This window comes from Desertihabitans brevis (assembly GCF_003327535.1).
GTDB lineage: Bacteria > Actinomycetota > Actinomycetes > Propionibacteriales > Propionibacteriaceae > Desertihabitans > Desertihabitans brevis.
This window is the reverse complement of sequence record NZ_QOUI01000004.1, coordinates 113,771-171,441: the sequence shown is the minus strand read 5'-3', so window position 1 is coordinate 171,441 and position 57,671 is coordinate 113,771. Positions and strand designations below refer to the sequence as shown.

Genomic DNA, 57,671 nt, shown 5'->3' with positions numbered 1-57,671 from the left:
GGCGCGCGAGCAGGCTGAAGGTGTTGGGCACCCGGCCGTCCCAGGCGGCGGCGGTGGCACCGTCGGGGCGCCAGAAGGGCTCGGGGTGCTCGGCGAGGTGCTCGAGGGTGAAGCCCGCCCCGGTGCACGCCATCACCACCTCGGCCAGCGGGTGCTGCTGCTCGACCGCACCGTGGGCGGGGAAGGTGTCGTTCACGTGCTGGCGCTCGAAGTAGCCGCGGTCGGGGCGGACGCGGATCTCCTCGGGCTCCCACGTCCACAGCGGCACCAGCGGGTGCGCCTCGTGCACGAAGACGTGGCCGTGAGGGCGCAGCAGCCGGTGCACCTCGGCGAAGAAGGCGTCCAGGTCGGCCAGCCAGATCAACGCCCCCTTGCCGGTGTAGACGAGGTCGGCGCAGGCGTCGGGCAGACCGCTGCCGGGCAGGGTGGCCCGGGTGTAGCGGCACGGCGCTCCGAGGGCGTCCGCCCGCCGCTGCGCGCTGCCCAGGGCGGCGGGGCTGTAGTCGAGCCCGTGCACCGAGCGTGCGCCCAGCCGGACCATCGCGAGGTCGTCCAACCCGTGGCCGCTGAGCGGGTGCACCACGTCGGCCCCCGGCAGCAGCGCCCCGATGGTCGCCACCTCCGAGGGCAGCAGCTCGGCGGTGCGGCCGGCCGCGAGGTGCTCCTCGTGCTCGCGCTCGTACTTCTGCGAGGCGACGGCCCACGCGGCGCGGGTGGTCTCGGCGGTCTCGTCCACGGGCCCCAGCCTGGCACCTCCTCCGGGTCAGCCGGTGGTCAGTCGGTCAGCACCAGCCACTGGCCGCCGTCGATCAGCTCGCGGGCGGCGTCCAGGTGGCCGGCGTGGCAGGCCACCTCGACGACCAGGTGCAGCATCACCTCGCGCAGGCTGTGCAGCCGCCAGCTGCCGAACAGCTCGCCGGGCCACCAGGCCGGCGGGGCGTCCAGGTCGGTGGCGGCGATGATCGCATCGGCGCGGGCGATCTCGTCGCGGTAGGCCTGCACGACCGAGGCCGCCGGCACGTCGGCCGGCACCGTCCAGGTGGTGCCGGCCACCCGCCCCAGCTCCTCGATCGCCTCGCGCTCACCGGCGACGACGGCACGGAACCAGAACCGCTCCTCGTCCATCACCAGGTGCTTGACCAGCCCGACCGGCGTCCACCCCGAGGGCAGCGTCGCCCGGCGCAGCTGCTCCTCGTCCAGCGCGTCGACCACCTGGAGCACGTGCTCGCGTTGCATGGTCAGGTAGGACCGCAGCAGCTCCTTCTCGTCCATGCTCGGCGAGTCTGGCACCCGGGGCTGACAGGACGCCGCGCGCCCGGGTACAGAAGGACCATGAGCAGTCCCCTGGTGACCTACCTGCGCAACCACGAGGCGGCCGCCGGCGCCGGCCGCGACCTCTTCCACCGTGCCGCCGCGAGCCACCGCGAACGACCGTGGGGGGCCGACGTCGAACGTCTCGCCGGCGACGTCGACTCCGACATCGAGGCGTTGCGCCAGATCCTGCGCGAGGTCGGCGCCAGCCCCGACCACCTCAGCCGGACGGCGCTGCAGCTGGGTGAGCGGGTCGGCCGGCTGAAACCGAACGGCCGGGTGCTGCGCCGCTCCGCGCTCAGCGACCTGGTCGAGGTGGAGGGCATGCTGGACGCGGTGCAGGCCAAGGCCGAGGGGTGGCGCGCGCTGGTCGCTGCCGGGCTGTCCCGGGTCGGGGACGTCGACGTGGAGGCGCTGCTGCAGCGGGCCGAGGACCAGCGGGAGCGGCTGCGCGGGATCCACGCCCGGGTGGCCGCCGAGGTGCTCACCCGTTCCGAGCCCTGACGGCCCGCAGCCGGCTCAGCCGGCCAGGTGCTCGTGCAGCAGCCGGGTGAACTCGTCGGGGGAGGTGCTCGGCAGGTGGGCGCCGCCGTCGAGCAGCTCGAGCCGGGCCCCGGGGACGCGGGCCGCCGTCGCCCGGGCCCCCACGAGACCCGCGCGGTCCTCGCGTCCGCACACGACCAGGGTGGGTGCGCGCACCTTCGGCAGGTCGGCTGCCGGGTCCGCCCGTGCCAGGTCGGACAGCACCGCCCGCACCCGGTCCCGGTCCAGCCCAGCGCCGGGACGCGGCCGCGGAGCCAGTCCCACCAGGGCCCGCTGCAGCCGCAGCACCCACCGCGGCGGTGTCGGGGAGGGGGCGGAGAGCACCAGCCGGTCGACCAGGTCGGGATGGCGGCCAGCCACCCGCAGCGCCACCGTCGCCCCCAGTCCGTGCCCGACCAGTCGCAGCCGTGCGGCGCGGTGCTCCTCGGCCAGCGCGACCACCTGCCCGACCGCCTCGTCCAGGTCGAAGGGGCGGCGGTCAGTGGGTTTCAGCCCCGCCAGCCAGGGGACGGCCATCCGCTGCCCGGCGGGGAACGAGCCCACCTGCGGCTGCCATCCGGCCGGTGTGTCGCCGAGCCCGTGCAGGAGGACCAGCAGCGTCCTGGGCCCGGTGACCCCCGCGTCGCTCATCGCGCCATCCTCCCACCCCGCCACCGCCGGTCCCCGCCGCATGCCCCGACTGCCCCGACGCCCCGCGGTTCGAGGTGATCTCGGACGCCCGTGCACCCGGGATCACCTCGAACCGCGGGAGGAGGGGTGGGCGCGTCCGCGGGTCGAGGTGATGGCGCGCGCCAGAGCGTCCCTTATCACCTCGAACCAGCGGGGGATGGGGAGGAGGCGCGGGCAGCGGGTCAGGGGGTGAGGGGGGCGACGCTGATGCCGTCGGCGTCGACGTGCCAGTCGACGTCGGCCAGCGACTCCACGACGAGGTCGGCGCGCAGCTCGTGCCGCGGGGTGGTGGTGCAGACGGCCAGGGTCGCGCACCCGGCGGCCCGGGCGGCGGTCAGCCCGGCGGGGGCGTCCTCCACCACCAGGCACCGGGTGGGGTCGGCGCCGAGCCGACGGGCCGCGGTGAGGAAGGGGTCGGGGTGCGGTTTGCCGCGCTCGACGTCGTCCACCGTCACCACCACGTCGGGCCGCGGGATCGCACTCGCCTCGATCCGGACGTCGGCCAGCGGGCGGGTGCAGGAGGTCGCGATCGCCACCCGGGAGGCGGGCAGCGCGGCCAGCGTGTGCAGCGTGCCGGGCAGCGGGACCACGTCGTCGACGTCGGTCAGCTCCAGGGTGTTGATCCGCTCCAGGGCGCGGGCGTGGGCGTCCTCGGGCAGCAGCCGGGCCACGATGCTGGCGGCCGGCATCCCGTGGTTGCCGGCCAGCTGCTCGGCGGTGATGTCGTGCTCGGTCGCCCACGCCGTCCAGGCCCGGACCACCGCCGGGGTGGAGTCGATCAGGGTCCCGTCCATGTCGAAGATGACCGCCTCGAACCGCCGGCCGCGCAGACCGTCCGTCTGGTCACTCACCCTCGATCCTCCTGTCCCCGCCGTGCTCGCGCCGAGCCTAGTGGGCGCCGCCGCACGGGCACGACGTGTGCACGCACACCTCCCCCGCTCCCGCCGCTGCGCGGGATCCGGCCCCCGGAGGTGGCAGGCTCGGCTGCTAGCGTTCGCCTGAGTCGACTCCCGGAGGTGCCCCTGTGAGCGAGCAGCCCCCCAACGACCGCGGCGCGCAGCGTCCCCCCGTGGGTCCTGGCGCGCCGTGGAGCTCGGACGTCCCACCGTCCGAGCGGGCGGTCTCGCCGCACCCGCAGGGCAGCCCCGTCCCCAGCTCGGCCGCCACCCCGGTGAGCTCGCGCTGGGACGACGACGCCACCCGCAGCGCCGCCCCGCCGCCCGGACGTCCGGGCACCCCGTCCGGCCCGCCGCCCTCGGGCCCGCTCCCACCCGGTCCGGTCGGCACCCCCTCCCCGGGCGTCAACCCGTCCGCCCCGCCGCCCCGGCCCGACGTCCCCCCGGCCCCGGGACGCGGCCCGGTGCAGCCTCCCGCGGCCCGCGGCTACGAGCGCCCGGTCTCGCCGGCGGGCCCGGAGGAGGGCCTGCCGCCGGCGCAGGCGCCGCAGCCGCCGCTCCAGCGCGGGCCGGTCGGCGAGCCGTCCCCGGCCGGTCAGCCGGCGCCCGGCGATGCCTCGATCGACGGCGTGCGGGTGCCTCAACCCTCGCGCGGCGACGAGCGCGGGCAGAACCCGTCGCGCTACGGGGTCAACGACCTCATCCAGCAGCTCAACCCCGAGACCTCCCAGAAGTCGCGCAAGGGCTGGCGGGCCCGTCTCGGGCTCAAGCCCTCCCAGCGCGAGCTGGCCGAGATGCGCGACGACGAGTCGGTGCGGATGCCGTTCTCGCGACCGGTGACGATCATGGTCGCCAACCCGAAGGGCGGCGTCGGCAAGACCCCGACCACCCTCATGCTGGCCGCGGCGATGGGCGTCACCCGCGGTGGCGGCGTGATCGCCTGGGACAACAACGAGCTGCGCGGCACCATGCCGGACCGCTCGCTCTCCCCCCACCGCCGGACGGTCCGCGACATGCTCGCCGAGGCGGACTACCTGTCCAAGCCGACCGCCCAGTTCACCGACCTGTCCTACTACTTCAACCACCAGACGTCGGGGAAGTTCCACACCCTCGGCTCGGCCCAGACCTCCGGGCACGTGATCAGCCGTGAGGACTTCGAGACGATCCACAACATCCTGGCCCGCTTCTTCCAGGTGATCATCGTCGACACCGGCAACAACGAGGCCTCCCCCAACTGGCAGGCCGCGGCCGAGGAGGCCGACTGCCTGGTGGTGCCGACCAAGTGGCGCAAGGACTCCCTGATCCCCGCCGCGCGGATGCTGGAGACCCTGCAGGAGCTCAACTCCGACCTGCTCAACCGGACGGTCGTGGTCGCCACCAACGGGCCGATGGACAGCCAGCAGAGCGTCCGGGTCAGCGGGGCCCAGTTCTTCGGCAGCTACCCGATCGTGGAGATCCCGACCGACCCGCACATCGCCGAGGGCGGCGTGATCGACTACGGCAAGCTCGCCGACGGCACCCGACGGGCCGCGCTGGCGCTGGCCGCCGAGGTGGCGCGGTCGATCGAGCCGGTCGCCGGGCTCAGCCAGATGCGCGGGCCGGCCACCCCGCGGCGCAGCCTGGGCTGACCCCGGCACCATCCCGCCGGGGTGTGCGCTCACTCCTCCCGGCCCACGGACGTGAGGTGGGGCCGGTCCCCGGGCCGCTGGTCGGCGGCGGCGGGCCGGCGCCCGTACCCGGACGCGATCACCGCACCCGCCACCCCGACCAGGGCCGCGGCGACGAAGCCCAGACGGTAGCCGGTCATGGGCGCCGCCGAGGCGACCAGCGGCGAGACGGCGGCTAGCCCGAGCGCCTGACCCAGCTGGGCCGAGGAGTTCAGCAGTCCGGCCGCGACGCCGCGGTCGGCCTCCCCGACCGAGGCCGTCCCCGCAGTGGTCGAGGCGACCGACGCGGCCCCCAGCCCGGCCCCGGACACGGCGAAGGCCGCCAGCAGCAGGACGACCGGCACGCCCTGGGCCGGCAGCAGGAGCAGCAGCGCCGTGCCGCCGACGACCGCGACCGACCCGGTCAGCAGCACCAGCCGCACCCCCGCCCGCGCCAGCAGCACCGGTCCCAGCAGCGAGCCGCCGATCACGGCGAGGTTGAAGGCCGGGAAGAGCAGCGACCCGCGCGCCGGGGACAGCCCGGTGGTCTGCTGGACGTAGAGGACGGCGGTCAGCATCGCCGGCGTCGTGGAGCCGGTGAGGGTGGCGGCGGTCAGGTTGCCGACCACGACGCCGGGGGTGCGCAGCAGCCGTCCCGAGACGAGCGGGTCGGCGACCCGCCGCTCGTGCCCCACCGCGAGGACGAGGACGACGACCGCCGCCGCCGCGACGACCCAGCCCCCGACGCCGGTGAGGTGCTCGCCCAGCAGGGTGCAGCCCAGGCAGGCCAGTGCGATACCGGTGGTGAGCAGCACCGACCCGCGGAGGTCGAGCCGGCCCCTGGTGGAGCGGCTCCCCGGCTCTCGCGACGGGACCGGAAGCGCCGCACGGGCCAGCAGCAGGGCCACCAGACCGATCGGGACGTTGACGGCGAACACCCAGCGCCAGCCGGCCAGCTCGGTGACCAGCCCACCCAGCACCCAGCCGCTGGCCCCTCCACCCGCGCCGGCGGCGGTCCACCACCCCAGCGCCCTGCCGCGGGAGCGGGCGCCGCCGACCAGGGCGGACAGGGCCGACAGCGCGGCGGGCGAGAGCAGCGCGGCCCCCACCCCCTGCACGGCACGGGCGGCCACCAGCACCGCCGGTGACCACGCCAGCGCGCAGGCCAGGGAGGCGGCGGTGAACAGCACCAGCCCGGCCCGGAACACCCGCCGGGCGCCACGGGCGTCGGCCAGCCGTCCGCCGAGGAGGAGCAGCCCGGCGAGGACGACGGTGTAGGACGTCACCACCCAGCCGAGCTGCGCCGGGGGGAAGCCGAGCTCGTCCCCGATGGTGGGCAGGGCGGTCGCCACGATCGTCGCGTCCAGCACGACGACGAACTGCGCCACGCACAGCACCGCGAGCGCCACCCCGGTGTTTCCGGCTAACCGTCTCATGCTGGAAACACTGCCGCTGGCGCGTCGTCGCTGTCAACCAGTAAACTGGCAGACGATGGAAACAGTTGAGGAGTGGAGCTCGCGCCCGCCGCACATCCGCCCGCTGCCGGCGTTCGGCGGCCACCTGGCGCTGGACTTCGCCAACACCGTCGACGACCCCGAGGGCCCGGCGCGGTACGACCACATCGCCGACCTGACCGGCTACCTGGGGTGGGCCCTGCGCGCCGGGCTGCTCGACGAGCCCGCCGCCCGGACGTTGCGCTACCACGGCGAGCACCACCCGGAGCAGACCACCGACGCCCTGGCCCAGGCCGCCGCTCTGCGGGACGCCCTCAACGCGACCTTCGGCGCCGTCGTCGACCACGAGCCTCCCGACGCCGGCTGGCACCGGCTGCGCCCCTTCGTGCTGGACGCCCTGGAGACCGCCGACCTCGCCGTCGGGACGACCGGCGACCCGTCCGGCGGCCCGCTGCACTGGGGCGCCGACGACCTCGGCGCACCGATGCGCCCGGTCGCCCACGCCGCACTGCAGCTGCTGCACGCCCCGGAGCTGCGCCGGGTCAAGCGCTGCGCCGGCTGCCCGTGGCTCTTCCTCGACGCCTCCCGCAACGGCAGCCGGCGGTGGTGCTCGATGACCGACTGCGGCACCCACGCCAAGATCCAGCGCTACGTCACCAAGCGCGCCGCCTCGCGCGGACGCCCGCGCACCGGCTGACGGGGAGATCCGATTGTGAGTGAGCGCTCACTCATCTAGGCTCTCCGCCGTGACCCCTCGAGCCGCCGCCATGTCGCCCGACGAACGTCGGGAGGCCGTCGTCGCGGCCGTCACCCCGCTGGTGCTCGAACGCGGTGACGAGGTCACCAGCCGTGACATCGCCGCCGCGGCCGGGGTCTCGGAGGGCACCGTCTTCAAGGCCTTCGCCTCCAAGGACGCGGTGATCGACGCCGTCGTCGAGTCCCTGCTCGACCCCAGCGGCACCCTCGCCGAGCTCTCCCGGCTCGACCCGCAGACCCTCCCGGAGGCGGTCGCGGAGCTGACGGCCGTGCTGCACCGGCGGACCACCGAGATCGTCGCGCTGGTCTCGGTCCTGCAGCGGCGGGCCCGCCAGGCCCCGCAGCACACCCCGCACCAGCACGAGCTGCACCGCGAGCGCTCCGAGCGGTTGCTCGCGGGGCTCGAGGCCGTCCTCGCCCCGTTCGCCGACCGGCTGCGGGTCAGCCCGCGCACGGCCGCCTCGGTGATCCGCGTGCAGGCCTTCGCCACCGCCCACCCGATGCTCGCCGACAGCGCCCTCGACGACGTCGGCGTGGTCGCCGACCTCCTGCTGCACGGCATCGCCCGTCCCGACCAGAGGAACGCCCCATGCTGATCCGCCTGCTCCGCGCGCACCTGCGCCCCTACCGCGGTCTCCTGCTGCTGGTGGTGCTGCTGCAGCTGGTCGGCACGCTCGCCTCGCTGTACCTGCCCAGCCTCAACGCCTCGATCATCGACGACGGCGTCGCCCGGGGCGACACGGCCCTCATCTGGCGCACCGGTGGGCTGATGCTGGCCGTCTCGCTCGTGCAGATCGTCTGCTCGGTGCTGGCCGTCGCGGTCGGGGCGAACGTGGCGATGAAGTTCGGCCGGGACGTCCGCGCCGCCCAGTTCTCCCAGGTGCTCTCCTACTCGGCCCGCGAGCTCAACCAGCTGGGCGCGCCGTCGCTGATCACCCGGGCCACCAACGACGTCCAGCAGGTGCAGATGCTGGTGCTGATGACCTGCACGGTGCTGGTCGCGGCCCCGATCACCATGGTCGGCGGCATCGTGATGGCCCTGCGCGAGGACGTCGGGCTGTCCTGGCTGGTGGCGGTGGCCGTCCCGGTGCTGGCGGTGGCGGTCGGGCTGATCATCGTCCGGATGAGCCCGCTGTTCCGGGTGATGCAGACCCGCATCGACGGCATCAACCGGGTGCTGCGCGAGCAGATCACCGGCATCCGGGTGGTCCGCGCCTTCGTCCGCGAGCCGCACGAGGAGGAGCGCTTCGACGCCGCCAACGCCGCGCTGACCGACACCGCCACCCGGGTCGGCCGGCTGATGGCGGCGATGTTCCCGGTGGTCATGCTCATCCTCAACGTCTCCAGCGTGGGCGTGCTGTGGTTCGGCGCGCAGCGGATCGAGTCCGGGCAGCTGGAGATCGGCTCGCTGACCGCCTTCCTCACCTACCTCATCCAGATCCTCATGTCGGTGATGATGGCGACCTTCCTGCTCATGCTGGCCCCGCGCGCCGCGGTCTGCGCCGAGCGGATCACCGAGGTGCTGCGCACCGAGTCCTCGGTGGTGCCGGCGCGTGAGCCGCGCACCGAGGTGGAGGGCCGCGGCCACGTCCGGCTGGACGCCGTCACCTTCACCTACCCGGGCGCCAGCCAGCCGGTGCTGCACGCGGTCGACCTGGAGGTGCGCGCCGGGCAGACCACCGCGGTGATCGGCTCCACCGGCGCCGGCAAGTCCACCCTGGTCTCGCTGCTGCCCCGGCTCGTCGACGCCACCGGCGGCACCGTGGCGGTCGACGGCGTGGACGTCCGCGAGCTCGCGCCGGAGGCGCTGTGGGCCCGGATCGGGCTGGTGCCGCAGAAGCCGTTCCTGTTCTCCGGCACGGTGGCCTCCAACCTGCGCTACGGCAACCCCGACGCGACCGAGGACGAGCTGTGGCACGCGCTGGAGGTGGCTCAGGCCCGCGACTTCGTCGAGGCGATGCCCGACGGCCTGGACGCCCCGATCAGCCAGGGCGGCACCAACGTCTCCGGCGGTCAGCGCCAGCGGCTCTCCATCGCCCGGGCGCTGGTGAAGAAGCCCGAGATCTACATCTTCGACGACTCCTTCTCCGCCCTCGACGTCGCCACCGACGGCCGGCTGCGGGCCGCGCTGGCCGCCGAGACCGCCGATGCGGCCGTGATCATCGTCGCCCAGCGGGTGTCCACCATCCGCGACGCGGACCAGATCGTCGTGCTCGAGGACGGTGCCGTGGTCGGCCTCGGCACCCACGAGGAGCTCCTCGAGACCAACGACACCTACCGCGAGATCGTCGACTCCCAGCTCAGCGCCGAGGAGGCCCTGGCATGACCGCACCCCAGCGCCCCGGGCCCGCCACCGAGCCGACCGGGAACGGCGACGCCCCGCTCAAGGCCCCGCCGCGCCCCCAGCACCGCGGCGGCGACGGCTTCCTGGGCGGCCCCCGCGCCGCCGAGCAGGCGATCAGCTTCGGCCCCTCGCTCAAGCGGCTGACCGCCCGGCTGCGGCCGGAGGGCGCCATCATGATCGGCACCATCGTGCTGGCCCTGGTCGGCGTGGCGATGAACGTGGTCGGGCCCCGCATCCTCGGCCTGGCCACCGACGTCATCTTCACCGGCGTGATCGGCCGCCAGCTGCCCGCGGGCGCCACCCAGCAGCAGGTGGTCGAGCAGCTGCGGGCGTCGGGGCAGGACACCTTCGCCGACCTGGTCAGCGGGCTGGAGGGCCTCGTCCCCGGCCAGGGCATCGACTTCGGCCGGCTCGGCGGCGTGCTGCTGCTGGCGCTCGGCTTCTACCTGCTCTCCTCGCTGCTGCTGCTGCTCCAGGGCTACCTGCTCAACGGTGCCGTCCAGCGCACCGTCTACCGGTTGCGCCGCGACGTGGAGGCCAAGATCAACCGGCTGCCGCTGCGCTACTTCGACAACCAGCCGCGTGGTGAGCTGCTGAGCCGGGTGACCAACGACATCGACAACGTCTCCCAGACCCTGCAGCAGACGCTGAGCCAGCTGCTCACCGCGCTGTTCACCGTCATCGGCGTGCTGGTGATGATGTTCGTGGTCTCCCCGCTGCTGGCGCTGATCGCGCTGGTCACCATCCCGGTCTCCATGGTCGTCACGGTGCTCATCGGCAAGCAGTCCCAGAAGCGGTTCGTGCAGAACTGGAAGTCCACCGGTGAGCTCAACGCCCACATCGAGGAGGTCTTCACCGGGCACTCGCTGGTCAAGGTGTTCGGCCGGCAGAAGGAGGTCGAGCAGGTCTTCGCCGAGCGCAACGAGGAGCTGTTCCGGGCCGGCTTCGGCGCCCAGTGGATCAGCGGGCTGATCATGCCGCTGATGATGTTCATCGGGAACCTCAACTACGTGGCGATCGCCGTGGTCGGTGGGCTGCGGGTGGCGTCGGGCTCGATGAACCTGGGTGACGTCCAGGCCTTCATCCAGTACACGCGGATGTTCACCCAGCCGATCACCCAGGTCGCCTCGATGGCGAACCTGCTGCAGTCCGGGGTGGCCTCGGCCGAGCGTGTCTTCGAGGTGCTGGACGCCGAGGAGCAGAGCCCGGAGGCGTCCGGCGAGCTCGCCGTGCCGGAGCGCACCGGCCGGGTGGTCTTCGAGGACGTCACCTTCTCCTACTCCCCCGACACCGAGCTGATCACCGGGCTCGACCTGGTCGCCGAGCCCGGGCAGACGGTGGCGATCGTCGGCCCGACCGGGGCCGGCAAGACCACCCTGGTCAACCTGATCATGCGCTTCTACGAGCTGGACGGGGGCCGGATCACGCTGGACGGGGTGGACATCGCCTCGGTGCCGCGGCACCGGCTGCGCGCCGGCGTCGGCATGGTGCTGCAGGACACCTGGCTGTTCCACGGCACCATCCGCGACAACATCGCCTACGGACGTCCCGACGCGACCGAGGAGGAGATCGTCGCGGCCGCCGAGGCCACCTACGTCGACCGGTTCGTGCACTCGCTGCCCGACGGCTACGACACGGTGATCGACGAGGAGGGCTCGAACGTCAGCGTCGGGGAGAAGCAGCTGATCACCATCGCCCGGGCGTTCCTGGCCGACCCGGCGCTGCTGATCCTGGACGAGGCGACGAGCTCGGTCGACACCCGCACCGAGGTGCTGGTGCAGCAGGCGATGCGCTCGCTGCGCACCGACCGGACGTCCTTCGTCATCGCCCACCGGCTCTCCACCATCCGCGACGCCGACCTCATCCTGGTGATGGAGCGGGGCGCGATCGTCGAGCAGGGCACCCACGAGCAGCTGCTGGCCCGCCGCGGCGCCTACTTCGACCTCTACAACGCCCAGTTCGCCGCCGCGATCCCGCTGGAGGAGCCGGTGGTGCAGACCGGGGAGCCGCCCGTCGCCGCCAACGCCACCTCCCCCACCCCCACCGCCACCACCTGACTCACCCGGGGGGTGGGGGAGGGCGGGTGCGTAGCGGGATGCGCGGCGGGTAGTGCCCCGACGACCCGACGACGTGAAGGAGACCCGTGAGCGACGCCACCGACATCCTGCGGACCGCCTACGACAACATCGCGACCGCCGTCGAGGGTGCGGTCGAGGGCCTGGACGCCGAGCAGCTCGCCACCCGGCCGTCCCCGCGGGCCAACACGATCGCCTGGCTGGTCTGGCACCTCACCCGCGTGCAGGACGACCACGTCGCCGAGGTGGCCGGCCGGGAGCAGGTGTGGACCGCCGACGGCTGGGCCGCGCGGTTCGGGCTGCCCTTCGACCCCGCCGAGACCGGCTACGGCATGGGGGTGGACGACGTGGCCGCCGTCCGTGACGTCGACGCCGCGCTGCTGACCGGCTACCACCACGCGGTGCACCAGGCCACCGACGCGTACCTGCAGACGCTGGGCCCGGACGACCTCGACCGCGTGGTCGACGAGTCCTACGACCCGCCGGTGACACTGGGCGTCCGGCTGGTCAGCGTGGTCACCGACGACCTGCAGCACGCCGGACAGGCGGCCTACCTGCGCGGCCTGCTGACCGAGGAGGAGTGATGGCGGACTTCAGCAAGGGCGACAAGGTGTCCTGGAACACCTCGCCGGGCAAGACCTCCGGCACGGTGGTCGAGAAGAGGACCAAGGAGTTCCACTTCGAGGGCCAGAAGTTCAACGCCAGCGACGACGAGCCCTACTACGTGGTCGAGTCGGAGAAGACCGGTGCGCAGGCGGCCCACAAGGGCAGCAGCCTCGACAAGGGCTGAGGCCGCGGATCTGCGACCAGGGGACTACTGGTGCCCCGCGCAGCGCGACGTAGGCTCGCTGGTATGAGGCGCCTCACCCGCTGGATCCCCGCCCTGGCCGCACCGCTGCTGGTGGTGGGAGGAGCCGTCGCCGTCCCGCTCGTCGCGGACGCCGACCCCGGTCTGCCCGACCGCACGCCCGAGCAGGTGCTCGAGCTGATCGCCACCGCCGACGACACCTCCTTCTCCGGCACCGTGGAGCAGACCTCCGAGCTGGGCCTGCCCGAGCTGCCCGAGCAGCTGGACCAGGGCGGCGGTGGGTCGGTCACCGACCTGCTGACCGGCACCCACACCGCCCGGGTCTTCGTCGACGGCGACAAGAGCCGCGTCCAGGTGATGGACCGGCTGGCCGAGCGGGACGTCGTCGTCGACGGCGAGGACGTCTGGCTGTGGTCCTCCGCCGACCAGACCGCGGTGCACACCACCCTCCCCGAGCACGAGCGCAGCGGCCCGGTCACGGACGGGGGCGCCACCCCGGCCGAGGTGGCCGACCGGCTGCTCGAGGCCGCCGGACCGAGCACCGACATCCAGGTCACCGACACCGCCACGGTCGCCGGCCGCGCCGTCTACCAGCTGACCCTGGACCCGCGCACCGACGAGACCCTGGTCGACGCCGCCACCCTGTCGGTCGACGCCGAGACGGGGATGCCGCTGGCGGTGACCATCCGCGCCGTCGGCCAGACCGAGCCCGCCTTCCAGATCGGCTTCACCGAGATCGACTACGCCACCCCGGACGCCGACCTGTTCGAGTTCACCCCGCCCGCCGGGGCCGAGGTGGTCGAGAAGACGCTGCCCGAGCACGACGGCCCGGCCCGCGACCGGGACGAGGGCGCCGACCGCGAGGGTCCGGAGCCGGTCGTCACCGGCCAGGACTGGGCGACCGTCGTCGAGCTGCCCGTCGGCGAGGTGCCCGAGGGCGCGATGGTGCAGCAGCTGACCGTGCCGGTCGAGGGCGGCCGCGCGCTGCAGACGTCGCTGGTCTCGGTGCTGCTCACCGACGACGGCCGTGTGCTCGCCGGCGCCGTGCCGGTCGACACCCTGGTCGCCGCCGCCCGGTGAGCCCGGACGACCCGACCCCCACCGACCCGTCCGACCTCGCGATCGAGACCCGTGGCCTGACCAAGGTCTTCGGCGCTCAGAAGGCCGTCGACGGGGTCGACCTCGCGGTGCCGCGGGGGTCGGTGTTCGGCTTCCTCGGGCCCAACGGCTCGGGCAAGACCACCAGCATCCGGATCCTGCTCGGGCTCTCCGCGGCGACCTCGGGCGAGGTGCGGGTGCTCGGGCGTCCCGTCCCGGAGAAGGCTGCCGAGGTGCTGCCGGCCGTCGGCGCACTGGTCGAGGGTCCGGCGTTCTACCCCTTCCTCTCCGGCCGGGACAACCTCCGCCGCCTCGACGCCGCCGACCCCACCACCTCGCCACGCACCCGGCGCGCCCGGGTGGAGGAGGCGCTGGAGCGCGTCGGCCTGGAGCACGCGGCGAGCAAGAAGGCCCACGCCTACTCCCTCGGCATGAAGCAGCGGCTCGGGCTGGCCAACGCGCTGCTCTCCCCACGCGAGCTGCTCGTGCTGGACGAGCCGGGCAACGGGCTGGACCCGCAGGGCTCGCGGGAGGTGCGCGGGCTGATCCGCTCGCTGGCCGAGGCCGGCACCACGGTGTTCGTCTCCAGCCACCTGCTGTGGGAGGTGGAGCAGATGTGCAGCCACGTCGCGGTGATGAGCGCCGGCCGGCTGGTCTGGCAGGGCCCGCTGGACCGGCTGCGCGCCGAGGGTGCCGTGCAGGTGCGGGTGCGCACCCCCGACGTGGCCGAGGCCCAGACCGCGCTGACCGCCCTCGGGCTGCGTCCGGAGACCGCCAGCCCCGGTCTGCTGGTCGCCGCGCTGGGTGAGGACGTCGTCGTCGAGCAGGTGGTGGCCGCGCTGGTCCGGGCCGACGTCCGCGTCCGTGGCGTCGAGGTGAGCGGCGAGACCCTGGAGGACCGCTACGTCGCCCTCACCGGCGAGGGCTTCGACGTCGCCGGCTGAGCCCCGCTGCGCCGTCGACCCGCCGGTTGGCGCGAGGACGGCCCGAGCGGGTAGACCCTGGACGCCACCCCGCGCAAGAGCCACCGAGAGCGAGGAGCGTCCGTGCCTGCCCCCATCTTCGACGTCGACCCGTGGCAGCTGCACGAGCCCCGGATCGACCTGGACACCGTCGGGGTCGCCGAGTCGGTGCTCAGCCTCTCCAACGGCTACCTCGGGGTGCGCGGCACGGTGGACGAGCTCGACCCCAGCGGCGCCCGCGGCAGCTACCTCTCCGGGGTCTACGAGACGCACCCGCTGTCCTACCCCGAGGGCGGCTTCGGCCAGCCCGACGAGGGCCAGGCGATGGTCTCGGTGGCCGACGGCACGCCGGTGCACCTGCTGGTCGACGGCGTCCCGCTCGACATCGGCGAGAACCCGCCGGAGCTGCACGAGCGCACCCTCGACCTGCGCGCCGGGACGCTGGAGCGCCGGGTCCGCTGGGTCTCCTCCTCGGGCGCCCGGGTCGAGCTGACCTCGTCCCGGCTCGTGTCGCTGGCCGAGCGGTCGGTGCTGGCGATCCGCTACCGGGTGGAGGTGCTCGACGGGTCGGCGCACGTGGTGGTGCGCTCCGAGCTCGACGGCGGCGAGGTCACCCCGACGGGGATCACCAACGACGACCCGCGGGTGGCGGAAGCCCTCGAGCACGCCTTCGAGCCGGTGACCAACGGTCCGTGCGGGGACGGTGCCGTGCTGGTGTCGCGGACGCGCCGCTCCGGCATCCTCGTCGCCGCGGCCGTGGACCACCTCGTCGAGGGCGGCCGGACCACCCACGCCCTGGATCCGGACCACGTCGTCACCACCGTGGCCGCCGACCTCGGTGCCGGGGAGTCGCTGACCGTCGTCAAGGCCGTCGGCTACAGCTGGTCGACCAGTGCCGACGCCGACTCGGTGATGGCCGAGGCGTGCGCGTCGGTGCGCTCGGCCCTCGACCTCGGCTGGGACGGCCTGGCCGCCGCACAACGGCGGGTGCTCGAGGAGCTCTGGGCCCGCGCGGACGTCGAGGTGGACGGCGACCCGGAGCTGCAGCAGGCGCTGCGCTACGCCGTCTTCCAGCTGTTCTGCTCCGCGGCCTGCATCTCCCGCGCGCCGGTGGGGGCGAAGGGGCTGACCGGCAGCGGCTACAGCGGCCACACCTTCTGGGACATCGAGGGCTTCGTGCTGCCCGCCCTGTCGCTGCTGCGGCCCGACACCGCGGCCCGGCTGCTGCAGTGGCGGGCCGGCACCCTCGACGAGGCCCGCGCCCGGGCCCGCGTGCTCGACCTGGCGGGCGCCACCTTCGCCTGGCGCACCATCAGCGGTGCGGAGGTGTCGGCCTACTGGCCGGCCAGCACGGCGGCGATGCACGTCAACGCCGACGTCGCCCGGGCCTTCTGGCTGCACCAGAACGTCACCGGCTGCGACCTCGACGCCGTCGGGGGGCTGCCGGTGCTGGTCGAGACGGCGCGGCTGTGGATCTCGCTGGGACACGAGGACGCCGCCGGCGGCTGGCACCTGTTCGGGCTGACCGGCCCCGACGAGTACACCGGCGTGGTCGACGACAACGTCTTCACCAACCTGATGGCGCGGGCCAACCTGCTGCGGGCGGCCGAGGCCTGCCGGCGCCACGAGGACCGGGCCTCGGAGCTGGGGGTGGACCACGCCGAGACAGCCCGCTGGCGCGCGACCGCCGAGGCGGTCCACGTCTGCTGGGACGAGGGGCTCGGGGTGCACCCGACGAACGCGAACTTCACCGCCTACCCGGAGTGGCCCTTCGCCGAGCAGCGCGACACCTACCCGGTGGAGCAGCACCACCACTACGCCAGCTTCTACCGCCAGCAGGTGCTCAAGCAGGCCGACCTGGTGCAGGCGCTGTGGTGGTGCCGTGACCGGTTCACCCCGGAGCAGGTCGCCGCCGACCTCGCCTACTACGAGGCCCGCACGGTGCGGGACTCCTCGCTGTCGGCCTCGGTGCAGGCGGTGGTCTGCGCACAGGCCCAGCACCCCGACCTGGCCCTGCGCTACCTGCGCGAGTCGGCCCTGGTCGACCTGCGCGACGTCCGCGGCGACACCGCGCAGGGACTGCACATGGCCTCGGTGGCGGGCAGCTGGCTGGCGCTGGTCGCCGGGCTGGGCGGGATGCGGGAGGACGGGGCGCACCTCGAGCTCGCACCGCTGCTGCCTTCGGCGCTGACCCGTACGGCCTACCACCTCACCTGGCGGAACCGGCTGCTGCGGGTGGAGACGACCCGCGAGGGCACGACCGTCACGCTGCCGCGCGGCGGGGAGCCGGTCGAGGTGGTGGTCGACGGCACCCGCCGGACCGTGACCGCCGCCGAGCCGCTCCGGGTGCCGCTGCGCGAGCCGTCCCCGCTGCTGCCCGAACCCACCCAGCCCGTCGGCCGGGAGCCGAGCGTCTGAGCCGTGCGACCTCGGTCCACCCCACCCACCCCCGTGGTGGGTTGGCCGGGTTGGTCCCGTGCAGCAGGATCGGTGCGTGAGCGCCACGCAGCGAGAAGAGCTCGAGCCGTCGACCGCCCGTCCTGGCCGCGGCGGCGGCACCTGGTCGCTGCTGGGCTCGGAGCTGGCGGTGCTGTTCCGCCGGCGGCGCACCCAGGCCATGCTGGCCGCGCTGGCGATGGTGCCGATCCTCATCGCGGTGGCGGTGCGGATCGAGAACCCCGGCGACGAGGGACCGCCGTTCCTCGGCAGCATCACCAGCAACGGGCTGTTCGTCTCGCTGACCGCGATGACGGTGTCCATCCCGCTGTTCCTGCCGCTGACCATCGGCGTGGTGGCCGGGGACACCCTGGCCGGCGAGGCCAGCCTCGGCACCCTGCGCTACCTGCTGGTCGCCCCGGCCGGCCGCCTGCGGCTGCTGGTCGTCAAGTACGCCGGCGCCGCCGCGTTCTGCCTGGCCGCGGGTGGGGTGATCGCGTTGGCCGGGGCGCTGATCGGCGCCCTGCTGTTCCCGGTCGGGCCGGTCACCCTGCTGTCGGGTGACGTCGTCGGGCTCGGTGGCTACCTCGGCCGGCTGCTGCTCCTGGTGGCCTACGTGACGCTGTCGATGCTGGGGCTGAGCGCGATCGGGCTGTTCATCTCGACGCTGACCACGGTGCCGGTGGGGGCGATGGCCGCCACCGTGGTGCTCGCCGGCGCCGCCCAGATCCTCGGCCAGCTGCCGCAGCTGGAGGTCATCCACCCCTACCTGTTCAGCTACCACTGGTTCGGCTTCGCCGACGTGCTCCGCGAGCCGATCGCCTTCGACTCCTTCACCCGCAACGCCCTGCTCCAGCTGGCCTACGTGGCGGTCTTCGGGACGCTCGCCTACGGCCGGTTCAGCACCAAGGACGTCCTGACCTGAGCGAGACGGGACGTCAGCCGACGGTCAGCTCCAGCTCGCTGGTGATCCCGCCGGTGCTCACCGAGATCGTCGTGGTCCCGGCCGCGACCGCCGTCACCTCACCGCTCACCGGGTCGACCGTGGCGACCGACTCGTCCGAGCTCGCCCACACGTGCGACATCGGGTCGGCCACCGGCATGGTCGGCGGGTTGGCGATGTCGCTGCCGCGGGTGTTCACCGCGGTGGCGGTGTAGGCCCGCTCCTGCCCGACCCCGAGGGTGTCGGTGCGCGGGGCGACCGGGTCGGCGCCAGGAGTGCCCTGGTCGATGGTCACGGACTCCAGCATCGGCACGATCGAGTACTGCACCGTGCCGTCGGCGTTGACGTGGAACAGGGCGAAGTGGAAGAAGCCGCCCTGGTCCGGGGCCACGTAGGGCGGCGTCCCGATGTCGGCGATGGTGAACTGCGGGATGCCGGTCACCCCGTCGGCGGGACGTCCCTGCGGGTCGGTGAGCTGGTTGGCGAACCCGCGGGAGTGGCCGTACATCACCACCACCTTCTGGTCGGGGTGCGCGGTCCGGTAGTTCTGGATGATCTGCAGGAACTGCTCGGCCTCCCAGCGGCTGGAGAACTGGTTGGTCCGGCTGGGCGCGTGGTCGTAGGCCGGCCAGTGCAGCCCGACCATGACGACCGGGGTGTCGGCGGCGTCCAGCTGCTCGACGAACCACGGGTACTGCGGCTCGGCCGGCACCTGGAGCGGGTCGGAGCCCAGGATGGAGGCGCTGGAGTTGTCCAGGCCGATGAACGTCGCCCCGCCACGGGTGAAGGAGAAGTGGGTGTCCTGGCCGAACACGTCGTAGAAGTTCGTGTTCTGCGGGATCGCGCCCTGGCTGATCTCGTGGTTGCCGACGACGTCCCAGAGCGGGACGCCGAAGCGTTCCCACTGCTGCTTGGCGAAGGTGAGGTCCTCGACGCGTCCGGTGTCGGAGATGTCGCCCAGGCTCACCGCCACCTCGGGCCGGGCGGCCTCGGGCAGCGGGGCGACGGTCTGCCCGCTCGGCGTGGTGAACGCCTCGCCCTCGCTGCGCCGCACCATGTCGGCCAGGGTCTGGACGCTGGTGGCGTCGGGACGGCCGGCGATGAGGTGGCCGTCGTCGCCGAGGACGAAGGTCTCCCCGCCCGTGCGGAAGTCGGCCGGGTCCTGGGTGTACTGCAGCCAGGACGGGTTGTCGGGGTCGATCGGCTCGTACGGCGGCGTCTCGCTCGGGGTGCCGACGTCGTAGCTGACCTCCAGCCCGGCCAGGGTGAAGGTGCCCTCCTCGGCCCCGGTGGAGAACTGCCCGACGAAGCTGATGTCCTCCAGGGTGAGCGGGTAGGCGGTGAAGACGCCGCGGTTGACGCTCTTCGCCATCGTCTGCCACTCGCCGTAGTGGTCGGCGGTCAGCGCGGTCCACAGCCCGAGCCGGTGGCCCTCGGCGTCCACCACGTTGAGCACGATCCACGACTGCTGCGGGGTCTCGCTCTCCACCTTGAAGGTGAACAGGACGTCCTGGGGGATCTGGCCGAGCTCGTTCTTCTCCAGCTTCACCCCGGCCCCGTTGTTCGGGGTGGCGCGCAGCCGGTGCTGGTTGGGGTCGTCGGGGAAGGAGTAGCCCACCTGCAGGGCGCGGGCCTGCGCTGAGTCCGGCGGGACCTCGGTCGTCTCGGCGAAGCGGTCGGCCGGCACCGTGGTGGCGCCGCCCTCGGCCTGCAGCTGCCAGTCCGCGGCGCTCTCGGCGACGACGAGCGGGCGGACCACCGACCCGATGCTCAGCACCGCGGTCGCCTCGCGCCCGCCGGCGGTGGCGGTGACCCGCACCTCGCCGTCACCCTCGGCCGCGGCGGTGAACACGCCGGTGGCGGGGTCGATGCTGCCCAGGTCGTCCCGGTCGAGCGCCCACTCCACCGATCCCGGGTCGACGGGGACCGCGGGCGCGTCGCCGTTGCGACCCTGCACGGTGAAGGTCTGGCGGGCGCCGTTGGCCAGCCCCTTCGCCTCCGGCGCCACCTCGAGCCGGTCGAAGGTGCGGGCCACGGTGAGCCGGGTGGTGGCCGTCGCCTTCCCGGCCTTGGCGACGAGGACGCCCTTGCCGGCCGATCCCGCGGTGAAGGCGCCGTCCTGCCACGTGCCGCCGAAGCGGGGCGGCTTGGCGGTCACCGTCACCTCGTCGCGGCTGGGGTTGCCGTGCGCGTCGACGGCGTGGGCGCTGACCTCGCTGGTGACACCGGCGGCGGTCGACAGCTCCTCCCCGCCGTTGACCGACACCTCGACCGCCGGTCCCGGCTCGCTCGCGGTGGAGTAGACGAACAGCCCGTTCGCGACCGGACGCTCCGCGCCGTCGGAGGGCACGTTGGCGACCGAGGCCTGCGTGTCACCGGGTCGGCGTACGACCATCGCGGTCGAGCCGCCGCCGTCGAGCAGCACCGCGTCCTCCACCCCGAGGGACTGCAGGTAGGTCGCCACCTGGCGCCAGCCGACGCCGAGCGCGACGTCGGCGGTCTTCTGGCCGTCGAAGGCCGCCATCACGAGACGTCCGTCGGCGGTGCTGCCGATGGCGGACTCGGGGTGCAGGCCGCTGGGCATCTGGTGGTCGGGGTCGGCGAACACCTCCCCGTCGGCCAGGATGCGGCCCGGTCCCTGGATGAGCTGGGCGATGTCGTCGTCAGGAGTGGTCCGGTGGGCGGTGGTGACCACGCTGCCGGCGCGGAGGTTCTCCTGGATCCAGCGGCCGCCGGCGCTGGCCGGGTCGCCGCCGACCAGACCGTGGTGCTCGCCGCTGAGCGCGTCCACGGTGGTGACCTCGGTGATCCGGAGGGTCGCCCCGCCGTCGTCGGAGGTGCCGAGGGCGACCACGTGCTGACCGCCGAACCAGGAGTCGGCCACGTCGCCGAGGCGCGGGGTGATCTGGGTGATGCCGTCGCCGGTGGCGTCGTCGAGACGGTTGACCGAGGTGAGCCGACGGCTGGGGCCGTCCTGCACGGCGAGGGTGCCGGTGAACTCCTGGGTGCCGTAGACGACCGAGCCGTCCTCGAGCACCGACACGGTGCCCTCGTGGCCGGGGGTCGGGCTCTTCCAGATCTCGCCGTCGACGATCTCGCCGTCGTTGGCCTGGCCCGACGCGTTGATCTGGAAGTAGCCGCCGTTGATGCCGGCCACCGCTCCCGTGCGGTGGGCCATCGAGGAGACGGTCTCGTTCTCGGGGTCGACCACGGTGTCGTTCGACACCACGGCGCCGAGGCGGACGTTCTCGTCGGTGGTGTCGGCGGTGACGACGTGGACCGGCACGTTGCCCTCGACCGAGGCGACCGCCTCGCTGGCGTAGCTGACGCCGTCGGTGACCGCCTCCGGCTCGGTGGCGGTGCGCTGGGTGATGGTGGCCCAGGACGGCAGCTGCTCCGGCATCCAGGAGCGGTCGGGGACGGCGGTCGCCGTCGGCGCGGTGGCGGTGGGGACGAGCGTCCCGGCCACCGCGGCGAGCAGGACGGTCAGCCCGGCGAGGGCGGCGCCCACCCGTCGGCGCGTCGGTGCACCGCGGTGGCGGGGAGCGGAGGTCTGCGTCGTCAGCACGAGCCACCAGCCAAGGGCCGGCGGGTGACATCCGACCCCGGGGCGGCGCAACAACGGCCGTCGCGCCGGTGAACGGTGGGGGTGCAGCGCTGGAAAGCGCGGGGGCCGGGTGCTGACAGCGGTGGCGGCACCGGGGCACGATCAGCGTATGGACACCGTGGAGCGGCTGCGCACGATCTGCCTCGCCCTGCCTGAGGTGACCGAACGGCTGAGCCACGGCGAGCCGACCTGGTTCGTCCGGGACAAGAGGACCGTCGTCATGCTGGCCGACCACCACCACGACGACCGGCTGGCCTTCTGGTGCGCGGCGCTGGCCGAGGAGCGGGACGCTCTGGTGGCCGCCGAGCCGGAGCGGTACTTCCGTCCGCCCTACGTCGGCCACCGGGGCTGGCTGGGCGTCTACCTCGACGTCGAGGTGGACTGGGACCGGGTCACCGAGCTGGTGCAGGACGCCTTCCGGCTGGTGGCGCCGAAGCGTCTGGCGGCCCGTCTGGATGCCGCCCCTGCCGACGGCTGACGTCGGGTCGGTCGCCCATCGTGACGACGGCCCGTCCGGGCGGACGAGTGTCACGGTCCTGGGCGATCCCGCGCGGTGGAGGCCCGGGGTCGTGCCACTCGCGGCCGCTCAGGGTCCGAGGACGAGGGTGAGGACGACCAGCAGCACCGGGACCGACAGCACGCCGCAGAGCAGGTTGAGGCCCAGCAGCGGGAGGCTGCGGCCGGCCGCGGCCAGCCCGGCTCCGACCAGACCGACCAGCGCCGGCAGCCCGAGCAGCCACGCGGTGGCCCAGCGGCCCGGTCCGTCCAGCCAGAGCAGCGGCAGGAGCAGCAGCAGGGCCAGCGGGACGCAGCCGCCCGCGCCCCGGCGGCAGCGCCGGCGTCGGCGCTCCCGGTCGGGGCGGGGTGCTGCGTCGGAGGTCACGGCACGCAGGGGATGACCGAGAACGCCGCCGTGATGGCGGCGGCCATCAGTCGCTCACCGGTGGCCATCCGGTCGGCGTGGCGGGCGATCTCGGCCTTGAGCCGGGCGTCGCAGGCGCAGTCGAAGTAGCCGCGCTCGCGGTAGCAGAGGTCGTGGTGCATGCACAGCGTGTCGAGGGTGTCGACCGGCTCGCCGGAGCCGTGGCCCGGCCCGCACCAGTTGCCCCACACCGGGATGCCGTCGGCGGTGCGCAGCTCGCCGGCGGTGGTGGCGGCGCCGATCCGGCCGGCGGCCGGCACCAGGCGTCCGGCCTCGAGCACCTCCGGGGACGCGCCGGCGGCCGCGGCGGCCTCGGCGTCGAAGACCGGCCGGCCGTCGGCGTCGGTGGTGGTGAAGCGGGTGACCTCCTCGGCGAGCGCGGTGAAGTCGTCGGGCTCTCCGGCCGCGGCGGGGCCGGTGCTGAGTGGGAGGAGGGTGAGGGCGGTCAGGCAGGCGAGCAGGGTGAGCAGCTGGCGCCGGGGGGTGGGCGACATGGCGGGTCCTGTCCTGGGGGGTGGGGACGTCCCGACCCTAACCACGCCGACCGGCGGTCCGGCACCCGGGCGCTCAGTCCCTGCGCAGCAGCGCCAGGGTGGCCTCCTCGATCGCCCGGCGCCGCTCGTCCTCGGTGGCGTAGTCGGCCTCGAGGACGGCCTTGGGCAGCGTCGTCCCGGACTCGTAGAGGCTGACCAGCCGCGGGTCGACGTAGGAGGCGCGGGCCACCGTCGGGGTGTTGCCCAGCGCCTCGGCCACCATCGTCATCGCCTGCTTGACCGCCCGGGCGCGCGCCCGCTTGCTCTCCCCCGCCTCGGTGGTCAGCGCGAGCACCTCGGCTGCGATCACCGTGCCGGCCCAGGTGCGCAGGTCCTTGGCCGAGATGTCGAGCCCGGTCTGCTCCTTGAGGTAGGCGTTGACGTCGGCGGAGTCGAGCGCGCTGAGCACCGCGGCGGCGCGGTACTCCAGCAGCCGGGGCCCGCCACCGCGCCGGCGTCGCATCCGGTTGAGCGCCTGCACGACGTCCGGGTCGTCGACGACCACGCTGTGCTGCACCCCGGACTTGCCGGTGAAGGCGATGACCAGCGCCTCGCCCTTGGCCCGGACGTGGCGGCGCTCCAGGGTGGTCAGCCCGTAGCTGCCGTGCTTGTCGGCGTAGGCGTCGTTGCCGACGCGGAAGGCGCCGGAGTCGAGCAGCTTCACCGCCACCGCCGCGGCGTGCTCCCGGCTCGTGCCGGCAGCGCGGATGTGGGCCAGCACGGCCTCCCGCAGCCGCGGCAGCTCGACCGCGATCTCCACCACCCGCTCGTACTTGGCGAGGTTGCGCTGGCGGGTCCACTCCTCGTGGTACAGGTACTGCGTCCGGCCGGCGTCGTCGACACCGGTGGCCTGCAGGTGGCCGTTCTCGATCGGGCAGATCCACACGTCGCGCCACGCGGGCGGGATGGCCAGGTGCGCGACCCGCTCCCGGGCCTCGCCGGTGATCGTCCGGCCGTGCTCGTCGAGGAAGACCCACCCCTTGCCGGCCCGCCTCCGGGTCCAGCCGGGCATCCGGGTCGAGACGCGCTTCAAGCGGGCCAACTGTGCTCCTCCGGGGTCGTCCGAGGCCGCGTGCTCGGGCGCCTGCACCATTACCCAGGGCACGGCAGAAGTGTCACCGCTCACCGGCGGGGGCTGGCCGGCCGGGGCGCAGGTGGTCGCCCGGTGCTGACCGGCGGCCGGTGGACCCCCGCGGCGGACGGTGCCGTGTCGCCGTCCCGGCGGACCTGCGGGGTGCGTAGGGTTCGGGTCCAGCACCCCGACACCGCCCGAAGGGATCCCCTGTGCGTCGCCGACTGGCAGCCCTCGCCGTCCTGCCCCTGCTCGCCTCCGTGGCCGCCTGCTCCCAGCAGCCCCCGACCAGCGGTGAGCCCCCGGCCGAGGGCCCCGGCACGCCGTCGGCATCGCCGGCCGTGCCGTCGCAGGAGGAGCTGCAGGCCCAGCTGCTGACCGCCGACCTGCTGCCCACCGAGGGCTGGTCGGAGGCCGCCAGCGCGAAGCCCGTCATCCCGATCGACAGCGGCGACCCCTGCACCGGCGACCCGACGGCCCTCGACCAGGCCGCGACGGCCGGCAGCGCCCCGGCCCCGATCGCCAGCGCGGCGTTCACGCGCAGCTACGAGCGCTCCGACAGCGGGCCCAAGGAGGACACCGAGACCGTCATCGAGATCCTCGGCTTCGCGCCGGGGGTCGCGGAGGTGGTGGCGCAGCAGCGCGAGGCCTGGAGCGGGTGCACCGGCGAACCGGTCGACCTCGGCCCCTACCAGCCCGACGTCTCCGCCGAGCCGGTCGAGGTCGAGGCCGGGGTCAGCGCGCCCGCCTGCGTCCGGGTCGTCCAGGGCGCCGGTGGAGCCACGGCCGTGGAGTACTTCGGCCACTACTGCCTGGTCGAGCTGTCGGGTGAGCGGGTGCTCTCGCTCTACGTCGAGGCGGCCACCGATCCGGCCGAGGAGACGCCCGACGGCGAGCGCCCCACCCTGGCCCCCGAGGTCGAGGAGAACTTCCGCAGCTACCTCGACGCCGCCGTCACCGCCGCCGGCTGACCGGCGTCACCGCGCCCTCCGCCCAGCCCGCCGCAGCGCCTTGAGCTGTCGGAGGGCGAGCAGCGCCCAGATCAGCCGACGGTGACCTGCTGCTCGGCCCCGACGCCGTTCACCTCCACCCGGACGGTCGCCGTGCCCGGCGCGAGGGCGGTGAGGGTGCGGGTGGCCGGGTCGAGCTCGAGCACCGCCGTCCCGGCGGACCCCGCCAGCCGGACGCCGTCGCCGCCCCAGGTGGCCGTCACCGGCCAGGCCACCGGCACCTCGCGGGTGCCGTCCTGGGTGATCGTCGCGACCGCCTCGGCCTGCTCGCCCACCTCCAGCCCGGACGGCACGGACAGCACCAGCTGGTCGACCCGGGCGTGGGTCTGCACCTGCAGCCACCGGGTGCGGTCACCGAGGTCGGGGCTGAAGCCGACCACCCCCTCGCCGGGGTCGATCCCGAGCATCGACCAGCCGGTGAAACCGCCCTCGTCCGCGGCCCCCGACGGGGACTTGCCGGAGTTGCCGTTGATGTAGCGGGTGACGCCGCCGACCGCGTCCACCGCGAAGGTGCCCACGTGCCCGCTGACCATCGCCGCGGACTTGCCGGCGGCGCGGAACTCATTCAGCACCCGCTGCAGGGCGGCCGCCTCCGTCCGGTCCCCCAGCTGGCTGGCCTGGTCGGGGTGCGGGTCGTCGACCGGGTGGTGGTCGACCACGACCACACCGGTGATCGAACGGGTCGCCAGCGCCTCGTCCAGCAGCCGCTCCAGCTCCCGCAGCTGGGTGGTGTCCCCGCCCGGGTGCAGCGTCCCGCTCGAGGAGTCCAGGGTGATCACGCGGGTGCCGCCGAGGTCGCGGGTGGTCATCGTCTCGCCGAAGTGCTGCTCGAACCGCTCGATGCCGCCACCCATGATCTCGTGGTTGCCCGGCACGTACACCCACGGCACCGTCTGGCCGACCTCCTCCTCCAGCACCTTCCGCGCCAGCGCGAAGTCGGCGTCGGAGGCCTCGTCGACCAGGTCGCCGGCCACCAGCAGCAGGTCGGGGCGCTCGGCCACGATCTCGCGCAGGGTCCGGCGGCCGGCCTGCACCAGCGCGCCGTCCTCCCCGTCACGGGCCACGAACTGGGTGTCGCTCATCACCGCGATGCGCTGCGGGCGGTCGTCCACGTCGCCCTGGGTGAGGACGGCCGGGTCGACCCGGCGGGGACGCTCGGGTTGCTCGACGGCGACCGGCACCTGGGCGTCCAGCCCGGCGAGCACCACCCGGTCGGTGTAGCTGGCCGAGGCGCGGGTCTCCATCAGCCGGATCGCGGTGATCGTCAGCGGGTAGGCCGTGCCGGCGGGCACCGGGAAGGTGATCTGGCGCCACCCCGTCCAGCTCAGCAGCGGCCCGTCGAGGTTGGTCGAGGTGCCGTCGCCGCGGGTCACCTGCAGCCGCGGCCACTGGCCCTGGCCGTTGCCGTGCACCCACAGGGTGAACGCGCGCGGCTGGCCGTCGACCTCGACCGGGGCCGGCGGCACCGCGTAGGCGCCCCGGGTGGCGGTGCTCGTGGTGAAGTCCATCTCGACCGCGAGACCGGCGCTGCCCTCCGGTCCGTCGGCGGGGGTCACGCTCACCGGGGCACGGGCCGACCCGGGCTTCCAGGCCGCGGCGTCGGAGAAGTCGGCGACCGCCTCGGTCTGGTAGCCGATGGTCACGGGCACGCGGACCTCGTGTCCGAGCACCTCCAGGGTGATCTCGGCCGCGCCGCTGGCCACGGTGGAGGTCACCGCGAAGGTGGCGGGTCCCGACGGGCGCACCTCGGCGCCGCCCTCGACCCCGACCGTGACGTCGCGGGTCTCCACCGGCACCCGGTGCCCGTCGGCGTCCACCGCGGTCAGCGACAGCGTCACGGCGGCCGCACCCGGCTCCCCCGCGGGCAGCGCGAGCAGTGGCGCGGACGGCTCCAGCCCGACCATCTCCTGGTGCACCGTCAGCGGGATGCGCTCGCTGGTTCGCCCGCCGGGGAGCCGGCCGTCGAAGGTCACCTGCCCGGTGCCGGGGGCGACCCCACGCACCACCACCGCCTGCTGGCCCGGCACCGGGGCGTCGGTCGTGCCGTCGACGGCCAGCAGCGAGCGGGGCGCGGCGGTGAACCGACCGCGGGCCTCGACCGCGGCGTGGTCGGCGTCCAGGCCGCTGGCGACCACGGTGCGCGTCAGCCCGGGCAGCAGGGCGTCCGCACCGGGGACGTCGAGGCCCACCGGCGGGTCGAGCAGCGGTCGTGCCAGCACGTCGTCGGGTTGACCGGTGGCGCGGGAGCGGAACACCAGCGCGTTCGCGTCGAGGCGTTCGCTGCCGTCGGAGGGCCGGTTGACCAGCCGCAGGTCGCGCTCGCCGGCGGGTCGGGCCACCATCGCGGTGGAGCCGCCGCCGTCGAGGTTGACCGCGTTCCAGGCACCCAGGTCGTCCAGCAGCGCCGCCAGCTCCTGCAGCGTCATGCCGTGCGCGTCGGCCTGGCGGCCGTCGACCGCCACCACCCAGAGCCGGGTGCCGTCCTGCGACACCCCGACCGCGGTCCGCGCCGCGGTGGCCTGGTCGACACCGGTCACCTCGCCGTCGACCAGCAGCCGCTGGGCCCCACCCACGGCGAGGTCGACGTCGGCACTGACCTCCAGGCTGACCTGCACCGGCTGCCCGGGCTCGACGCCGGCCAGCCGGGCGGACGCGGCCCCGCGTCCCACCAGCACGCTGGTGCCCTCGGCCAGCGGCTCGGCCAGCGCGGCGGCGTCCAGCACCCGGGTGACGCGGCCGTCGACCAGCTCGACCGCGCGGACGTCCTCACCCGCGGTGAGCAGCGAGCCCACCGGGTGGGCGCCCCAGACCGGGGTGAACAGCGCGAGCTGGTCGGCCCGCCAGGACGGGGAGTTGACCGCGGGGACGTCCAGCTCGACCCCGTCGACCCGCACCGTCGCCGCCGACATCAGCTGCTGCACCGCCGCCTTCTCGTCGGTGACGGTGAGGCTCTCGCGGGGCTCCGGGGCTGCGGTGCGCAGGCCGCCGGTCGAGGAGACGTTGGTGCCGACCGGGGCGCCGGAGGCGTTGATGTCGAAGTAGTCGCCGTTCACCGCGGCCACCGCGTCGGCCTGCCCGGCGAGCTCGCTGACGGTCTGGTTGGACGCCGACACGGTGCCGCCGTCGACCACGTCCAGCGACAGCGACGGGGTGTCGAGGTCGGCCGTCATCACGTGGCCGGTCACCCAGCCCTGTGGCTGCAACCGCTGGAAGGAGGTGATCGCCAGCCCGGGCGCCACGTCGTGCGTGGCCTGCTGCAGCAGCGTGGAGCTCGACCCGGTCAGCTCCGGACGTCCGTGGTCGTCGGCGGCGGCGGGCAGCAGGCCCACCGCCAGCGCAGCGGCCAGCAGGGCCGCCGCGAACGCGGTCAGCCGTGCCGGGGTGCTCCCGGACGGGCGGGGCGGGGCGGCGGGGTGGGAGGAGGTCATGGCAGGTCCTTCACCGGGGGCGGTCGGGGCCTGACGAGCCTCCCACCCCGGCCGTGGTCCAGACCAGCCCCGACGGCGCACTCCGCCGAGTGTTCACCCCGGCAAGGCACGACCGATCCCGCCGGCCGGCGCGGTGATCCTGCGCCAGGGTGGCGCGGAGCGGCGACACCACCCGCACAGCGGCGCGGGGCCGGTTCCGGCGGACGGGCACCCTGGCGCGAGATCCCTGTACTCCACCACCGCCGCAGCACCAGCCCTTCCGGCGCGCAGCGGGGCGGGCGAGAATGGCCCGATGGACCCCAGCCTCCCCCTCGACCACCCGCTCGGCGGCCGGTTCGTCCGGCTGGACCCGCTGACCGGCGCCGACTACGTCGAGCTGCACGACGCGATCGCGCGGCCGGAGGTGTTCGCGGCCGGCTACGGCGGCGGCAGCGCCGGACGTCCCGGCTCGGTCGAGCAGTTCGCCACCTTCGCCCGCCGCTACCCCTGGGCCAGCGGCGGACGGACCTGGGTGATCCGGATCGTCGGCGGCCCCGACGACGGACGGGTGGTGGGGACGTCCTCCCTGGGCGACGTCGACCCCGCGAACCGGAGGGTCCACCTGGGCTGGACCGCCTACACCCCGGCGGTGTGGGGCACCGCGGTCAACCCCGAGTGCAAGCTGCTGCTGCTCGGCCACGCCTTCGACTCCGGGTTCGAGCGGGTGCACATCCAGACCGACGCGGTCAACGAGCGCTCGCGGAAGGCGGTGCTGGCCCTGGGCGCCACCCAGGAGGGGGTGCTGCGCCACCACGTGCTGCGGGCCGACGGCAGCTGGCGCGACACCGTGGTGTTCTCGATCCTCTCCGCGGAGTGGCCGGACGTGCGCCGGCGCCTGGTCGAGCGTCTCCGTTCGCTCGACGAGGCGCCGGTCCGGCTGCGCTGAGGCCTCAACGCCTCCGCATCGCCAGGCGCGAGGAGGTCTTGGACGCCTGGGCGGCCCGCTCGGCGGCGCCCTGCTGGGAGGCCTCCGGCACCGAGGTGGCCGAGAGCACCAGCATCGAGTGCCCGGGGACGTCGACGCTCTGGCCGGCGTCGACCGTCTCGGCCTCGGCGTCGACCCGACGCACCGCGGAGTACCCGGTCGCGGTGTCGAGCCGCACCACCCACCCGGTGCCGTAGTCCTCCGAGGGGAGGGTGAAGGTGACCGGCTCGGTGTGGGCGTTGAACATCAGGATGAACCGCTCGTCGACCACCCGCTGGCCGCGGGTGTCCTTCTCGGGGATGGCGTCGCCGTTGAGGAAGACCATCAGGGTGCGGGCGAACCCCTGCTCCCAGTCGGCGTCGCTCATCGGGTCGGCGTCGGGCTGGAACCACTCGATCTCGCCCAGCTGCGACGCCCCGCCCTTCGCCGCCTCACCGGCGAGGAAGTCGCGCCGGCGGAAGATCGGGTGCTCGCGGCGCAGCCGGATCGCGGCCCGGGTGAACCCGATGAGGTCGGTCTCCTCCTGGTCGAGGTCCCAGTCCACCCAGGAGAGCTCGTTGTCCTGGGCGTAGACGTTGTTGTTGCCCTGCTGGGTGCGGCTGAGCTCGTCGCCGTGGGCGAGCATCGGCACCCCCTGGCTGATCATCAGCGTGGTGATGAAGTTGCGCTGGCGCTGCAGCCGCAGCGCGTTGATCGCCTCGTCGTCGGTCTCGCCCTCCGCACCGGAGTTCCACGACCGGTTGTGGCTCTCGCCGTCGTTGCCGCCCTCGCCGTTGGCCTCGTTGTGCTTCTCGTTGTAGGAGACCAGGTCGCGCAGGGTGAACCCGTCGTGGGCGGTGATGAAGTTGATCGAGGCGGTGGGCCGCCGGTCGGAGTGGTTGTAGAGGTCGGAGCTGCCGGTCAGCCGGGAGGCGAACTCGGGCAGGGTGGCCGGCTCACCGCGCCAGAAGTCGCGGACGGTGTCGCGGTACATGCCGTTCCACTCCGTCCACAGCGGCGGGAAGTTGCCCACCTGGTAGCCGCCGTCGCCGAGGTCCCACGGCTCGGCGATCAGCTTCACCTGCGAGACCACCGGGTCCTGCTGGATGATGTCGAAGAAGGCCGAGAGCTTGTCGACCTCGTGGAACTGCCGGGCCAGGGTGGCGGCGAGGTCGAAGCGGAAGCCGTCCACGTGCATCTCGGTCACCCAGTAGCGCAGCGAGTCCATGATCAGCTGCAGCACGTGCGGGTTGCGCATCAGCAGGCTGTTGCCGGTGCCCGTGGTGTCGTAGTAGTGCCGCTTGTCGTCGGCCAGCCGGTAGTAGGCGGCGTTGTCGATGCCGCGGAAGGCGATCGTCTCGCCGAGGTGGTTGCCCTCGGCGGTGTGGTTGTAGACGACGTCGAGGATCACCTCGATGCCGGCCTCGTGCAGCGCCTTGACCATCGCCTTGAACTCGGTGGTCTGCTGCCCGCGGGTGCCGGAGGAGGAGTAGCCGTTGTGCGGGGCCAGGAAGCCGATGGTGTTGTAGCCCCAGTAGTTGGACAGGCCCTTCTCCACCAGGTGGGTGTCGTTGACGAACTGGTGCACCGGCATCAGCTCGATCGCGGTCACCCCCAGGGTGGTCAGGTGGTCGATGATCGCCGGGTGCGCGAGCCCCTGGTAGGTGCCGCGGATCTCCTCGGGGATGTCGGGGTGGGTCATCGTCAGGCCCTTGACGTGGGCCTCGTAGATCACCGACTCGTGGTACTCGTGGGCCGGCGGGCGGTCGAAGCCCCAGTCGAAGTAGGGGTTGACGACCACCGACAGCATGGTGTGGCCGAGCGAGTCGTCGTCGTTGAACGCCTCGGGGTCGTCGAAGCGGTAGGAGAACAGCGACTCGTCACCGTCGATCTGGCCGTCGATGGCCTTGGCGTACGGGTCGAGCAGCAGCTTGGCCGGGTTGCAGCGGTGGCCGGCGGCCGGGTCGTAGGGGCCGTGCACGCGGTAGCCGTAGCGCTGGCCGGGCTGGATGCCGGGCAGGTAGGCGTGCCACACGTAGCCGTCCACCTCGGTCAGCTCGATCCGCGTCTCCTGCAGGTCGTCGTCGACCAGGCACAGCTCGACGGACTCGGCGGCCTCGGAGAACAGCGCGAAGTTCACCCCGCTGCCGTCGTAGGTCGCCCCCAGGGGATAGGGCTTGCCCGTCCAGATCTCCATGCTTCCGCCTCTCGCTCGCTGCTGCGACGGTGACCCTACTGGTCGCAGGTGACAGGAGAGTTCCCACCGCGGCGCGGGTGAAAAGGCGACGGCCGGACACGACGGAGCCGCGACCCGTGTGGCTCGCGGCTCCGCGGGCGCTGCCCATCCCCCGAGAGGCGGCCCCTGGGTAGACCCTGGCACCACCGGTCCGTCCCCCGCTGGGTGAGCGGGGGTGAAACCGAGGGTGACCCAGATCACCCCCTCCGGACACCGCCCCGCCTACGATGGGGGCCGGCTCGACCACGAGGACGAACGGGGGTACGTCCTGAACGACCGACGTCCGGCCGCCCTCCCGGGCGTGCCACGGGTTCCTGACCCGCACGTGCCGCGCTCCCGCCTGCACGCCCAGCTCGACCACGCCGTCGAGCGGCCGGTCACCCTGGTGCGGGCGCCGGCCGGGTTCGGCAAGACGACCGCGGCGGCGTCCTGGTTGCGCCGCCGGGGGAGGGCGGCGACCCGCTGGGTGCAGCTCGAGGCCGGCTCGGCCGACCGGGCCGTGCGGGCGCTGACCGCGGAGCTGGACGTGGACGACAGCGCGGCGGTCGTCGTGGTCGACCAGCTCCACCGGCTCACCACCCCCGGCCTGGTCGAACCGCTGGTCGCCCGGACGTAGTCGGCCGAGCGGACCCGGCTGGTGCTGCTCACCCGCACCACCCCGGCGCTGCCGCTGGGTCTGCTGCGCTCCCGCGGGGTGCTGACCGAGGTCGCGGACCGCCACCTCGCCTTCACCGAGGAGGAGTACCGGACGCTGCTGCGGCTGTGCGGGCACGACCCGCACCAGCTGGGCGACACCGCGACACCGGTCGCCTCCACGCACGGCTGGTCGGCGGCGATGCGGCTGCTGGCCGAGCACCACGGCGACACCCGGGCCGCCCACCAGCTGATGGTGCTGCTGGACGACTACGTCCGCACCGAGGTGCTCGGTGCGCTCGAGCCCGACCAGCTGGCACTCCTGAGCGACCTCGCGGCCCTGGATGCCCTCACCCCGGAGTCGGCCGCCGGCGTGAGCGGCCGGCCCGACGCCTGGTCCCGGCTGTCGGAGCTGGCGTCGAGCGGCGTCCCGGTGCGCTGGCTCGACGCCGGCACCGCCGAGCTCAACCCGGTGCTGCGCCGCTCGCTCACCGCCCGGCTCACGACCGGAGCCACCCCGCAGGACCGCCAGCACGGGCGCCGGGTGGTGGAGTGGCTGCGGAGCTCGGGGCAGGGGCTCGCCGCCGTCGAGCGGCTGCTGGCCGAGGGCGAGGAGGAGGCGGCCGTCACCGCACTGGGCGAGGAGCTGCTGCCCCGGCTGCACAGCGACACCGCCGTCCTGGACGCCCTGCTGGACCAGCTCTCCCACCGGCCCGACTGGCGGGTGGCGATGATGCGCGGCTACCTGCGGCTGGTGCACACCCGCGACACCGATCCGGCCACCGCGCTGGGCACCGTCGAGGCGCTGCTCACCGGCCCCGGGACCCGGCGGTCGCCGCTGCAGCGGGCCTTACTGGACGCCTACCGGCTGCAGCTGGACCGCTGCACCAACTACCGGCTGGGCACCGCCGGACCTGACACGCTCGGCAGCGAGCAGGCCCCGGCGCGGGAGCCCGGCGAGACCGTCCGGCTGCAGCACGTGGTGACCGCCGCGCTGCGCTCGGAGCAGGCGCTGTGGCGGCTGCACCACGGCGAGCTGGAGGCCGCTCACGCCACCGCCCGGCAGGCGGCGACCCTGGCCGGGCTGGCCGGGGTGCCGTGGCTGCAGGGTCGGGCCCGGGCGACCGACAGCTTCGCGCTCGCGCTGCTCGGTGAGTACCGGCAGGCCCGCGAGTCGGCCGTGGCGGCGTTCGGGACCGCGCGCGACGGCGGGGAGGGCGAGCAGGCCACGGTCGAGCTGGCCCATCTGGCCGAGAGCTGGATGCGCATGGAGGGCTCGGACCTGACCGGGGCCCGGCAGCACCTCGAACGGGTCACCGCCCGTCCGCCCCGGCCCGACACCACCCCGCTGACGGTCTACCTCGACGTGATGCTGACCGCGCTCGGCGACGGGCGGGAGGCCTCGGACCGGGTGGACGCCTTCCGTCAGGGCGACCCGACGCTGACGCCGTTCCAGCGGTCGCTGATCACCGTGGCCGCGTTCCGTGCCGATCTGCTGGCCGACCGGCTGGCGGAGGCGCAGGAGGAGGTCGACCTGCTCGAGGCGATCGGGTTCCCCAACCAGCAGGTGGTGGTCGACCTCGCCCGAGCCCGGATCCTGGCCCGGGCGGGCCGTGAGGACGAGGCGGTCGAGCTGCTCCGGCCCTACCTGCACGAACGGCCGTCGCTGTCGGTCCGCAACGCGATCGGGGTGATGTCGACCCTCACGGTGGCCGCCGACCGGGCCGGGTACGCCGACATCGCCGAGAGCGCCCGGGTCCGGTGGCACGTGGCCAGCGAACGCGTCGGGCTGGAGGTCGACCGGTCCCGCGCCGCGCGGATGATGCGCCGGCTGCTGGCCGCGGAGGTCGAGCTCAGCCCCGCTGAGCGGCACGTGCTGGAGCACCTGGACTCCGACCTGCTGCTGGCCACGGTGGCCGAGCGGCTCTACATCTCGACCAACACCCTCAAGACCCACCTGCGCCACCTCTACCGCAAGCTCGGGGTGAACGGGCGCGACGCCGCCGTCGAGCGGGCCCGCGCCCTCGGCCTGCTCTGACTGCCGCCCCGACCCTCCCCGGGGCCGGTGCTCAACGCAGCGACCAACGGGTGAACAGGTGGTCGCCGGACCGCAGCACGCCGACCAGCCGCAGCGGGCGGGGCGGGTCGAGCACCGCGCCGTGGACGATCCGCGGAGCCTCCCCACCGACCAGCAGCGGCGCGGTGGTGAGCACGAGCTCGTCGACCAGGTCGGCAGCCAGCAGCGCCTGGTTGAGCCGGGCACCACCCTCGCAGCCGATCCGGCGCAGCCCGCGGGCGCGCAGCGCGGCGACCGCGGCCCGGACGTCCAGGGTCTGGGCGCCGGCGGTGACGACGTCGGCCACCTGCTCGATCCGGTCGCGCCGGGGGCAGCCTTCGGTGGTGACCACCAGCGGCCGGGTGACGGCCTCGGTGAACAGCGGGTGCTCCAGGTCGAGGTCACCGGTGGCGGTGACGACCGCCAGCCCGGGGTGCGGCGTCTGGCCCCGGGCCCCCCGGCGGGCGCTGATATCCGCCTCGACCACCAGCGGCCCGTACCCCTCCGCGCGCACCGTGCCGGCCCCGACCAGCACCACGTCGGCCACCGCGCGGGCGGTGAGCAGCAGCCGCTGGTCGGCCGGGGAGGTGAGCGTGTCGACCCGGCCCGCGATGGTCGCCGCCCCGTCGGCACTGGCGACCATCAGCGTCCGCAGGTGGTCTCCCTGCACCAGCAGCTCGGCCTCGAGGTCGTCGACCTCGCCGACGGCGTCCCAGCGCTCCATCTGCTCCCCTCCCCGTCCCGCGCACCCTGCGCACGCGTATGTCATTCCGGTCACGCCCGGCGTGTCGCGGCGAGTCGCAGCCGACGAGCGCTCCCGCGCACACGATCTCAGGGTCTCGCGTCGGCGACCCGCTCCCGCGCCAGGTGACCGAGCAGCGCCACCACGAGGGCGAGCACGCCGGCCACCGCCATCCCGAGCCCGATGTGCACCTTGAGCAGCAGGGCCCCGGCGGCCGCCCCGGCGAGGATGAGCAGCACCGCCAGCACGCGGCGGCCGGCGTTCTTGCCGGTGCCGCCGGCCAGCCGGGACTCTGCGGCCAGCCCGACGATGGTGGAGGTGACGACCACCGTGGTGACGTCGGCGACGGCGAGCCGGCGGGCGGCGGCGGCCTGGGCGCCCATCGCCAGCCCCAGCAGCGCGGTGACCACGCCACCCCAGACGGTGCCCTCCTCGGGCACCACGAACAGGCTCGCCACCCCGGTGCCCAGCACCAGCGCACCGACCGCGGCGAAGGCGATGCTGCTGCGTCCGCTCCACCCGGTCCGCGCACCCCTGAGCGAGCGGCCGCCGATCCCGGCGCCGAGCAGGAAGGCCACCAGCGCGACCGCCGGGCCGAGCACGGGCAGGTCCTCGGCCCGGGCCAGACCCATGCCGAGGATCACCACGTTGCCGGTCATGTTGGCGGTGAAGACGCGGTCCAGCCCGAGGTAGCCGACGGCGTCGATGATCCCGGTGCCGAAGGTGAGGGCGAGCATCATCACCAGGTGCATCCGGGCCTGGTCCGCGCGCAGGAACTCCACCGGAGCATCATGGCGGGGCCGCTCCACCGACGCGAGCCGGCGAGGAGGAGGAGCGCGTGACCCCGCAGACCGGTCGCTGGCGGATCGACGTCCCGACCCCGGCCGACGCGGGGGAGTGGGTCGAGGTGCACCTGCAGGCGCTGGCCGAGACCTACCCCCAGCTGCCGCCGGGCTTCGTCGGCCAGCGGCGGACGGCCCCGCGACCGGCTGGTGGCCGACCTGCGGGCCGAGCTCGCCGACCCCGGTCCGGCCCGCCACCTGGTGGCCCGCATGACGACGGGCAGGTGGTGGGGATCGCCCGCAGCACCTCCGGCGGGGAGGAGTGGGAGCGTCGGCTGCTCAGCAGCTACCCCGACGCCGACGCGCTCGGCCTGCGCCGGCCGCCGGGGATGCTGCAGCTCAGCTCGCTCTACACCCTCGCCGCGGTGCACGGCGGTGGCGCGGGGGCGGCCCTCGCCGACGCCCTGCTCGGCGAGCACCCCTGCTACCTGTGGATCATGACCGGCAACCCGCGGGCCGAGGCGTTCTACCGCCGGCGCGGGTTCGCCCGGGTGTCGGCGAACGTCCCGTCGGGCCCGACCTGGTACGGCTGGCCGATGTTCCAGATGGCCCGCGAGGGTTCGCCGCTCAGCCGGTGACGTCGCTGATCGCGCTCTGCAGCTGCTGGACGGCCAGCACCACGAAGAACAGCGCCACGAGGCCGAGCCCGACGTTGCCGAGCAGCTGGTTGCGCCAGGGCTGCGGCGTGTGGCGGGAGTTGAGCAGCCAGAGCAGGGTGATCGCCAGGAACGGCATGAAGAACGCCCCCAGCACGCCGTAGGCCAGGATCACCGGCACCGGCTCGCCGACGAAGACGAGGATGATCGGCGGGAAGGTCAGCCAGAGCAGGTAGACCTTGAACCACTTCCCGCCGACCCGGGTGTCGGGGTGGCCGGGCTCGAGCCCGCGGCTGTGGCCGATGAAGTCGGCGAACATCAACGAGACACCGTTCCACACCCCGAGGATGGAGGAGAACGAGGCGGCCCAGAAACCGATCAGGAAGACCTTGCCGTAGACGACGCCGTAGCGCTCCGACAGCACGTCGGCCAGCGACAGCAGCCCCCGGTCGCCGGAGTCGATCGCCAGGCCGGCGGAGTAGAGCAGCTCCGCCCCGACGATGAGCATCGCGACGACGAAGACGCCGGTGACGACGTAGGCCATCGCGTTGTCGATCCGCATGACCTTCATGAACTTCGGGGTGTGCCAGCCCTTCTCGCGCAACCAGTAGCCGTAGGCGGCCAGGGTGATCGTCCCGCCGACGCCGCCGGCGACGCTGAGCACGTTGACGATCGAGCCCTCCGGCACCCGCGGCACCAGACCGCTGAGGACGTCCAGCAGGTTGGGCAGGGTGAGCACGGCTGCCCCGACGACGGTCAGGAACATCACCCCGACCAGCACGGCGGTGATCTTCTCGAACCCGCTGTAGCGGTTGAACCAGACCAGCACGAAGCCGATCAGCCCCGACGCGATCGCGAACACCGGCAGCGGCACCTGGGGGAACAGCGAGGCCAGCGGCAGGGCGGTGGAGAGCATCGCGGTGGCGCCGTAGACGAAGCCCCACACGACGATGTAGGGCCCGAAGTAGATCGAGGTCCACAGCCCGAGCGAGCGCCATCCCTGGAAGATCGTCTTCTGGGTGGCGAGGGAGAACCGGCCGGCGCCCTCGACGAGGATGATCTTGAGCAGGCAGCCCAGCACCACCACCCAGAGCAGGGCGTAGCCGAACTTCTGCCCCGCGACCAGGGTGGCGACCAGGTCGCCGGCGCCGACGCCGGTGGCCGCGACCATCAGGCCGGGGCCGATCAGCTTCCACCGGCCGGGCGGTTCCTGATCAGCGGTGGCGGCGGTCGGGGCGGGCCGACCCGCCTCAGCCACGATGACCTCCGCGACGGGTGCCTCGCTGCACGTCGGGCCTCCTTCTCTGGCGACCGGACGGGCTCCGGCCGGGGACGTCGGGCACCTGCGAACCAACCACACCGGCCCCGTCGGAGCAAGATCATCAGCGCCGTACGCGCCGTGCGAGCTATGCACACCCTCTGTGCACAACTCGGCGCCGACAGCACGCCGCCGAGCCCCGTGTCAAGCCCGCCGCCGCGCCCGGCGAGCCGCCGAAAATTCTTCCAGGCGCGTCTTCTGCACAATCGAAACGCCTGGTCAGAGCCGGTTTCGCGACTCCGATCGGGGGGACGTCCACACCCCTGTGCCCAGGTTCTGCACAACTCCCCAGCGTGTCTCCACAGCCATCCACCGGTTCTGCACAGCCCCTGTGGACAACCGGGGTTGGCGGTGCTCCGCGACGCCCCTATGGTGAACCGGCGAGCAGCACCCGGGACCGCACGGAGCGCGCTCGGAGGGAACTGTCGGAGGGGCGTCGTAGCGTCGCAGGCAGTCCTCTCCAGCACGCTCCGGCACCCCGCTGCCCGCGGCTGGGAGGACGCCCGGGCAGAGCCGCACCGGGTGCCCGCCGTCGGTCGGGCGGCGGGTCGTCGAAGGGAGGAGCGAGCTGGTGAGCATTGCCGAGGTCAGGGATCTCGACGCCGGGGCGCGTGCCGTCGACCGCACCCCGCCGCAGGACCTGCAGGCCGAGCAGAGCGTGCTCGGCGCGATGCTGATGAGCAAGGACGCGATCGCCGACGTCGTCGACACCGTCAAGGGCCGCGACTTCTACCGTCCGGCGCACGAGTTCATCTACGAGGCGATCCTCGACCTCTACGGACGTGGTGAGCCCGCTGATGCGATCACCGTCGCCGCCCAGCTCACCAAGCGCGGCGAGATCGCCAAGGTCGGCGGCCACGTCTACCTGCACGACCTGCTGGCCAGCGTCTCGGTGGCCGCCAACGCCGGCTACTACGCCGCCATCGTGCGGGAGAAGGCGATCCTGCGGCGGCTGGTCGAGGCCTCGGTCCGGATCGCCCAGATGGGCTACGACGGGCAGGGCGACGTCTCGGAGCTGGTCGACGCCGCACAGGCCGAGGTCTACGCGGTCACCGACGGCAAGACCAGCGAGGACTACCAGCCGCTGTCGGCGCTGATGGAGTCCACCCTGGACGAGATCGAGGCGATCGGCTCCCGTTCCGGCGACATGGCCGGCGTGCCCACCGGGTTCATCGAGCTGGACGAGCTCACCAACGGCCTGCACGCCGGGCAGATGATCATCCTCGCGGCCCGTCCCGCCGTGGGGAAGTCCACCCTGGGGCTGGACTTCGCCCGGGCGGCGTCGATCAAGAACGGGCTGTGCTCGGCCATCTTCAGCCTGGAGATGAGCAAGACCGAGATCACCATGCGGCTGCTCTCGGCCGAGGCGCAGATACCGCTCAACCACATCCGCAAGGGCACCATGACCGACGAGGACTGGACGCGGCTGGCCAAGAAGATGGGCGAGGTCAGCGAGGCGCCGCTGTTCGTCGACGACTCGCCGAACCTGACGATGATGGAGATCCGGGCCAAGGCGCGCCGGCTCAAGCAGCGCCACGACCTGCGGCTGATCATCATCGACTACATGCAGCTGATGACCTCGGGCAAGAAGGTCGAGTCGCGCCAGCTGGAGGTCTCGGAGTTCTCCCGCCAGATCAAGCTGCTGGCCAAGGAGCTGGAGATCCCCATCATCGCCATGTCGCAGCTCAACCGTGGCCCCGAGCAGCGCACCGACAAGAAGCCGATGCTGTCGGACCTGCGTGAGTCCGGCAGCCTCGAGCAGGACGCCGACATGGTGATCCTGCTGCACCGCGAGGACATGTACGACAAGGAGTCCTCCCGGCTGGGCGAGGCCGACTTCATCGTCGCCAAGCACCGCAACGGGCCCACCAAGACCGTCGAGGTGGCTTTCCAGGGCCACTACTCCCGCTTCGTCGACATGCAGCACTGACGCCGACGGCGGGCGGGTCAGGGCGTCGGGACGTCGCCCTCGTCCGAGTCGGCCGACGAGGCCTCCTCGACGCCGTAGCGATGCGGGTCGCGCCCGGCGAAGGCGGCCAGCCGGGCGTAGGCGGGCTCGTTCTGCGACACCGGCACCTCGGCCCCGAAGGCGTCCCCGCGGTTCTCCTCGGTGAGCGACTCCTGCATCACGGCCAGCGCGGCCTGCGCGACCGCGGGGTCGAGCTGGATCGACTGGCCGGTGGCTCGGGCCAGGTCCCAGGCGTGCACGGCGAACTCGGCGGCGGCGAAGCCAGCCAGCCCGTTCCCGCTGTCGCCCTGCTGCCAGCTCTCCCAGAGCTCGTCGGCCCCGGTGCGGAAGCGGGTCGCCGCCTCCTGCAGCGGCACCTCCTGCCGGGCGTCCCAGTCCGGTGTCCCGCCGCCGCCCATCAGCGCGAAGTTGCGCGGGCCGGCCACCACGTGACCGACCAGTGCCTCGACGTCCCACCCCGCACACGGGGTGGGCAGGCGGCGGTGCTCCTCGCGCACGCCGGCCAGGATGATCGCCATCTGCTCCATCGCCGCGGACAGCGCCGCGACCTGGTCGTTCCCACGTGCCATGTCGGCCTCCTCACCCCCAACCTACGCCCCTACCCCGGCGGCCTGCCCCGCGCCGCCGACACACGACCGTCACCGGGCCGGGCTAGCGTCCCGGCCGTGACCGAGACCGACGTCGCCGTGCACGACCCGGGCAGCGTGGAGGTGCGGGAGCTGCTGGGCCGGCACCTGGCCTTCACCGCACTGCACAGCCCGCCCGAGGACGTCCACGCCCTCGACATCGACGCGCTGCGCGGGCCGGGCATCACCTTCTACGGGTTGCGCTGCGACGACCGGCTGGCCGCGGTCGGGGCGCTGCGCCGGCTGTCGGGCGCTCACGCCGAGCTGAAGTCGATGCACACCCGCGCCGAGCTGCGGGGACGCGGGCTGGCCCGCCGGCTGCTCGACGCGCTGGTCGAGCGGGCCGTCGCCGACGGTTGCACCCGGATCAGCCTGGAGACCGGCACGGCCGCCGCGTTCGCCCCGGCCCGGGCGCTCTACACCTCCGCCGGGTTCCGGCCGTGTGCGCCGTTCGGCGGCTACCACCCGAGCCCGCACAGCACCTTCTTCACCCGGGTCGTCGGCTGAGGGCCGCGCGGGCCGCGATGAGCCCGCGTGGTGGCCCGGGTCGCAGCAGGTATGGACACGAGGAACCTGGCGAGCCGCTACGGCTTGCCCGAGATGAGCTGGGACGCCGTCAGCACGCGGCTGGAGGCGGGCTTCGCCGTCGGCCCCGACGGCGGCGGTCCCGACCGGCACACCTGCTGGCTGACCACGACCGACGCCGACGGCAGCCCGCACGTCAACGCCCTCGGCGCGGTCTGGGGCGAGGGCTGCTTCTGGTTCGTCACCGGGCTCGCCACCCGGCGCGGCCGCAACCTCACCCGTGACCCGAGGTGCGCGATGGCGCTCTCCGTGCGCGAGTTCGACCTGGTCGTCGAGGGTGTGGCCGAGCGGGTCGAGGACCCGGAGGTGGTGGCCCGGACCGCGCAGCGCTACGCCACCGAGGAGGGCTGGCCGTGCGAGGTGGACGCCTCCGGGGTGGCCCTCACAGCGCCCTTCAGCGCCCCTTCGGCGGGCGGGCCGCCCTGGCACCTGTTCCGGCTGGACGCCCGGGCCGCGCACGCCGTGCTCGCGGTCGAGCCGGGCGGGGCCACCCGCTGGCGGTTCTGAGCAGGCGGGCGACGGGGTACCGGCTGCGCCGTGGTGGGCGAGGCGGGCGGCCCGGTGCGGTCAGCCGAGCCGTTCCACCACCGCGGCGATGCCCTGGCCGCCGCCGATGCACAGCGTCTCCAGGCCGAGGCGGGCGTCCCGGCGTCCGAGCTCGCCGGCCAGGGTGGCCAGGATCCGCGCACCGGTCGCGCCGACCGGGTGGCCGAGGGAGATGCCCGAGCCGTTGGGGTTGAGGCGCTCGTCCTCGGGGTCGACCCGCCACTCCCGCAGGCAGGCCAGCACCTGCGCGGCGAAGGCCTCGTTGAGCTCGATGAGGTCGAGGTCGGCCAGCGTCAGCCCGGCGCGCTCCAACGCGCGTGCGGTCGCGGCCACCGGCCCCAGGCCCATCACCTCCGGCCCGACCCCGGCCACCGCCCAGGAGCGCAGCGCCAGCACGGGCGTCCACCCGCGGCGCTCGGCGGTGCTGCGAAGGGTCACCAGGCAGACCGCCGCGCCGTCGTTCTGCCCGCTGGCGTTGCCGGCGGTGACGGTGGCCCCGGGGTCGTCGCCCGCCAGCACCGGCCGCAGGTCGGCCAGCGCCTCCAGGCTGGCGTCGGCACGGGGGTGCTCGTCACGGTCGACCAGGACGTCGGGGCGTCCGCGGCGTCCCGGCACCCGCACCGGCACGAGCTCCTCGGCGAACCGGCCGCTCTGCTGGGCGGCGACCGCACGCTGGTGGGAGCGCAGCGCGAGCGCGTCCTGCTCCTCCCGGCCGATCCGGTAGCGCCGCCGCAGGTTCTCCGCCGTCTCCAGCATCCCGCCGGGCACCGGGTGGGAGCGCCCGCCCGCGGTCTCGCGGGCCCGCACCAGCCGGTCGGCCAGGACGACGTCGCCGCGGGTGCCGCCGCGCAGCAGCGCGTAGTGCTCCACCTGCGACATCGACTCCACCCCGCCGGCCAGCACCACCCCGGCGGCGCCGGTGGCGACCATCGCGGCGGCGTCGAGCACCGCCTGCAGACCCGAGCCGCAGCGGCGGTCCACCTGCCGGCCGGGCACCCCGGTGCCGAGTCCGGCGTCGAGGGCGGCGACCCGGCCGACCGCCGGCGCCTCACCGTTGGGATAGCACTGGCCGAGCACCACGTCGTCGACCTCGTCCTCGGCGAGCCCCGTGCGGCGGGCGAGCTCGGCCAGCAGCCCCGACGCCAGGTCGACCGCGGCCACGTCGGCGAGCGCGCCACCCATCCGGCCCACCGGGGTGCGCAGCGGCTGGCAGATCACGACGTCGTCCACGACCAGATCCAACCACCGCGGCGCCGCCGTCCCCACCCTGGGACCGACGCTGCCGGGTTCCCGGGCCGGAGCCGTCTGGTGGAGGATCGGCGGGACGGGGCCCGGCCGGTCCCCCGGAGCGAGGAGCACCGATGGACGTGATGGCGATGGCGCGGGCGGAGCGCAGCGAGCTGGCCGACCTGCTGGAGACGCTGACCCCGCAGCAGTGGGAGCACCCGACGCTGTGCAGCCGGTGGACGGTGCGGGAGGTGGTGGCGCACCTGGTCAGCTACGAGGAGCACGGCCGGGCCGATCTGCTGCACCGGCTGCTGCGCGCCCGGCTGCGTCCCGGCCGGCTGAACGACGCCGCCCTGGACGACTACCGCGACCGCACACCGGGACAGCTGGTGGCCTTCCTCCGCGGCCACCTCACGCCGCAGGGCACCACGGCCAGCATGGGCGGCCGAGTCGGGCTGGTCGACGCCCTGGTCCACCACCAGGACATCCGGCGCCCGCTCGGGCTGCCGCGGGAGGTGCCCGCAGACCGCCTGGAGGTGTGCCTGCCGTTCGCCGTCACCGCTCCTCCGCTGCGCGGCTTCTGGCACGGGCGGGGCGTGCGGCTGGTCGCCACCGACCTGGACTGGTCCACCGGGCGCGGCCCGGAGGCCCGCGGCCCGGGCGAGGCGGTGCTGATGGTGCTGGCCGGGCGGGCCGGGGTGGCGGGCTCCCTCACCGGACCGGGGGCGGAGGTGCTGCGCCGCCGGCTCGGCTGAGACCGCCCGCGGTGCCTCAGCGTTCGGGCGCGGTCTGCCGCCGGACGCCGCGGACGCGGCCCGCCCGGGCGGCGGCCGTCCGGGCGCGTCCGGGGATCCGGGTCGCCTCGGTGGCCGGTCGGGCCTGGCTGACGTCGGCGCGCATCCGGGTGGCGACGGTGCGCGGGTCGATGCCGCGGGCCTCCAGGGCCGCGGCGGTGGCGTCCCGGCGCTCGGCCGAGTCGTAGGAGCGGACGCCGTCGGCGCGCGCCTCGCGGGCCCGGTCGTCCTCCACCTCGGCCCGGCTCGCCGCCACGGGGTCGGCGTCGCGTCCTCCCGCACCGCTGCCGGCCGCACCGGGCTCCGGGCCCGCGTCCTCCCGCGTGCTGACCCAGGCCTCCGGCCCGGCTGCCTCCGGGTGCCCGGTCGGCACCCCGGCGTCGTCGACCCCGCCCGGCACACCCACCTCGGCGACCCCCGGGTCCGCCCCGGGCGCGTCCCGCCCGTCCGGGTGCCAGCCGCCGGTCGTCGCCTCGCTCCACGCCTGCTCGGCCCGCTGCTCGGCCCCGCCCGCCTCGGCCTCGGCGCGCCGGGCGTCGGCCCGCTCCTCCCGCGCCAGCCCGCGCTGCACCTCGGCCTCCGGGTCGATCCCGTACCGGCTGCGCAGCTGGCCGCGGAGCTGGTCGGCGACCCGCCGGGCCTCCAGGTCGCGGTCGGCCCAGGCGCGGGCGGCGCCGTAGGTGCGGCCGATCTCCTGCGGGGTGGCCCGCTCCCAGAACTGCGGGTGGTCGGCCAGCGCCATCTGGTGCCGGTCGGCCCGGTGGTCCTGGTCCACCCGGGCGTGCAGCTCCGCCCGCTGCCACTCGTCCAGCTGGCGGCGCAGGGCCTGCTCCCGCGTCCGGGCGAACTGGTCCGCGGTCAGGCCGGCCACCCGCACCGCCGCGCGCAGCTCGGCCGTCACGGTGTCGGGGACGTCCTCCGGTCCGCGGTCCACGCTCAGCCCTGCGTCCGGAGGTCGGGGAAGAGCCCCTCGGGCGGCGCCACGTACGGCAGCGGCTCCCCGCGCCGGCTGAGGTTCTCCTCGCCCTCGGTCGCCCCGGCGAACGGGCCGTCGGGGTCCATCAGGATCGGCAGGTGGTAGTCGGCGTGGTCGCGCCACCACACGCTCATCCCCAGTGCCGGGTCCTGGCGCAGCTGCTCCCAGGCCCGCCACAACGCCTCCAGCCGGATCACCGCCTCGTCCACCTCCCACCACCGCCCGGCCCAGCAGCGGTTCCGGCCGTCGATGCGGCGGCGGTAGACGTGGCGCAGGTAGTCGCGGACGAACTCGTCCACCGACCCGAAGTACAGCGGCGCCTCGGTCTCCACCTCGAGCCCGTCGACCTCAGGCGCGCTCACCGGGCACCCCGCGGGCCGTCGTCGGAGGCCTGCACCGCGGCGAGCTCCTGGTGGGCCTCGTCGATGGTGCGGCGCGCCATCGGGTCGTGCGCGGCGATGGAGGCGCGGACGGCCTCGGCGTGCGGTCCGGCCATCCACGGCGTGGTCCGGATCAGGGTGGGCCGCGACCCGGAGGCGAGCACCACGGCCCGTCCCTTCGGCATCGCGGCGAGGTCGGCCACGTCGAGGATCCGCTCGCGCTGCAGCTGCTGGGAGACCGTCCGGTGGCCGCGTCCGTAGGAGCTGGAGGACTGCAGCCGGTCGTAGTCGCCGATGGTCCGCGACAGGTCCTCCAGGAACGCCGCCTCGCTGACCCCGCCGCCGTAGACCTTGATGTTGGCGGCCGACCACAGCTTCTTCATGCCCGCCTCGCCCCACACCTCGACCCCCTGCGACCAGGACTGCAGGATCGTCATCAGCACGATCCCCCGCGAGCCGTAGTGGCTGTAGAGGTTGGGCAGCTCGCGCCAGCGGCAGACGTTGGCCGCCTCGTCCAGGACGCCCACCATCGGCACCGGCAGCCGGCCGCCGGCCGAGCGGGCGGCCAGCTCCTCCGCGGCCTCGACGACCGCCACGGTGAGCGCGGTGACCAGCGGCCCGGCCGTGCCGCGCCCCTCCTTGGACAGCGAGTACAGGGTGCCGCCGTCACGGACGAAGGAGACCGGGTCGAAGCGGGGACGCGTGTCGCCGGGCTCGAGCGGGGCGATCCAGCTCGCGATCTGCCGGTTGGTCAGGCAGGAGGCCATCTGCTGGGCGGTGCCGTAGATGCCGCCGCGCTGCTTGTCCGGGGCGGTGACCACCCCGGCCACCTGGTCGGCGGTGAGCACCACACCGTGCGCCCGCAGGATGTCGACCGGGGTCTCGTCGGTGGGTCGGGTCAGCCAGCTGTACACCTGCATGATCGGACGCCGGTCCAGCGCTGCGGCGAGCAGCAGCCCGGCCAGCAGGTCCTGTCCGGCCGGGTCGAAGAAGGCGTCGGTGCGGGCCCCGGGGTCGCGCGAGCCCGCGGCGAAGTGCTCGGCCAGCCGCGCCGCCCGCACCTCGTCGGTGACGTAGCTGAGCGGGTCCCACCACCAGCCCGGTGGCTCCGTCGCCACGCCCTGCGGGTCGAACACCCACACCGGCCCCGAGCGGGCGCGCAGGTCGCGGGTGGCGTCGACCACGTCGCGCTTGTTCGACGTCACCAGCACCGCCCCGGGCGCCTCCAGGATCGCCGGCACCGCCCGGCTCGTGGTCTTGCCGGTGCGGGGACCCCAGATGTCGATGTGCATGTCCTCCCAGGAGCCGTAGAGCTGCTGGCCCGAGCCCACCGCCCGGCCGACCGGCACCCCGGGCACCCCGGCCACGCCCAGCCGGCGGGCGGTCGCCTCGGCGCTCTTCCGGCTCAGTGCCTCGACGTCGCGGCCGCGGCCCATGTGGCTGGCCGCCCGGTCGACCCGGGTGCGCCGACCGCGCAGCCGTGCCACCGCCAGCCCGACGAGCACCGCGAGCAGCGCGACCAGCACCAGCAGGGCCACCAGCACCACGGTGCCGGTGGTGCCGGGCCAGGGCAGGTCGCCGCCAAGCAGCCCGAACGCGACCGCGAACGGGTCGGAGGGGACGGCCACCCCGGTGCCGGCCAGCCGGTGGCCGAGGTGCATCGTCACGTAGAGCGAGCCGACGGTCCCCAGCACCAGCACGATGCCGATCCACAGCAGCACCACCTCCCCGGACGTGCCGCCGGGTGAGGGACGCCGGTTGCCGGCCGCGCTCACGAGGCCCGTGCCTCGTCCGACCCCGCCGAGGGGTCCTGGGCCAGGCTCGGCCCGGCGACGTCGGGGCCGACGATGTTGGGGTCGACGTCGTCGGGCAGCTCCGGGGCGGGGGCGTCGGGGTCGAGGACGTCCGGCGCGTCGGGGTCGACCGCGCGGCGCCCGACCCGGCTCCGCTCGTGCCAGAGCCGGTTGGTGTCGTTGATCGACAGCTCGACGTCGGTCAGCTCCACCCGCACCGGGATCCCCGGCCGGCCACCGACCTTGACCAGGAACCGGCCGCGTCCCGGCGGCTCGGCCTCCCGCCCCGTGGAGGGGTCCCAGGCCGGCGGGTCCTGCCAGCCGATCAGCAGCTCCTGCTCGGCCATCGAGAACGGCACCGCCGAGTTCAGCTGCGGCATCTCCGCCGATGGCAGCCCGCCGCAGATGACCATCCCGGACCGTTCGACGAAGCCCTTGGCCTTCATCCGGTCCTCCTCGCTGGGCAGCGCGAGCAGGTCGCTCATGGTGTGGGAGATCATCGCCATCCCGACACCGCGCTGCCGGTTCAGCCGGGTCAGCGCGTCCACCCGGTCGACGATGCCGCGACCGGCCCGCAGCGCCCGCCACAGCTCGTCGAGGATGACGAAGTAGTGCCGGCGCGGCTCCAGCCCGGCGTCGGCCAGCGCGTTGGCGACCGTGACGGTGCCGAACCCGGCCGACCAGCAGGCCAGCAGGGTGGCCGCCTGCAGGTCCATCTCGGAGTCGTCGATGGCGCTGACGTCGTAGACCACGGGTGCGTCGCGGCGCATCGGGTTGGTGGTGTGCCGGGAGAACGTCTCGCCCAGCCGGCCGCCTCCGGTGAGCCCGATCAGGGACGCCTCGAGGTGCTCGGTGATCTCGCGGTAGCGGTTGTCGTCGCCGCGGTCGAGCGCGACCGCGCGCACCTCCTCCGGCCCGTCCTGGATGACCTTGAGCAGGTCGCCGAGCACCGGGACGCCGACGTGGCGGCTGTCGAGCACCTTCAGCGCCCGGTCGAGGATGGTCTCCTCGCGGTCGCTGGGCGGGGCCTGGCGCATGATCGTCAGCAGCGCGGAGACCATGGTGTGCCGACGGCCGTGGGCGTCGGCGAGCACCTGCTGGGCCTCCTTCTCGTGACCCGTCGCGCGCAGCCGCTCGGCGGCCTGGGTGGCCTCGCCGGGGTCGAGCACGTTGAGGTAGCCGCGGCCGCGGCCCAGCGTGATGACCTGCCCGCCGAGGGCCTCGATGAGGTCGACGTAGTCGGGTTTGAGGTCACCCAGCACCAGCGGCATCACGCCGTAGCCGGCCAACCCGGTGGCCATCCGCCGGACGATGGTCGACTTGCCGAGCCCGGGCTTGCCGAGCACGAACACCGACGGGTTGGAGATGAGCTTGGCCCGCTGGAACCACGAGATCGGGTCGCAGCACAAGGTGGCGCCGGTGTGGATGTGGCGGCCGAGCGGGACGCCCATCATCGGTGTCCCGGTGCCGATGGCGAAGGGCCACAGCCCGCACACCTGCACCGTGGTGCCGCGCCACTCGTCGGGGGCCTGGACGTAGAAGGACTCACCGCGCCCGCGCCCGATCCAGCCCCGCATCGACGGCCGGGTGGGACGCACCTCGGCGGTCTTCTGCTCCCGCTCCGCCCCGCCCTTGCGGCGCCGACGCCCGCCGGGGGCCGGCTCGGCCCGCCGTGCCGCGGTGCCCCGGCTCACAGCTTGTCCCGCAGCTCGGCCGGCACCTTGATGTGCTTGGGCAGCACCAGGCCCAGCGGCAGCGCGGCGGCGAAGGCGGAGTCCTGGGAGCCGTAGACCGGCCGCAGCCGCAGCCGGGCGGTGGCGCCGAGGTTGTCGATCGCGGCCCGGGCGTCGGCCGCCTTCTCCAGGTCGGAGACGGTCGCCGTGACGAGCAGGCCGAAGTTCACCAGCCCGGCCCCGGAGGCCTCCTCCCCGGCGGTGGCGGCCGCGGCCCGCACCGCCAGGGTGTCGCGGGCGGCCGGCTTGCTGGTGGAGGTCATCCGGAACTCCGCGGCCCGCAGGTCGGCCTCGACCATCGCCGCCGCCCGGGCCGCGTCGATCGGCCGGTACAGCAGGGTCACCCGCTTGCGGGCGATGTCGCGGTGCGGGGCCAGGAAGCGGGCCAGCACCCCGGACTGCACGTTGCCGCGCGGGGCCGCGGTCATCGCCCAGGTGCAGGAGTAGGCCGAGTCGTGGCGGTAGCCGTTCCAGGACGCCTGCGCCGCGGAGGGGCCGACATCGGGCCAGGTCAGCTCCGGCACCTCACCGGCGGCGTGGGCCTCGTCGATCAGGGTGGCCGCCACCGGGTCGTAGGCGATCCGGATCGCCTCGCACAGCTCCTGGGCACTCAGCGGGTGCGCGGCACCGGCGCCGGTCGCCTGCAGCCCCGCGGTCAGCCCGGGCAGCCGGGCCGCCAGCTCGCGCCCCATCTCGTCGGGCTTGCGCCGCTTGGCCCCGGGCCGGGCGGCCGCGGCGAACGTCACCGCGACGTAGGCCTTCACCGTCGAGGAGCCGGCCGGGTAGCGCAGCACGGTCTCGCGCAGCATCGCCTTGGCGAACTCCGGGGCGTCCTCGTCGAGCTGCGTCGACACCTCACGGCGCAGCCGGGTGCCGGAGTCGGGCGCGGTCTCCACGGTGACCGAGGCCGCCTCGATACCCGGCTCGTCGCCGAGGTTGGCCAGCCAGTGGCCCCAGTCGGCGACCCAGATGTCGATCTGCTCCTGGTCGACCAGGGCCGCGCCGTCGGGTTCGGTGCCGATGACCACCGAGTACGAGCCGGTGGCCGGGGTGTACAGCAGCGCGAACGGACGTCCGTAGGAGTCGGTGTGCTCGCTCAGCCGGGTGGGGGCGGCCAGGCCCGGCAGCTGGTAGGTGCCCCACAACGCGCGCCCCAGCGGCCCGGAGCGGTAGACGTTGGAGCCGCGGGAGCGGTTGACCCACCAGCCGACCCGGGTCGAGCTGCGGGTCAGCAGGTTCTTGCCGTGGGCGTCCTTCACCGTGACGGCCAGCAGCAGCACGCCGAGGACGGCGCAGGCGATGACCGCCTCCAGCACCCCGGCGACCATCACGGTGATGACCACCATGATGAGGCCGCCGAGCAGCACCGCGGTGCCGACCGAGCCGAGCCCGAGGATGCCCGGGGAGGTGGGGCGCCGCCAGTTGCCGTAGGTGCGGGCACCCCGGTGGGTGGTGTCAACGACTGCCATCGGGTCCTTCTCCTGTCGCGTTGTTCGCCACCGACTGGCTGGCCTGGACGGCGGCGTCGCCACCCTTCTTCAGCGCGGCCGCCCCGGCGACCGCCGCGATCCCGATCGGACCGCCCGCGGCACCCGCGGCCGCGGCACCGCCACCGGCCGCCGCCCCGCTGGCCGCAGCACCACCGCCAGCCGCCGCACCACCGCCGGCCGCAGCACCACCACCGGCCGCAGCACCACCGCCGGCCGCAGCCGCCGATCCACCGCCGGCACCCGCGGCGGCGGGCACCGGAGCACCACCACCAGCTCCCCCACCGCTCCCGGCGCCGCCGGTCCCGGCGCTGCCGCCTCCGGCGCGACCGCCACCGCTGGAGGCCGGGACCCCTCCGCCGGAGCCGCCGCCACCGGTGCTCGCGGCGGGGGCCGGCGCGGCGCCACCGCTGCTCTCAGCCCCCGCGGCGCCGGGCTTGCCGGCCGTGCCGGCCGAGCCGTCGGGACCGGCCGAGCCGGCCTGGCCCTGGGGCCCGCCGCCGCCCTGGCCGGTGCTGCCCGAGCCCAGCGAGCGGCCGAGGCTCAGCGCGCCGTCGGGCATGCTGGTCACCGCCGAGGCGGCCACCGCCCCACCGCCGGCGCCGGCGGCCAGCGAGCCGACCATCGGGGTGACGAAACGCATCAGCGCCGGCATGGCCAGCAGCGCCAGCACCATCAGCATCAGCCCGGTGAGCACCGAGAGCAGCCCCGTGCCGTCGTCGCGGAACACGTCGGTGCCGGTGAGCTGGAAGGCGGCGGCGTAGATGATCGCGGCCGCCGGCTTGTAGAGGATGAAGGCCACCAGCCAGCTGACGCACTTCTGGAACCAGTTGCGCCCCATCTCGGTGTTGGTGGCCGAGGCGGCCAGCGGCAGGATGCCGGTGAGGATGACGAGCATGCCGCCCCGGGCCACCATCAGCACGATCTGGACGAACGAGGCCAGGATGATGATGAGGCCGAGGATGATGATGAGCATCGGCACCAGCGGCGAGGCGCCGCCGGCGGCCCCACCCAGGGCGAGCAGCGTGGTGATGTTCTCCCCGAAGCAGGTGCCCGACTCCACGTCGCAGTCGGTCGAGCGGTTGATGATCCACACCGAGAAGGCGTCGGAGGCGGCGACCAGCGTGTTGACCACGGTCACCCCGGCACCGGCCACCACCACCAGCGTGAGCAGCGCGCGCACCGTGTCCTTGCCCGGTTCGGCGCGCTGCTGCCAGACCATCCGGATGCCGCCGATGATCACCGCCAGCACCGCGGCCGCACCGGTGTACCACCAGAGCCCGGACTGCAGGAAGAAGACCGCCCCGCCGGAGCCGCTGGGCCCCGAGGGCAGCAGCGCGCTGACCAGCGAACCGGCCCCGGAGACGGTGATCACCGCGAGCAGGATGACACCGACCCGGCCGAGGGCGCCGATCCCCTCACCGGCTCTCATCCGGGTGGCGATCCAGGCCCCCAGGGCGATCAGCGAGAGCACGGCGACCGCCAGGCAGACCCAGAAGACGTAGCCCAGCACGGTCTGCAACCCACCGGTCGCCTCCGTCGGTGGCGCACCGGTCCCGCTGCCGGCGTCGCCTCCGATCAGCGTGGGCGTGCCGATGTGCACCCACATCGTGCCCAGCGTCTCGATCACCTTGCCGACGGCCTCGAACACGGCGTTCGCCATGTTCTTGATGGCGTCGCCGACCAGGTTCTCCAGCCCCTCCTCGGCGTGGCAGAAGGGGTTGATGACGTTCAGCCCGTCGCACGCCACGGCTCAGGCCCCCCACGCGACGTAGCCGGACAGGTCGGGCAGCGTGCTGACGTCGAACGGGACGGTGGGGTCGGTCACCTGCAGCTTCCAGTCCCCGTCCTCCCAGGCCAGCGTGTACACCGCGGAGAGGATGATCTGCTGACCCTGCCCGCTGGCCTCCATCGCGACGTCCACGGTCGCGGTCTCGCCGTCGTAGCCGAGCATCCGGAAGCCCGCGATGGAGAGACGCACGCCCTCCGCCGAGGTGAGCTCACCGCCCTGGGCCAGGATCTGCTCCTTGGCCGGGCCGTCGGCCAGGAAGTACTCCAGCCAGGGCCCGACGGTGGCCGGGTCGGTGGCCTGGGTGACGGCGTTCGAGGCCGCCAGCAGCGCTCCCTCCGGGGTGTGCTGGAAGCAGTACCGGTAGCCCTCGTCGGAGGTCTCGGCCGGGCCGAACTCCGTCGAGACCGGGTAGGCGGTGGTGCCCTGGTACTCCCACTCGGCCTCCGGGGCGGTCGACAGCCGCCCGTCGGTCTCGACCCCGGACAGGCCGCAGACGCTGTCCTCCGTCTCCTCCTCGGCGGCGGGCGAGGGCGAGGCCGACGCCGGCGCTGGGTCGGTGCCGGAGGTCTGCGAGGCGGACGGGTCGGGCGCCGGCGCGGCCGTGTCGCCCGGGTCGTCCTCACGCGTCAGCGCGAGCACCGAGAGCACGATCGCCGCGACCGCGATCCCGACCACCACCACGGCGGCGGCCAGGAACCCTGGACGGGTCCACGGGCTCTGCTGGGTGTCCTCCGATGCCATCTCGACCTCCTCCGGGGGCGTGCGGGGCTGCGGCGGGTCGGACTCAGGCCAGGAAGCCCACGATCGAGGCGGCGGCGGAGATGACCACGACGCCGGCCAGGGCCCAGCCGAGCTTGCCGACGTGCTCGCCGCCCTCACCGCGACGGGACTGGACGGCCATCAGCGCGCCGGCGGCGAACAGGCCGAGGATGCAGACGGCCAGCGCCACCCACTTGCCCCAGCCGAGGATGGTGTTGAGCCCCTCGGTGCCCGGAGGCTGCTGGGCGGTCGGGTCGCCGATCTCGAGCGGGATGAGCCCGATCAGGTCGCCGGCGGCGGGGAGGATGGTGAGCAGGTCGGACATGGTGGTTCCTCTCAGGGGTGCGGTGCTCGGGTGCTGCTTCTCAGGTGCCGGTGGTGCCAGCGCCGACGAGGGTGTGCAGCTCGTCGGTGAGACGGCGGACGTCCCGGGGGGCAGTCTCCACCGAGACCGGTTCACCCAGGCGCCAGGGCTCGATCCAGCCCACGTGCCAGGTGCGGGGGACGCCGCCGCTGACCACCTTGGCGAAGTCGCGCAGCGGCCGGGGCAGCCGTCCGGGGGCGTCGGCCACGACCACCAGGCCGACGACCTCGACGAACGGCACCAGCCCCGCGGCCCACTGGGTGGCGGCGGCCTGGGCCGAGCGGAGCCCGCGCAGGTTCGAGCGGGCGGCCAGCACCACCCGTGCCGAGGGCTGGGTCGCCCCCTCGACGAGCGGCCAGCCGTGCCCGGCGGCGGCCCACCGGGGGGACAGCGCGGCCAGGCTGGACTCACCGGCCCCGCCGTGGGTGCCGACGACCCACAGCTCGGCGGCGGCCGGGTGCTTCACGGTCGGCAGCTGGTCGACGCGGTCGGGGGCCGGGACGCCGCCACGGTGCGGCGTCAGGGGCCCGCTGGCCGGGGAGAGCAGCAGCTGCGGGGTCTCCGTCGTGGCCGAGGCCTCCGGCGCGACGGGGCGGGAGACCCACGGGTTGCCAGCGTCGTTCACGTGACTCCTCTCGCCGGTGCGTGCAGTCGATCGGTGCGGGTCGTGCGATGGGCGACACTAGCGACCGACCGGTCCACGCGACCAGGGTGGATCACGCCGGGGTGGATGCCGACGCGGGGTCGCCTGCCGGACGTGCGCGACGCCCGGCCGGGGCGCCCGCGTCCACCAGTCGACCGTCCCCGGCGCTGGCCGCCCGGCCGAACCCGTCGGATGAGAACATCGCGGTCGACCCGAGGAAGGAGACCCGATGCGACGCGCCCCCGCCGCGCTGGCGGCCGGACTGCTGGCCGCCGTGATCACGTCCGCCTGCTCGGGCGAGCCCGCCCCGACCCCGGCCCCCGACCCGTCCCGCAGCTCTCCGGCCAACGCCACCCCCACCCCGGTAATCAACGCCGACACCGGCGAGACGGTCACCACCCAGCCGGTCCCGGAGTGGGACGAGGCGTCCCGGGCGGCGGTGCTGGAGGCGGCGGAGAGCACGATGCGCGCCTTCGCCCGTCCCGACCTCGGCTACGACGAGTGGTGGGCGGAGCTGGAGCCGCTGCTCGACCCCGAGGCCGCCCGCGACTACGCCTACGTCGACCCCGCCAACGTGCCGGCCAGCGAGGTGACCGGGGACGCCGAGCTGGTCAAGGACACCAGCGCCTACGTGGCCGAGGTGCGGGTGCCCACCGATGTCGGCGACTACACCCTGCTGCTGAGCCGGGCCGACGCCGAGGCGCCCTGGTACACCCACCGGATCACCCCGCCCGAGGACCTGTGAGGCAGCCGGCATGAACGAGAACCGCAACGGGGTCGTCGTGGCCGTGGTGGTCGGCGCGCTGGCCCTGGTCTTCCTGCCCGCCCTCGCGCTGCTGCTGCTGATGGGCGGGCCACCGGAGGGCCCCAGCTGCGGTCCCGGCACCAGCGGCAACGGGCAGACGTTGTCGATCGACCCCGACACCGTGCCGGAGGGCACGGTGGCCGGCTACGGCCACGAGCAGCTGGTCAACGCCGCCTACGTCATGCAGGCCGGCAAGGACCTCGACCTCGGCGTCCGCGACATCACCATCGGGGTGATGACCGCGATGGGCGAGTCCTCCCTCAGGGTGATCGACTACGGCGACGCCGCCGGCCCGGACAGCCGCGGCCTGTTCCAGCAGCGGGCCAACGGCGCCTGGGGCAGCTACGAGGACCGGATGGACCCCTACATCAGCTCGACCAACTTCTTCCGGGCGATGATGCAGGTGGAGGGCCGCGACACCCTCGAGCCGACGATCGTCGCCCACCGCACCCAGCGCAACGCCGACCCGTACCACTACACCAGGTTCTGGGACGCCGCGGTGCAGGTGGTCGAGCACCTCTCCGGGGTCGACACCGGGCTCACCACCGGGCCCGGAGGCGGTGGCTGCACGGACGGGACGACGACCCCGGGCGAGGTGTCGATGACCGGGTGGGCCGCCCCCAGCGCGGGCCCGATCACCAGCCCCTACGGGATGCGGGTGCACCCCATCACCGGCGTGCTCAAGCTGCACGACGGCACCGACCTCAACGGCGGCGGCTGCAACGGCCCGATCTGGGCGGCCCAGGACGGCGTGGTGGTCTTCCGTGGCTTCGACGGCGCCGGCAACGGCACCATCAAGGTGGACCACGGCGGTGGGGTGGTCACCGCCTACCTGCACATGTACGAGTCGGGGATGCTGGTCCAGGAGGGCGACGAGGTGCAGGCGGGCCAGCAGATCGGCAAGGTCGGCTCGTCCGGCTGGTCGACCGGGTGCCACCTGCACTTCTCGGTCTTCGTCGACGGCTCGACCGTCGACCCCGTGCCGTTCCTCACCGAGCGCCAGGTGGGGCTGGGATGAGGCAGGCCGGCGTCGGGGACAACGTGTGGTCCGGTCCGAAGGAGGTCGTGTGAGCATCCCACCGTCGGAGTACGTGGTCGCCTGGCCGCGGATCGTCGCGGTCGTCCGCCCGGACGGCACCGGATCGCTCACCGTCAACGGCACCGAGCGCCCGTGCGGGGCCGAGTCGGTCGAGGTGCTGCGCACCGGCATGATCGCCCGCTGCGTGGCGATCGCCCGCTCGCTGGCGCGTCCGGTCCGGTTCACCGTGACCGAGGGCGAGGCGACCTGGACGCTGGCCGTGCGGCCCACCGGCGTCGTCCAGCTGCTGGGCGAGGACGGCATGGTGGCGCCGAGCGAGGGGCTCACCGTGCACGAGGGCCGCTGCCGGTCCTGCCGCCGCCTGCAGCCGGTCACCGAGACGCGATGCCCCCAGTGCGGTACGCTGGAGCCGTTGCGGGTGGAGAGCGGTCCGGCGGAGGACGAGCTCGGCGCCCGGTCGGCGTCCTCGGCCTCCTCCCCGCCGCGCCCCGTCCCGGACCGGCCACGGGCTGAGGCAGCGGCCCCCACCGCCACCTCTCCGTCGGAGATCGAGCCGGACAGCCCGCCGCCTCCTGCGGACCGGCCACCGCGGGCGCCGATCCCGGCGACCCCGCCGGCGGCGTCCGCTCCCGGACGACCTGGACCGGCCGGCGCGGCACCACCAGCCGGACCCGGCCCGACGACGCGCACCGTGCGGATGCGGATCAGCTTCGAGCACCAGCCGCCCGTCCTGCTCGACGCGCCGGGCGGTGTCGTGCTCGGTCGGGCGCCGCAGACCCGGGACGGGCGCACCCCGGTGCCCGTCGTCAGTCCCCGCGGCCTGGTCTCGCGCACCCATGCCCTCCTCGACGTCGACGCGCGCGGCCGGATCACCGTGACCGACGTCGGTTCCCGCAACGGCACCGGCCCGGTCGGCTCACGCACACCGTTCCCGAGCGGCCAGCCGCACGAGGTAGCACCCGGGACCCGGCTCCGGCTGGCCGACGTCGTCTGCACGGTCGAGCTGGCCTGACGTCGTCGGCGGCCGGCGGACCCAGGCCGGACCGCTGCCCCAGTCCGGCAGCCGCCGAGTGGATCGGCAGAGGGGTCGGAACGCGAGGCCGACCCCTCGGATGATCCGCTCGGCGCAGGCGTCACGGGCCCACCCCGGATGCGTCCCGGCGAGGCCGTCGCTACGGTCGGGCGGGTCCGACCCCGGCCTGGACGAACCAGCCGCCATCCCACGCCAGGAGCACCGATGCGCCGACTGACCTACTACGTGGCGACCACGCTGGACGGCTTCATCGCCGGCCCCGACGGCGGTGACCCCAGTGGCCAGCCGTACTTCGAGGTCGGGCCGGACCTGGTCGAGTTCATCGCCACCCACTACCCCGAGACGCTGCCCGCGCCGGCCCGGGCCGCACTCGGGATCGAGGGTCCGGGGCGGGTGTTCGACACCGTGCTGGAGGGTCGGGGCTCGTACCAGATCGGGCTGGACGCCGGGCTCGACGACGCCTACCCGCACCTGCGCCACCTCGTCTTCTCCACCACGCTGGGAGGCGTCGGGGGCGACGTCGAGCTGGTGGGCACCGACCCGGTGCAGCGTGTCCGCGAGCTCAAGGCCGAGGACGGGCTCGACCTGTGGCTGGTCGGTGGCGGACGACTCGCGCACAGCCTGCTGCCCGAGATCGACCGGCTCGTGCTCAAGGTGAACCCGTCGGTGATCGGCTCCGGCATCCCGCTCTTCGTCGGCGGCTTCTCCCCCGCCCTGTTCTCCTTCGTCGCGTCGGAGCCGCTGCCGTCGGGGGTGCAGGTGCTCACCCTCGACCGGCGCCGCTGACCCCGCCGGCCTCGTCCGCCCCGGACGCGAGGGCTACGATGCGCGGGCCCCACACCCCCCTGGAGGAGCCCGAGATGAGCAACGACGCCGCCCCGACCGTCACCCCCGAACGCGAGCTGCCACCGGTCGCCGCCGAGCCCGGTCGCGGCTGGACGCCGCAGAAGATCGCGCTGTGGGCGGTCATCGCGCTGCTCGGCGGCGTCGCCTGGACGATGCTCGCCATCGTCCGCGGTGAGACCGTCAACGCGATCTGGTTCGTCTTCGCCGCCGCCTGCACCTACCTCATCGGCTACCGCTTCTACGCCAAGGTGATCGAGCGCCACGTCGTCCGCCCCGACGACACCCGCGCCACCCCCGCGGAGCACCTCGCCAACGGCAAGGACTACGTCGCCACCGACCGCCGGGTGCTGTTCGGCCACCACTTCGCCGCGATCGCCGGCGCCGGCCCGCTGGTG

At 74.3% G+C, this 57,671-nt stretch carries 52 protein-coding genes (2 of these 52 running past the window's edge); 27 read left to right on the top strand and 25 right to left on the bottom strand.

Going from position 1 to position 57,671, the window contains the following annotated elements; genetic code table 11:
- Positions 1–736 carry the 5' portion of a class I SAM-dependent methyltransferase gene (locus DT076_RS08140; RefSeq protein ID WP_114126155.1) on the bottom strand. It extends 8 nt beyond the left edge of the window, so the window shows 736 of its 744 coding nt (coding positions 1–736); it begins with the start codon at positions 734–736; its stop codon lies beyond the left edge, outside the window.
- A gap of 38 nt (positions 737–774) precedes the next feature.
- The gene (locus DT076_RS08135; RefSeq protein WP_114126154.1) at positions 775–1,272 is read right to left on the bottom strand and encodes a mycothiol transferase; all 498 of its coding nucleotides are present in this window, start codon (positions 1,270–1,272) and stop codon (positions 775–777) included.
- 60 nt (positions 1,273–1,332) lie between these two features.
- On the opposite strand from DT076_RS08135, the gene DT076_RS08130 reads away from it, so the two are divergent.
- Positions 1,333–1,815, top strand: coding sequence for a hypothetical protein (locus DT076_RS08130; protein WP_114126153.1), 483 nt, complete (start codon positions 1,333–1,335; stop codon positions 1,813–1,815).
- Between the two features lie 15 nt (positions 1,816–1,830).
- On the opposite strand, the gene DT076_RS08125 is transcribed toward DT076_RS08130, so the two are convergent.
- On the bottom strand, positions 1,831–2,484 hold the full coding sequence (locus tag DT076_RS08125) for an alpha/beta fold hydrolase (protein WP_158548078.1): 654 nt from the start codon (positions 2,482–2,484) through the stop codon (positions 1,831–1,833).
- Between the two features lie 221 nt (positions 2,485–2,705).
- The gene (locus DT076_RS08120) at positions 2,706–3,374 is read right to left on the bottom strand and encodes an HAD-IA family hydrolase (RefSeq protein WP_233493786.1); all 669 of its coding nucleotides are present in this window, start codon (positions 3,372–3,374) and stop codon (positions 2,706–2,708) included.
- 173 nt (positions 3,375–3,547) lie between these two features.
- Here DT076_RS08120 and DT076_RS08115 point away from each other — a divergent pair, with 173 nt between their 5' ends.
- Positions 3,548–5,047: a hypothetical protein gene (locus DT076_RS08115; RefSeq protein WP_114126151.1), complete on the top strand. Its 1,500-nt coding sequence runs from the start codon at positions 3,548–3,550 to the stop codon at positions 5,045–5,047.
- Between the two features lie 29 nt (positions 5,048–5,076).
- On the opposite strand, the gene DT076_RS08110 is transcribed toward DT076_RS08115, so the two are convergent.
- Positions 5,077–6,501, bottom strand: a complete 1,425-nt coding sequence (locus DT076_RS08110; protein WP_114126150.1) for an MFS transporter — start codon at positions 6,499–6,501, stop codon at positions 5,077–5,079.
- 55 nt (positions 6,502–6,556) lie between these two features.
- Between DT076_RS08110 and DT076_RS19895 the strand changes: the two genes are divergently transcribed.
- From DT076_RS19895 to DT076_RS08060, 10 genes are all read left to right on the top strand, one after another.
- Entirely contained in the window at positions 6,557–7,216 is a 660-nt protein-coding gene (locus DT076_RS19895) for a CGNR zinc finger domain-containing protein (protein ID WP_233493784.1), read from the top strand.
- Between the two features lie 49 nt (positions 7,217–7,265).
- Positions 7,266–7,871: a TetR/AcrR family transcriptional regulator gene (locus DT076_RS08100; RefSeq protein WP_147264103.1), complete on the top strand. Its 606-nt coding sequence runs from the start codon at positions 7,266–7,268 to the stop codon at positions 7,869–7,871.
- Positions 7,865–9,601, top strand: a complete 1,737-nt coding sequence (locus tag DT076_RS08095) for an ABC transporter ATP-binding protein (protein ID WP_114126148.1) — start codon at positions 7,865–7,867, stop codon at positions 9,599–9,601. Before DT076_RS08100 ends, DT076_RS08095 begins: the two co-directional genes overlap by 7 nt.
- Entirely contained in the window at positions 9,598–11,676 is a 2,079-nt protein-coding gene (locus DT076_RS08090; protein ID WP_114126147.1) for an ABC transporter ATP-binding protein, read from the top strand. Before DT076_RS08095 ends, DT076_RS08090 begins: the two co-directional genes overlap by 4 nt.
- Before the next feature lie 86 nt (positions 11,677–11,762).
- Positions 11,763–12,278: a mycothiol transferase gene (locus DT076_RS08085; protein WP_114126146.1), complete on the top strand. Its 516-nt coding sequence runs from the start codon at positions 11,763–11,765 to the stop codon at positions 12,276–12,278.
- Positions 12,278–12,484: a hypervirulence associated TUDOR domain-containing protein gene (locus DT076_RS08080; RefSeq protein ID WP_114126145.1), complete on the top strand. Its 207-nt coding sequence runs from the start codon at positions 12,278–12,280 to the stop codon at positions 12,482–12,484. Before DT076_RS08085 ends, DT076_RS08080 begins: the two co-directional genes overlap by 1 nt.
- Positions 12,485–12,547: 63 nt before the next feature.
- Entirely contained in the window at positions 12,548–13,582 is a 1,035-nt protein-coding gene (locus DT076_RS08075) for a LolA family protein (protein ID WP_114126144.1), read from the top strand.
- Entirely contained in the window at positions 13,579–14,544 is a 966-nt protein-coding gene (locus tag DT076_RS08070; protein WP_114126143.1) for an ABC transporter ATP-binding protein, read from the top strand. Before DT076_RS08075 ends, DT076_RS08070 begins: the two co-directional genes overlap by 4 nt.
- A gap of 102 nt (positions 14,545–14,646) precedes the next feature.
- Positions 14,647–16,980: a glycoside hydrolase family 65 protein gene (locus tag DT076_RS08065; protein ID WP_114126142.1), complete on the top strand. Its 2,334-nt coding sequence runs from the start codon at positions 14,647–14,649 to the stop codon at positions 16,978–16,980.
- Between the two features lie 76 nt (positions 16,981–17,056).
- The gene (locus DT076_RS08060) at positions 17,057–17,923 is read left to right on the top strand and encodes an ABC transporter permease (RefSeq protein WP_199539049.1); all 867 of its coding nucleotides are present in this window, start codon (positions 17,057–17,059) and stop codon (positions 17,921–17,923) included.
- Positions 17,924–17,936: 13 nt separating this feature from the next.
- Here the strand turns inward: DT076_RS08060 and DT076_RS08055 are convergent, their stop codons facing one another.
- On the bottom strand, positions 17,937–21,509 hold the full coding sequence (locus DT076_RS08055; RefSeq protein WP_147264102.1) for a phosphodiester glycosidase family protein: 3,573 nt from the start codon (positions 21,507–21,509) through the stop codon (positions 17,937–17,939).
- Positions 21,510–21,657: 148 nt separating this feature from the next.
- On the opposite strand from DT076_RS08055, the gene DT076_RS08050 reads away from it, so the two are divergent.
- Positions 21,658–22,026: an MmcQ/YjbR family DNA-binding protein gene (locus DT076_RS08050; protein ID WP_114126140.1), complete on the top strand. Its 369-nt coding sequence runs from the start codon at positions 21,658–21,660 to the stop codon at positions 22,024–22,026.
- Between the two features lie 108 nt (positions 22,027–22,134).
- On the opposite strand, the gene DT076_RS08045 is transcribed toward DT076_RS08050, so the two are convergent.
- The 3 genes from DT076_RS08045 to DT076_RS08035 all read right to left on the bottom strand — a co-directional run bounded on the left by DT076_RS08045 (position 22,135) and on the right by DT076_RS08035 (position 24,045).
- Positions 22,135–22,431: a hypothetical protein gene (locus DT076_RS08045; RefSeq protein WP_114126139.1), complete on the bottom strand. Its 297-nt coding sequence runs from the start codon at positions 22,429–22,431 to the stop codon at positions 22,135–22,137.
- Complete coding sequence (locus DT076_RS08040) at positions 22,428–22,964, bottom strand: phospholipase A2 family protein (RefSeq protein ID WP_114126138.1); 537 nt, start codon at positions 22,962–22,964, stop codon at positions 22,428–22,430. The genes DT076_RS08045 and DT076_RS08040 overlap by 4 nt, the downstream gene beginning before the upstream one ends.
- A 73-nt stretch (positions 22,965–23,037) precedes the next feature.
- A complete protein-coding gene (locus DT076_RS08035) occupies positions 23,038–24,045 on the bottom strand; it encodes a DNA topoisomerase IB (RefSeq protein WP_114126137.1) in 1,008 nt (335 codons plus the stop codon).
- A 242-nt stretch (positions 24,046–24,287) separates the two neighbouring features.
- Between DT076_RS08035 and DT076_RS08030 the strand changes: the two genes are divergently transcribed.
- On the top strand, positions 24,288–25,046 hold the full coding sequence (locus DT076_RS08030) for a hypothetical protein (RefSeq protein WP_114126136.1): 759 nt from the start codon (positions 24,288–24,290) through the stop codon (positions 25,044–25,046).
- Between the two features lie 71 nt (positions 25,047–25,117).
- Here DT076_RS08030 and DT076_RS19340 read toward each other — a convergent pair whose 3' ends face one another.
- Positions 25,118–28,513, bottom strand: a complete 3,396-nt coding sequence (locus DT076_RS19340) for a phosphodiester glycosidase family protein (protein WP_114126135.1) — start codon at positions 28,511–28,513, stop codon at positions 25,118–25,120.
- A 292-nt stretch (positions 28,514–28,805) separates the two neighbouring features.
- On the opposite strand from DT076_RS19340, the gene DT076_RS08020 reads away from it, so the two are divergent.
- Entirely contained in the window at positions 28,806–29,438 is a 633-nt protein-coding gene (locus DT076_RS08020) for a GNAT family N-acetyltransferase (protein WP_114126134.1), read from the top strand.
- A 4-nt stretch (positions 29,439–29,442) separates the two neighbouring features.
- On the opposite strand, the gene glgX is transcribed toward DT076_RS08020, so the two are convergent.
- Complete coding sequence (glgX, locus tag DT076_RS08015) at positions 29,443–31,653, bottom strand: glycogen debranching protein GlgX (protein WP_114126133.1); 2,211 nt, start codon at positions 31,651–31,653, stop codon at positions 29,443–29,445.
- 340 nt (positions 31,654–31,993) lie between these two features.
- On the opposite strand from glgX, the gene DT076_RS08010 reads away from it, so the two are divergent.
- Together DT076_RS08010 and DT076_RS08005 are read left to right on the top strand one after the other, a co-directional pair.
- Positions 31,994–32,308 carry a hypothetical protein gene (locus tag DT076_RS08010; protein ID WP_158548077.1) on the top strand — a complete coding sequence of 105 codons (315 nt, stop codon included), beginning with the start codon at positions 31,994–31,996 and terminating at the stop codon, positions 32,306–32,308.
- 21 nt (positions 32,309–32,329) lie between these two features.
- Entirely contained in the window at positions 32,330–34,363 is a 2,034-nt protein-coding gene (locus DT076_RS08005; protein WP_114126132.1) for a LuxR C-terminal-related transcriptional regulator, read from the top strand.
- Positions 34,364–34,394: 31 nt separating this feature from the next.
- On the opposite strand, the gene DT076_RS08000 is transcribed toward DT076_RS08005, so the two are convergent.
- Both DT076_RS08000 and DT076_RS07995 read right to left on the bottom strand, forming a co-directional pair.
- Positions 34,395–35,105 carry a pyrimidine reductase family protein gene (locus DT076_RS08000; RefSeq protein ID WP_158548076.1) on the bottom strand — a complete coding sequence of 237 codons (711 nt, stop codon included), beginning with the start codon at positions 35,103–35,105 and terminating at the stop codon, positions 34,395–34,397.
- Positions 35,106–35,212: 107 nt separating this feature from the next.
- A complete protein-coding gene (locus DT076_RS07995) occupies positions 35,213–35,905 on the bottom strand; it encodes a DUF1275 family protein (RefSeq protein WP_233493782.1) in 693 nt (230 codons plus the stop codon).
- Between the two features lie 56 nt (positions 35,906–35,961).
- On the opposite strand from DT076_RS07995, the gene DT076_RS07990 reads away from it, so the two are divergent.
- Positions 35,962–36,543, top strand: coding sequence for a GNAT family N-acetyltransferase (locus tag DT076_RS07990; protein WP_114126130.1), 582 nt, complete (start codon positions 35,962–35,964; stop codon positions 36,541–36,543).
- Here DT076_RS07990 and DT076_RS07985 read toward each other — a convergent pair.
- Entirely contained in the window at positions 36,533–37,819 is a 1,287-nt protein-coding gene (locus DT076_RS07985) for an Nramp family divalent metal transporter (RefSeq protein ID WP_233493781.1), read from the bottom strand. The two genes, DT076_RS07990 and DT076_RS07985, sit on opposite strands and share 11 nt — an antisense overlap.
- A gap of 637 nt (positions 37,820–38,456) precedes the next feature.
- Here DT076_RS07985 and dnaB point away from each other — a divergent pair.
- On the top strand, positions 38,457–39,809 hold the full coding sequence (gene dnaB / locus DT076_RS07980) for a replicative DNA helicase (RefSeq protein WP_233493808.1): 1,353 nt from the start codon (positions 38,457–38,459) through the stop codon (positions 39,807–39,809).
- 17 nt (positions 39,810–39,826) lie between these two features.
- Here the strand turns inward: dnaB and DT076_RS07975 are convergent, their stop codons facing one another.
- On the bottom strand, positions 39,827–40,417 hold the full coding sequence (locus tag DT076_RS07975) for a TIGR03086 family metal-binding protein (RefSeq protein WP_114126128.1): 591 nt from the start codon (positions 40,415–40,417) through the stop codon (positions 39,827–39,829).
- Positions 40,418–40,513: 96 nt separating this feature from the next.
- Here DT076_RS07975 and DT076_RS07970 point away from each other — a divergent pair, with 96 nt between their 5' ends.
- On the top strand, positions 40,514–40,981 hold the full coding sequence (locus DT076_RS07970; protein WP_199539048.1) for a GNAT family N-acetyltransferase: 468 nt from the start codon (positions 40,514–40,516) through the stop codon (positions 40,979–40,981).
- Positions 40,982–41,032: 51 nt separating this feature from the next.
- Entirely contained in the window at positions 41,033–41,566 is a 534-nt protein-coding gene (locus DT076_RS07965) for a pyridoxamine 5'-phosphate oxidase family protein (RefSeq protein WP_114126127.1), read from the top strand.
- A gap of 60 nt (positions 41,567–41,626) precedes the next feature.
- Here DT076_RS07965 and DT076_RS07960 read toward each other — a convergent pair whose 3' ends face one another.
- Complete coding sequence (locus DT076_RS07960) at positions 41,627–42,835, bottom strand: acetyl-CoA C-acetyltransferase (RefSeq protein ID WP_199539047.1); 1,209 nt, start codon at positions 42,833–42,835, stop codon at positions 41,627–41,629.
- Positions 42,836–42,966: 131 nt separating this feature from the next.
- Between DT076_RS07960 and DT076_RS07955 the strand changes: the two genes are divergently transcribed.
- Positions 42,967–43,587: a maleylpyruvate isomerase family mycothiol-dependent enzyme gene (locus DT076_RS07955; RefSeq protein WP_114126126.1), complete on the top strand. Its 621-nt coding sequence runs from the start codon at positions 42,967–42,969 to the stop codon at positions 43,585–43,587.
- 16 nt (positions 43,588–43,603) lie between these two features.
- Here DT076_RS07955 and DT076_RS07950 read toward each other — a convergent pair whose 3' ends face one another.
- From DT076_RS07950 to DT076_RS07910, 9 genes are read right to left on the bottom strand one after another with little or no spacing between them, the layout of a single operon-like run.
- Positions 43,604–44,560, bottom strand: a complete 957-nt coding sequence (locus DT076_RS07950) for a hypothetical protein (RefSeq protein ID WP_114126125.1) — start codon at positions 44,558–44,560, stop codon at positions 43,604–43,606.
- A gap of 2 nt (positions 44,561–44,562) precedes the next feature.
- Complete coding sequence (locus DT076_RS07945) at positions 44,563–44,964, bottom strand: DUF4913 domain-containing protein (protein WP_233493778.1); 402 nt, start codon at positions 44,962–44,964, stop codon at positions 44,563–44,565.
- The gene (locus tag DT076_RS07940) at positions 44,961–46,757 is read right to left on the bottom strand and encodes a type IV secretory system conjugative DNA transfer family protein (RefSeq protein ID WP_199539046.1); all 1,797 of its coding nucleotides are present in this window, start codon (positions 46,755–46,757) and stop codon (positions 44,961–44,963) included. The genes DT076_RS07945 and DT076_RS07940 overlap by 4 nt, the downstream gene beginning before the upstream one ends.
- Complete coding sequence (locus tag DT076_RS07935; RefSeq protein ID WP_233493777.1) at positions 46,754–48,469, bottom strand: ATP/GTP-binding protein; 1,716 nt, start codon at positions 48,467–48,469, stop codon at positions 46,754–46,756. Before DT076_RS07935 ends, DT076_RS07940 begins: the two co-directional genes overlap by 4 nt.
- The gene (locus DT076_RS07930; RefSeq protein ID WP_199539045.1) at positions 48,466–49,977 is read right to left on the bottom strand and encodes an SCO6880 family protein; all 1,512 of its coding nucleotides are present in this window, start codon (positions 49,975–49,977) and stop codon (positions 48,466–48,468) included. Before DT076_RS07930 ends, DT076_RS07935 begins: the two co-directional genes overlap by 4 nt.
- On the bottom strand, positions 49,964–51,745 hold the full coding sequence (locus DT076_RS07925) for a hypothetical protein (protein ID WP_199539044.1): 1,782 nt from the start codon (positions 51,743–51,745) through the stop codon (positions 49,964–49,966). Before DT076_RS07925 ends, DT076_RS07930 begins: the two co-directional genes overlap by 14 nt.
- A 3-nt stretch (positions 51,746–51,748) precedes the next feature.
- Positions 51,749–52,528 carry a hypothetical protein gene (locus DT076_RS07920; protein ID WP_114126124.1) on the bottom strand — a complete coding sequence of 260 codons (780 nt, stop codon included), beginning with the start codon at positions 52,526–52,528 and terminating at the stop codon, positions 51,749–51,751.
- Positions 52,529–52,571: 43 nt separating this feature from the next.
- On the bottom strand, positions 52,572–52,871 hold the full coding sequence (locus DT076_RS07915) for a hypothetical protein (RefSeq protein WP_199539043.1): 300 nt from the start codon (positions 52,869–52,871) through the stop codon (positions 52,572–52,574).
- Between the two features lie 40 nt (positions 52,872–52,911).
- Positions 52,912–53,535, bottom strand: a complete 624-nt coding sequence (locus DT076_RS07910) for a DUF6668 family protein (protein ID WP_114126123.1) — start codon at positions 53,533–53,535, stop codon at positions 52,912–52,914.
- Between the two features lie 247 nt (positions 53,536–53,782).
- On the opposite strand from DT076_RS07910, the gene DT076_RS07905 reads away from it, so the two are divergent.
- From DT076_RS07905 to DT076_RS07885, 5 genes are all read left to right on the top strand, one after another.
- A complete protein-coding gene (locus DT076_RS07905; protein WP_114126122.1) occupies positions 53,783–54,298 on the top strand; it encodes a hypothetical protein in 516 nt (171 codons plus the stop codon).
- 10 nt (positions 54,299–54,308) lie between these two features.
- Positions 54,309–55,376, top strand: coding sequence for a M23 family metallopeptidase (locus DT076_RS07900; RefSeq protein ID WP_114126121.1), 1,068 nt, complete (start codon positions 54,309–54,311; stop codon positions 55,374–55,376).
- A gap of 49 nt (positions 55,377–55,425) precedes the next feature.
- A complete protein-coding gene (locus DT076_RS07895; protein WP_114126120.1) occupies positions 55,426–56,409 on the top strand; it encodes an FHA domain-containing protein in 984 nt (327 codons plus the stop codon).
- A gap of 225 nt (positions 56,410–56,634) precedes the next feature.
- The gene (locus tag DT076_RS07890) at positions 56,635–57,216 is read left to right on the top strand and encodes a dihydrofolate reductase family protein (RefSeq protein ID WP_114126119.1); all 582 of its coding nucleotides are present in this window, start codon (positions 56,635–56,637) and stop codon (positions 57,214–57,216) included.
- 74 nt (positions 57,217–57,290) lie between these two features.
- A protein-coding gene (locus DT076_RS07885) for a carbon starvation CstA family protein (RefSeq protein ID WP_114126118.1) crosses the window boundary here: on the top strand, positions 57,291–57,671 show its beginning. 1,857 nt of this gene lie beyond the right edge of the window; the window shows 381 of its 2,238 coding nt (coding positions 1–381); it begins with the start codon at positions 57,291–57,293; the stop codon falls past the right edge of the window.

Bases quoted from the DNA above. Each gene is read 5' to 3' on its own strand.
- DT076_RS08135 (WP_114126154.1), bottom strand. From the start codon at position 1,272: ATGGACGAGAAGGAGCTGCTGCGGTCCTACCTGACCATGCAACGCGAG.
- DT076_RS08130 (WP_114126153.1), top strand. From the start codon at position 1,333: ATGAGCAGTCCCCTGGTGACCTACCTGCGCAACCACGAGGCGGCCGCC.
- DT076_RS08125 (WP_158548078.1), bottom strand. From the start codon at position 2,484: ATGAGCGACGCGGGGGTCACCGGGCCCAGGACGCTGCTGGTCCTCCTG.
- DT076_RS08110 (WP_114126150.1), bottom strand. From the start codon at position 6,501: ATGAGACGGTTAGCCGGAAACACCGGGGTGGCGCTCGCGGTGCTGTGC.
- DT076_RS19895 (WP_233493784.1), top strand. From the start codon at position 6,557: ATGGAAACAGTTGAGGAGTGGAGCTCGCGCCCGCCGCACATCCGCCCG.
- DT076_RS08095 (WP_114126148.1), top strand. From the start codon at position 7,865: ATGCTGATCCGCCTGCTCCGCGCGCACCTGCGCCCCTACCGCGGTCTC.
- DT076_RS08090 (WP_114126147.1), top strand. From the start codon at position 9,598: ATGACCGCACCCCAGCGCCCCGGGCCCGCCACCGAGCCGACCGGGAAC.
- DT076_RS08080 (WP_114126145.1), top strand. From the start codon at position 12,278: ATGGCGGACTTCAGCAAGGGCGACAAGGTGTCCTGGAACACCTCGCCG.
- DT076_RS08075 (WP_114126144.1), top strand. From the start codon at position 12,548: ATGAGGCGCCTCACCCGCTGGATCCCCGCCCTGGCCGCACCGCTGCTG.
- DT076_RS08050 (WP_114126140.1), top strand. From the start codon at position 21,658: ATGGACACCGTGGAGCGGCTGCGCACGATCTGCCTCGCCCTGCCTGAG.
- DT076_RS08040 (WP_114126138.1), bottom strand. From the start codon at position 22,964: ATGTCGCCCACCCCCCGGCGCCAGCTGCTCACCCTGCTCGCCTGCCTG.
- DT076_RS19340 (WP_114126135.1), bottom strand. From the start codon at position 28,513: ATGACCTCCTCCCACCCCGCCGCCCCGCCCCGCCCGTCCGGGAGCACC.
- DT076_RS08020 (WP_114126134.1), top strand. From the start codon at position 28,806: ATGGACCCCAGCCTCCCCCTCGACCACCCGCTCGGCGGCCGGTTCGTC.
- glgX (WP_114126133.1), bottom strand. From the start codon at position 31,653: ATGGAGATCTGGACGGGCAAGCCCTATCCCCTGGGGGCGACCTACGAC.
- DT076_RS08000 (WP_158548076.1), bottom strand. From the start codon at position 35,105: ATGGAGCGCTGGGACGCCGTCGGCGAGGTCGACGACCTCGAGGCCGAG.
- DT076_RS07975 (WP_114126128.1), bottom strand. From the start codon at position 40,417: ATGGCACGTGGGAACGACCAGGTCGCGGCGCTGTCCGCGGCGATGGAG.
- DT076_RS07965 (WP_114126127.1), top strand. From the start codon at position 41,033: ATGGACACGAGGAACCTGGCGAGCCGCTACGGCTTGCCCGAGATGAGC.
- DT076_RS07955 (WP_114126126.1), top strand. From the start codon at position 42,967: ATGGACGTGATGGCGATGGCGCGGGCGGAGCGCAGCGAGCTGGCCGAC.
- DT076_RS07930 (WP_199539045.1), bottom strand. From the start codon at position 49,977: ATGGCAGTCGTTGACACCACCCACCGGGGTGCCCGCACCTACGGCAAC.
- DT076_RS07920 (WP_114126124.1), bottom strand. From the start codon at position 52,528: ATGGCATCGGAGGACACCCAGCAGAGCCCGTGGACCCGTCCAGGGTTC.
- DT076_RS07915 (WP_199539043.1), bottom strand. From the start codon at position 52,871: ATGTCCGACCTGCTCACCATCCTCCCCGCCGCCGGCGACCTGATCGGG.
- DT076_RS07905 (WP_114126122.1), top strand. From the start codon at position 53,783: ATGCGACGCGCCCCCGCCGCGCTGGCGGCCGGACTGCTGGCCGCCGTG.
- DT076_RS07900 (WP_114126121.1), top strand. From the start codon at position 54,309: ATGAACGAGAACCGCAACGGGGTCGTCGTGGCCGTGGTGGTCGGCGCG.
- DT076_RS07890 (WP_114126119.1), top strand. From the start codon at position 56,635: ATGCGCCGACTGACCTACTACGTGGCGACCACGCTGGACGGCTTCATC.